Source organism: Pseudomonas sp. LBUM1655 (assembly GCF_059716085.1).
The window spans coordinates 2,014,704-2,072,146 of the sequence record NZ_CP166801.1; the positions used below are offsets into that span (position 1 = coordinate 2,014,704).

Annotated in this window: 49 protein-coding genes and 1 other RNA gene (1 of these 50 only partly in view); 24 read left to right on the plus strand and 26 right to left on the minus strand. The window is 59.4% G+C overall.

The window, feature by feature from the left end:
• Positions 1 to 185: 185 nt before the first annotated feature.
• From rraA to ACA074_RS09105, 7 genes are all read left to right on the plus strand, one after another.
• Entirely contained in the window at positions 186 to 677 is a 492-nt protein-coding gene (gene rraA / locus ACA074_RS09075) for a ribonuclease E activity regulator RraA (RefSeq protein WP_008061717.1), read from the plus strand.
• A 21-nt stretch (positions 678 to 698) separates the two neighbouring features.
• Complete coding sequence (cmaX, locus tag ACA074_RS09080; RefSeq protein ID WP_497617227.1) at positions 699 to 1,694, plus strand: divalent cation transporter CmaX; 996 nt, start codon at positions 699 to 701, stop codon at positions 1,692 to 1,694.
• 63 nt (positions 1,695 to 1,757) lie between these two features.
• On the plus strand, positions 1,758 to 2,006 hold the full coding sequence (locus ACA074_RS09085) for a hypothetical protein (RefSeq protein WP_008076827.1): 249 nt from the start codon (positions 1,758 to 1,760) through the stop codon (positions 2,004 to 2,006).
• Positions 2,007 to 2,008: 2 nt separating this feature from the next.
• Positions 2,009 to 2,833 carry a mechanosensitive ion channel family protein gene (locus tag ACA074_RS09090; RefSeq protein ID WP_007916401.1) on the plus strand — a complete coding sequence of 275 codons (825 nt, stop codon included), beginning with the start codon at positions 2,009 to 2,011 and terminating at the stop codon, positions 2,831 to 2,833.
• A gap of 90 nt (positions 2,834 to 2,923) precedes the next feature.
• Entirely contained in the window at positions 2,924 to 3,514 is a 591-nt protein-coding gene (sigX, locus tag ACA074_RS09095; protein WP_166222309.1) for an RNA polymerase sigma factor SigX, read from the plus strand.
• 107 nt (positions 3,515 to 3,621) lie between these two features.
• On the plus strand, positions 3,622 to 4,656 hold the full coding sequence (locus tag ACA074_RS09100; RefSeq protein ID WP_095120047.1) for an OmpA family protein: 1,035 nt from the start codon (positions 3,622 to 3,624) through the stop codon (positions 4,654 to 4,656).
• A 146-nt stretch (positions 4,657 to 4,802) separates the two neighbouring features.
• Positions 4,803 to 5,822, plus strand: a complete 1,020-nt coding sequence (locus ACA074_RS09105; protein ID WP_401269685.1) for a quinone-dependent dihydroorotate dehydrogenase — start codon at positions 4,803 to 4,805, stop codon at positions 5,820 to 5,822.
• Between the two features lie 146 nt (positions 5,823 to 5,968).
• Here ACA074_RS09105 and rmf read toward each other — a convergent pair whose 3' ends face one another.
• Positions 5,969 to 6,184, minus strand: a complete 216-nt coding sequence (gene rmf / locus ACA074_RS09110) for a ribosome modulation factor (protein ID WP_003223300.1) — start codon at positions 6,182 to 6,184, stop codon at positions 5,969 to 5,971.
• Between the two features lie 531 nt (positions 6,185 to 6,715).
• On the opposite strand from rmf, the gene rlmKL reads away from it, so the two are divergent.
• Entirely contained in the window at positions 6,716 to 8,986 is a 2,271-nt protein-coding gene (gene rlmKL / locus ACA074_RS09115; protein WP_187680657.1) for a bifunctional 23S rRNA (guanine(2069)-N(7))-methyltransferase RlmK/23S rRNA (guanine(2445)-N(2))-methyltransferase RlmL, read from the plus strand.
• A gap of 145 nt (positions 8,987 to 9,131) precedes the next feature.
• Positions 9,132 to 11,513, plus strand: a complete 2,382-nt coding sequence (locus ACA074_RS09120; RefSeq protein ID WP_497678814.1) for a sensor domain-containing diguanylate cyclase — start codon at positions 9,132 to 9,134, stop codon at positions 11,511 to 11,513.
• Positions 11,514 to 11,649: 136 nt separating this feature from the next.
• Here ACA074_RS09120 and dacB read toward each other — a convergent pair whose 3' ends face one another.
• The gene (gene dacB / locus ACA074_RS09125; protein ID WP_497678815.1) at positions 11,650 to 13,110 is read right to left on the minus strand and encodes a D-alanyl-D-alanine carboxypeptidase/D-alanyl-D-alanine endopeptidase; all 1,461 of its coding nucleotides are present in this window, start codon (positions 13,108 to 13,110) and stop codon (positions 11,650 to 11,652) included.
• Positions 13,111 to 13,344: 234 nt separating this feature from the next.
• On the opposite strand from dacB, the gene ACA074_RS09130 reads away from it, so the two are divergent.
• Positions 13,345 to 13,689: a YggL family protein gene (locus tag ACA074_RS09130; protein WP_187680660.1), complete on the plus strand. Its 345-nt coding sequence runs from the start codon at positions 13,345 to 13,347 to the stop codon at positions 13,687 to 13,689.
• A gap of 51 nt (positions 13,690 to 13,740) precedes the next feature.
• Here ACA074_RS09130 and ACA074_RS09135 read toward each other — a convergent pair whose 3' ends face one another.
• Entirely contained in the window at positions 13,741 to 14,931 is a 1,191-nt protein-coding gene (locus ACA074_RS09135) for a benzoate/H(+) symporter BenE family transporter (protein WP_401269678.1), read from the minus strand.
• 354 nt (positions 14,932 to 15,285) lie between these two features.
• On the opposite strand from ACA074_RS09135, the gene ACA074_RS09140 reads away from it, so the two are divergent.
• Entirely contained in the window at positions 15,286 to 16,050 is a 765-nt protein-coding gene (locus ACA074_RS09140) for a GntR family transcriptional regulator (RefSeq protein WP_007961054.1), read from the plus strand.
• Between the two features lie 110 nt (positions 16,051 to 16,160).
• Here ACA074_RS09140 and guaD read toward each other — a convergent pair whose 3' ends face one another.
• The 4 genes from guaD to xdhA form a co-directional block, all read right to left on the minus strand.
• Positions 16,161 to 17,465 carry a guanine deaminase gene (gene guaD / locus ACA074_RS09145; protein WP_497678816.1) on the minus strand — a complete coding sequence of 435 codons (1,305 nt, stop codon included), beginning with the start codon at positions 17,463 to 17,465 and terminating at the stop codon, positions 16,161 to 16,163.
• 13 nt (positions 17,466 to 17,478) lie between these two features.
• Positions 17,479 to 18,336, minus strand: coding sequence for a xanthine dehydrogenase accessory protein XdhC (gene xdhC / locus ACA074_RS09150; RefSeq protein WP_497678817.1), 858 nt, complete (start codon positions 18,334 to 18,336; stop codon positions 17,479 to 17,481).
• A 124-nt stretch (positions 18,337 to 18,460) separates the two neighbouring features.
• Entirely contained in the window at positions 18,461 to 20,857 is a 2,397-nt protein-coding gene (gene xdhB, locus ACA074_RS09155) for a xanthine dehydrogenase molybdopterin binding subunit (protein WP_187680664.1), read from the minus strand.
• Entirely contained in the window at positions 20,850 to 22,304 is a 1,455-nt protein-coding gene (gene xdhA / locus ACA074_RS09160; protein ID WP_187680665.1) for a xanthine dehydrogenase small subunit, read from the minus strand. The genes xdhB and xdhA overlap by 8 nt, the downstream gene beginning before the upstream one ends.
• A gap of 290 nt (positions 22,305 to 22,594) precedes the next feature.
• On the opposite strand from xdhA, the gene ACA074_RS09165 reads away from it, so the two are divergent.
• The 6 genes from ACA074_RS09165 to ffs all read left to right on the plus strand — a co-directional run bounded on the left by ACA074_RS09165 (position 22,595) and on the right by ffs (position 31,969).
• Entirely contained in the window at positions 22,595 to 23,254 is a 660-nt protein-coding gene (locus ACA074_RS09165) for a GntR family transcriptional regulator (protein ID WP_489878663.1), read from the plus strand.
• A gap of 2 nt (positions 23,255 to 23,256) precedes the next feature.
• Positions 23,257 to 26,745 carry a chromosome segregation protein SMC gene (gene smc, locus ACA074_RS09170; protein WP_497678818.1) on the plus strand — a complete coding sequence of 1,163 codons (3,489 nt, stop codon included), beginning with the start codon at positions 23,257 to 23,259 and terminating at the stop codon, positions 26,743 to 26,745.
• A 259-nt stretch (positions 26,746 to 27,004) separates the two neighbouring features.
• A complete protein-coding gene (gene zipA, locus ACA074_RS09175) occupies positions 27,005 to 27,868 on the plus strand; it encodes a cell division protein ZipA (RefSeq protein ID WP_489878665.1) in 864 nt (287 codons plus the stop codon).
• A gap of 86 nt (positions 27,869 to 27,954) precedes the next feature.
• Positions 27,955 to 30,312, plus strand: a complete 2,358-nt coding sequence (gene ligA, locus ACA074_RS09180) for an NAD-dependent DNA ligase LigA (protein ID WP_497678819.1) — start codon at positions 27,955 to 27,957, stop codon at positions 30,310 to 30,312.
• A 262-nt stretch (positions 30,313 to 30,574) separates the two neighbouring features.
• The gene (locus tag ACA074_RS09185) at positions 30,575 to 31,738 is read left to right on the plus strand and encodes a zinc-binding metallopeptidase family protein (protein WP_497678820.1); all 1,164 of its coding nucleotides are present in this window, start codon (positions 30,575 to 30,577) and stop codon (positions 31,736 to 31,738) included.
• Positions 31,739 to 31,872: 134 nt separating this feature from the next.
• An RNA gene (gene ffs / locus ACA074_RS09190) (signal recognition particle sRNA small type) lies at positions 31,873 to 31,969 on the plus strand.
• Positions 31,970 to 32,163: 194 nt separating this feature from the next.
• Here ffs and ACA074_RS09195 read toward each other — a convergent pair.
• Complete coding sequence (locus ACA074_RS09195) at positions 32,164 to 32,913, minus strand: substrate-binding periplasmic protein (protein WP_497678821.1); 750 nt, start codon at positions 32,911 to 32,913, stop codon at positions 32,164 to 32,166.
• Between the two features lie 145 nt (positions 32,914 to 33,058).
• Between ACA074_RS09195 and dnaX the strand changes: the two genes are divergently transcribed.
• From dnaX to ACA074_RS09220, 5 genes are all read left to right on the plus strand, one after another.
• Positions 33,059 to 35,152, plus strand: a complete 2,094-nt coding sequence (gene dnaX / locus ACA074_RS09200; RefSeq protein WP_497678822.1) for a DNA polymerase III subunit gamma/tau — start codon at positions 33,059 to 33,061, stop codon at positions 35,150 to 35,152.
• 67 nt (positions 35,153 to 35,219) lie between these two features.
• Positions 35,220 to 35,558, plus strand: a complete 339-nt coding sequence (locus tag ACA074_RS09205) for a YbaB/EbfC family nucleoid-associated protein (RefSeq protein ID WP_042558527.1) — start codon at positions 35,220 to 35,222, stop codon at positions 35,556 to 35,558.
• A gap of 170 nt (positions 35,559 to 35,728) precedes the next feature.
• Positions 35,729 to 36,763, plus strand: coding sequence for an NADPH-dependent curcumin/dihydrocurcumin reductase (curA, locus tag ACA074_RS09210; RefSeq protein ID WP_489878670.1), 1,035 nt, complete (start codon positions 35,729 to 35,731; stop codon positions 36,761 to 36,763).
• 66 nt (positions 36,764 to 36,829) lie between these two features.
• Complete coding sequence (gene recR, locus ACA074_RS09215) at positions 36,830 to 37,432, plus strand: recombination mediator RecR (RefSeq protein WP_187681064.1); 603 nt, start codon at positions 36,830 to 36,832, stop codon at positions 37,430 to 37,432.
• A 193-nt stretch (positions 37,433 to 37,625) separates the two neighbouring features.
• On the plus strand, positions 37,626 to 38,774 hold the full coding sequence (locus ACA074_RS09220) for an acyl-CoA dehydrogenase family protein (RefSeq protein ID WP_489878671.1): 1,149 nt from the start codon (positions 37,626 to 37,628) through the stop codon (positions 38,772 to 38,774).
• 120 nt (positions 38,775 to 38,894) lie between these two features.
• Here ACA074_RS09220 and ACA074_RS09225 read toward each other — a convergent pair whose 3' ends face one another.
• A complete protein-coding gene (locus tag ACA074_RS09225) occupies positions 38,895 to 39,443 on the minus strand; it encodes an adenine phosphoribosyltransferase (RefSeq protein WP_497678823.1) in 549 nt (182 codons plus the stop codon).
• 78 nt (positions 39,444 to 39,521) lie between these two features.
• Positions 39,522 to 40,256: a fumarate/nitrate reduction transcriptional regulator Fnr gene (gene fnr / locus ACA074_RS09230; protein WP_305442302.1), complete on the minus strand. Its 735-nt coding sequence runs from the start codon at positions 40,254 to 40,256 to the stop codon at positions 39,522 to 39,524.
• 155 nt (positions 40,257 to 40,411) lie between these two features.
• Here fnr and ACA074_RS09235 point away from each other — a divergent pair, with 155 nt between their 5' ends.
• Positions 40,412 to 40,894 carry a hypothetical protein gene (locus ACA074_RS09235; RefSeq protein ID WP_401269624.1) on the plus strand — a complete coding sequence of 161 codons (483 nt, stop codon included), beginning with the start codon at positions 40,412 to 40,414 and terminating at the stop codon, positions 40,892 to 40,894.
• Here ACA074_RS09235 and hemN read toward each other — a convergent pair.
• The 6 genes from hemN to ccoG form a co-directional block, all read right to left on the minus strand.
• Entirely contained in the window at positions 40,891 to 42,273 is a 1,383-nt protein-coding gene (gene hemN, locus ACA074_RS09240; RefSeq protein WP_497678824.1) for an oxygen-independent coproporphyrinogen III oxidase, read from the minus strand. The genes ACA074_RS09235 and hemN overlap by 4 nt on opposite strands.
• A gap of 256 nt (positions 42,274 to 42,529) precedes the next feature.
• Positions 42,530 to 43,213 carry a sulfite exporter TauE/SafE family protein gene (locus ACA074_RS09245; RefSeq protein ID WP_187681069.1) on the minus strand — a complete coding sequence of 228 codons (684 nt, stop codon included), beginning with the start codon at positions 43,211 to 43,213 and terminating at the stop codon, positions 42,530 to 42,532.
• The gene (ccoS, locus tag ACA074_RS09250) at positions 43,206 to 43,418 is read right to left on the minus strand and encodes a cbb3-type cytochrome oxidase assembly protein CcoS (RefSeq protein WP_497678825.1); all 213 of its coding nucleotides are present in this window, start codon (positions 43,416 to 43,418) and stop codon (positions 43,206 to 43,208) included. The genes ACA074_RS09245 and ccoS overlap by 8 nt, the downstream gene beginning before the upstream one ends.
• Before the next feature lie 22 nt (positions 43,419 to 43,440).
• Positions 43,441 to 45,891: a heavy metal translocating P-type ATPase gene (locus tag ACA074_RS09255; protein ID WP_497678826.1), complete on the minus strand. Its 2,451-nt coding sequence runs from the start codon at positions 45,889 to 45,891 to the stop codon at positions 43,441 to 43,443.
• Between the two features lie 213 nt (positions 45,892 to 46,104).
• Positions 46,105 to 46,644, minus strand: a complete 540-nt coding sequence (locus ACA074_RS09260; RefSeq protein ID WP_187681072.1) for a FixH family protein — start codon at positions 46,642 to 46,644, stop codon at positions 46,105 to 46,107.
• 11 nt (positions 46,645 to 46,655) lie between these two features.
• Entirely contained in the window at positions 46,656 to 48,071 is a 1,416-nt protein-coding gene (gene ccoG, locus ACA074_RS09265; RefSeq protein WP_497678827.1) for a cytochrome c oxidase accessory protein CcoG, read from the minus strand.
• 447 nt (positions 48,072 to 48,518) lie between these two features.
• On the opposite strand from ccoG, the gene ACA074_RS09270 reads away from it, so the two are divergent.
• Positions 48,519 to 49,523, plus strand: coding sequence for a metallophosphoesterase family protein (locus tag ACA074_RS09270; protein ID WP_489878676.1), 1,005 nt, complete (start codon positions 48,519 to 48,521; stop codon positions 49,521 to 49,523).
• A 44-nt stretch (positions 49,524 to 49,567) separates the two neighbouring features.
• Here ACA074_RS09270 and ACA074_RS09275 read toward each other — a convergent pair whose 3' ends face one another.
• From ACA074_RS09275 to ccoN (ACA074_RS09320), 10 genes are all read right to left on the minus strand, one after another.
• A complete protein-coding gene (locus tag ACA074_RS09275; RefSeq protein WP_497678828.1) occupies positions 49,568 to 49,987 on the minus strand; it encodes a type II toxin-antitoxin system VapC family toxin in 420 nt (139 codons plus the stop codon).
• Positions 49,987 to 50,241, minus strand: coding sequence for a type II toxin-antitoxin system Phd/YefM family antitoxin (locus ACA074_RS09280; RefSeq protein WP_187681087.1), 255 nt, complete (start codon positions 50,239 to 50,241; stop codon positions 49,987 to 49,989). The genes ACA074_RS09275 and ACA074_RS09280 overlap by 1 nt, the downstream gene beginning before the upstream one ends.
• A gap of 524 nt (positions 50,242 to 50,765) precedes the next feature.
• Positions 50,766 to 51,749: a cytochrome-c oxidase, cbb3-type subunit III gene (gene ccoP / locus ACA074_RS09285; protein WP_187681076.1), complete on the minus strand. Its 984-nt coding sequence runs from the start codon at positions 51,747 to 51,749 to the stop codon at positions 50,766 to 50,768.
• Positions 51,746 to 51,931 carry a CcoQ/FixQ family Cbb3-type cytochrome c oxidase assembly chaperone gene (locus ACA074_RS09290; RefSeq protein ID WP_003175465.1) on the minus strand — a complete coding sequence of 62 codons (186 nt, stop codon included), beginning with the start codon at positions 51,929 to 51,931 and terminating at the stop codon, positions 51,746 to 51,748. The genes ccoP (ACA074_RS09285) and ACA074_RS09290 overlap by 4 nt, the downstream gene beginning before the upstream one ends.
• A 5-nt stretch (positions 51,932 to 51,936) precedes the next feature.
• Positions 51,937 to 52,545 carry a cytochrome-c oxidase, cbb3-type subunit II gene (gene ccoO / locus ACA074_RS09295; RefSeq protein ID WP_095047713.1) on the minus strand — a complete coding sequence of 203 codons (609 nt, stop codon included), beginning with the start codon at positions 52,543 to 52,545 and terminating at the stop codon, positions 51,937 to 51,939.
• Positions 52,545 to 53,987, minus strand: coding sequence for a cytochrome-c oxidase, cbb3-type subunit I (ccoN, locus tag ACA074_RS09300; protein ID WP_497659067.1), 1,443 nt, complete (start codon positions 53,985 to 53,987; stop codon positions 52,545 to 52,547). The genes ccoO (ACA074_RS09295) and ccoN (ACA074_RS09300) overlap by 1 nt, the downstream gene beginning before the upstream one ends.
• Positions 53,988 to 54,469: 482 nt before the next feature.
• Complete coding sequence (gene ccoP / locus ACA074_RS09305; protein ID WP_497678829.1) at positions 54,470 to 55,423, minus strand: cytochrome-c oxidase, cbb3-type subunit III; 954 nt, start codon at positions 55,421 to 55,423, stop codon at positions 54,470 to 54,472.
• Positions 55,420 to 55,617 carry a cbb3-type cytochrome oxidase subunit 3 gene (locus tag ACA074_RS09310; RefSeq protein ID WP_187681079.1) on the minus strand — a complete coding sequence of 66 codons (198 nt, stop codon included), beginning with the start codon at positions 55,615 to 55,617 and terminating at the stop codon, positions 55,420 to 55,422. The genes ccoP (ACA074_RS09305) and ACA074_RS09310 overlap by 4 nt, the downstream gene beginning before the upstream one ends.
• Before the next feature lie 5 nt (positions 55,618 to 55,622).
• Complete coding sequence (ccoO, locus tag ACA074_RS09315; RefSeq protein ID WP_003223389.1) at positions 55,623 to 56,231, minus strand: cytochrome-c oxidase, cbb3-type subunit II; 609 nt, start codon at positions 56,229 to 56,231, stop codon at positions 55,623 to 55,625.
• Positions 56,232 to 56,241: 10 nt separating this feature from the next.
• Positions 56,242 to 57,443, minus strand: partial view of a cytochrome-c oxidase, cbb3-type subunit I gene (gene ccoN, locus ACA074_RS09320; RefSeq protein ID WP_007960356.1) — the 3' portion only. Its footprint extends 223 nt past the window's final position; the window shows 1,202 of its 1,425 coding nt (coding positions 224-1,425); the start codon falls outside the window, past its right edge; the stop codon is at positions 56,242 to 56,244.

Here is a 57,443-nt window from a genome sequence, read left to right on the forward strand (position 1 = left end):
CGGCTAAGATATGACGCATTGTGCGGTTCTGGTCATATTTGGTGGCTGTTTCGCTATTACGTTTCAGCGTTTGTTCAGGTTCGTTCAGCAACCATGGGATGAACTAAGGTAAACAGCGACCGCCGGGACTCGTCTCAAAAGAGTGCGTCATCCTTGATCGTCTTCCTTTTTACAGGAGTTTTTCGATGAACCATTACCTCACGCCTGACCTGTGCGACGCCTATCCGGAGCTGGTGCAGGTGCTGGAACCGATGTTCAGCAATTTCGGCGGCCGTGATTCGTTCGGCGGCGAAATCGTGACCATCAAATGCTTCGAAGACAACTCGCTGGTCAAGGAACAAGCCGAGCTCAAGGGTAACGGCAAGGTGCTGGTGGTCGATGGTGGTGGTTCTCTGCGCCGCGCACTGCTGGGCGACATGATCGCCGAGAAAGCCGCGAAAAATGGTTGGGAAGGGCTGGTGATCTACGGCTGCATCCGTGACGTCGACGTCATTGCCCAGACTGATCTTGGCGTTCAGGCGCTGGCCAGCCACCCGATGAAAACCGACAAGCGCGGCATTGGCGATCTCAACGTTGCAGTCACGTTTGCCGGCGTGACATTTCACCCAGGCCACTACATCTATGCGGACAACAACGGCGTGATCGTTTCGCCGAGCCCGCTGAAGATGCCTGAATAAGCTTTCGACATAGGGATGAGGATGTTCGAGGAAGAAAACGCGCAATGGGGGCTGGTGCATGCCCTGGTGCTGGATGGTAATGGCGGTGCGCGTTCGATAGCCCGAACTGAGCTCGACGATCTGCAGCTGTTGGCCCATGAAAGCCTGTGGCTGCATTGGGATCGTAGTCATCCGCAAACCCAGACCTGGCTACGCAAATCCAGCGGTCTCAATGAGTTTACCTGTGACCTGCTGCTGGAAGAGAACACCCGGCCGCGCCTGTTGCCGTTGCCCGACTCCGAGCTGCTGCTGTTCTTGCGCGGGGTCAACCTCAATCCGGGCGCCGAGCCGGAAGACATGGTCTCGGTGCGGATTTTCGCCTCCGCTCAACGCGTGATTTCTCTGCGTTTGCGCCCGCTGCGGGCCACCGATGAGTTGCTGACGATGCTGGAGGAGGGCAAGGGCCCGAAAACCTCCTCTGAATTGATGCTTTATATGGCGCAGTTGCTCACTAATAAAGTGCAGGATCTGGTCACTTGCCTCTCGGAAATCGCCGATGAGGAAGAAGAAAAGATGGATGCCGACGAACGGTATACCCCGGAGCATGGCGCCATTTTGCACATCCGTCGCAGAGCGGCCGGGCTGAAGCGTTTTCTCGCGCCGCAGCGGGATATTTTCGGACAGCTGACGCGGATAAAACTGCCTTGGTTTGTCGATGACGACGCCGATTACTGGAACGAGTTGAACAACAGTCTGACCCGCTATCTGGAAGAGCTTGAATTGACTCGAGAGCGCGTGGGGCTTGTCCTGGAGGCTGAAGACCGGCGTTTGAGCCTGCGCATGAATCGCACGATGTATCGCTTCGGGATCATCACCTGCATCTTTTTGCCGATGAGTTTTATCACCGGTCTATTGGGCATCAACGTTGGCGGAATTCCCTTCGCGAGCAGCCCTTATGGCTTCCTGATCGCCTGTCTGACGGTGCTCGCCATGGCGTTCGGACAATGGTGGTTATTCCGCCGTTTGCGCTGGGTTTGAAAATGGCGCATGTGACCCGACCAAATTTGCCCGCGTCTTTCACAGACATCACGAGAGGTGCGTATGCACGATCCGTTTGAACAGTCTTTGCGCGACATGCTCAACGCCTCGCCGTCCAGCCGCGACGACGATGCATGCCTGGGCCGCGTACTCAAAACCGCCAACCGCCAGGTCGGCGCCGGTGATCTGTTCAGTCTGCTGGGCCGCTGGCTGCCCGCGCTGATGATCGCCCTGAATAACGGATCGGCCCACGTGTCGCCGGTTTCCCGTCTTCGTAAACCTACCGCTCGCACTGCTGATAAGGCTGATTGAATATGGAACTTGATCTCTGGACTCAGAGCCTCGTCACTGCAATGACTGCGTTGTGGACCAAAGTCGCCAACTTCATTCCGAACCTGTTCGGCGCACTGGTCGTGCTGCTGTTGGGTTTCGTCGTGGCCAAGCTGCTCGATACCTTGCTGTCCAAACTGCTCGCCAAACTGGGTCTTGATCGCCTGATGGGCGGCACCGGGCTGACGAAATTGATGTCGCGGGCGGGGCTGCAAGTACCGATCTCGACTCTGATTGGCAAGATTGTTTACTGGTTCGTTCTGCTGATATTCCTGGTTTCTGCAGCAGAATCCCTTGGACTTGAGCGAGTTTCAGCTACGCTGGATATGTTGGCGCTGTATTTGCCGAAGGTTTTCGGCGCCGCGCTGGTTTTGCTGGTGGGGGTTTTGCTTGCTCAACTGGCGAACGGACTGGTGCGCGGGGCGGCAGAGGGCGTAGGCCTGGACTACGCTTCGGGGCTGGGGCGAATTGCTCAGGGGCTGGTGATCATCATCAGCATCTCGGTAGCGATCAGTCAGCTTGAGGTCAAGACCGACCTGCTGAACCATGTGATCGTCATCGTTTTGATTACCGTTGGTCTGGCGGTTGCGCTGGCCATGGGCCTGGGAAGCCGGGAAATTGCCGGTCAGATTCTTGCGGGAATCTATGTGCGTGAGTTGTATCAGGTTGGGCAACAAGTGCGTGTTGGCGAGGTCGAAGGCCAGATCGAAGAGATCGGCACGGTTAAAACCACATTGCTGACCGATGAGGGTGAGCTAGTCTCTCTTTCCAATCGGATCCTGCTGGAACAGCATGTGAGTAGCCGCTAACCCGGCAAACCCTGCTAATGTATGCCGCCGCAAAATGCCAGCTGATGCTGGTTGCGGCGGACATTGACCTGACTGTCGGCACGACTTGTTTTGAATAAAGCCCATACGCTATCCACGCGCTACGACCCCCGCGAGCTCTCTGATGAGGAGTTGGTCGCGCGCTCGCATACCGAGCTTTTTCACGTAACGCGCGCTTATGAAGAACTGATGCGGCGTTACCAGCGAACATTATTTAACGTCTGCGCGAGATATCTTGGGAACGATCGCGATGCAGACGATGTCTGTCAGGAAGTCATGTTAAAGGTGCTGTACGGCCTGAAGAACTTCGAGGGGAAATCGAAGTTCAAAACGTGGCTCTACAGCATCACGTACAACGAATGTATTACGCAGTATCGAAAGGAACGGCGAAAGCGTCGCTTGATGGACGCATTGAGTCTTGACCCCCTCGAAGAGGCGTCCGAAGAAAAGGCGCCGAAACCCGAGGAGAAGGGCGGGCTTGATCGCTGGCTGGTGTATGTGAACCCGATTGACCGCGAAATTCTGGTGCTGCGATTTGTCGCAGAGCTTGAATTTCAGGAGATCGCAGACATCATGCACATGGGTTTGAGTGCGACAAAAATGCGTTACAAACGTGCTCTAGATAAATTGCGTGAGAAATTTGCAGGCATTGCTGAAACTTAGTTCAGCGCAAATATCTCTTACGTGTAGGCAAGTTCTGATAGACTTGCCGCCGAGTTGTCCCCCGGTTTGCGGGACTGCTTCACAATCACCAGATGGGGATTTAACGGATGAAACTGAAAAACACCTTGGGCTTGGCCATTGGTTCTCTTATCGCTGCCACTTCGTTCGGCGCTCTGGCACAAGGCCAAGGCGCAGTTGAAATCGAAGGCTTCGCTAAGAAAGAACAATTCGACAGCGCTCGTAACTTCAAGAACAACGGCAACCTGTTCGGCGGCTCGATCGGTTACTTCCTGACCGACGACGTTGAACTGCGTCTGGGCTACGACGAAGTTCACAACGTACGTGCCGATGATGGCAAGAACGTTAAAGGCGCTAACACCGCTCTGGACGCTCTGTACCACTTCAACAACCCGGGCGACATGCTGCGTCCGTACGTTTCGGCCGGTTTCTCTGACCAGAGCATCGACCAGAACGGTTCGAACGGTCGTAACCGTTCCACCTTCGCCAACGTTGGCGGCGGTGCCAAGCTGTACTTCACCGAGAACTTCTACGCCCGTGCCGGCGTTGAAGCTCAGTACAACATCGACCAGGGCGACACCGAGTGGGCTCCTAGCGTCGGTATCGGTGTGAACTTCGGTGGCGGCTCCAAGCCTGCTGCTGCTCCAGTTCCAGCACCAGCTGAAGTCTGCTCCGACAGCGACAACGACGGCGTTTGCGACAACGTTGACAAGTGCCCAGACACCCCAGCCAACGTAACTGTTGATGCTGACGGCTGCCCTGCAGTTGCTGAAGTTGTTCGTGTTGAGCTGGACGTCAAGTTCGACTTCGACAAGTCTGTTGTTAAGACCAACAGCTACGGCGACATCAAGAACCTGGCTGACTTCATGAAGCAGTACCCATCCACCACCACTACTGTTGAAGGTCACACTGACTCCGTCGGTCCTGACGCTTACAACCAGAAACTGTCCGAGCGTCGTGCAAACGCCGTTAAGCAAGTTCTGACCAACCAGTACGGTGTTGAATCGTCCCGCGTTCAGTCTGTTGGCTACGGCGAATCCCGCCCAGTTGCTGACAACAAAACTGAAGCTGGCCGTGCTGTTAACCGTCGCGTAGAAGCGCAGGTTGAAGCTCAAGCTAAGTAATTAGCTGCCGCTCTGAGAAAAGCCCGGCTTAGGCCGGGCTTTTCTTTGTCTGCGATTTGAATAATGTCGGTATTCGCGCCTCGCACGGCAGGTCGATGCCCGGCTATAATCGCCGCCTCTTTTCGCCGTCCGAGTCATCGCCGCCCATGTATTCCCTGGCCCGTCAGCTGTTGTTCAAACTTTCCCCGGAAACCTCCCACGATCTGTCGCTGGATCTGATCGGCGCGGGTGGGCGTTTGGGCCTCAACGGCTTGCTGTGCAAGGCGCCGGCGAAGATGCCGGTGACAGTCATGGGCCTGGAATTCCCGAACCCGGTGGGTCTGGCGGCCGGTCTGGACAAGAACGGCGCGGCCATCGACGGCTTCGCGCAATTGGGTTTCGGTTTTGTCGAAATCGGCACCGTGACCCCGCGTCCACAGCCGGGCAACCCGAAACCACGAATCTTCCGTCTGCCGGAAGCCGAGGCGATCATCAACCGCATGGGTTTCAACAACCTCGGTGTCGATAACCTGCTGGCGCGGGTGGCAGCGGCGAAATACAAGGGCGTGCTGGGCATCAACATCGGCAAGAACTTCGACACGCCGGTCGAGCGCGCGGTGGACGACTACCTGATCTGCCTGGATAAGGTCTACGCCCACGCCAGTTACATCACGGTCAACGTCAGTTCGCCGAACACCCCGGGTTTACGCAGTCTGCAGTTCGGTGATTCGCTCAAGCAGTTGCTCGCGGATCTGGCCACGCGCCGTGCCGAACTGGCGCTGCGCCATGGCAAGCACGTGCCGCTGGCGATCAAGATCGCGCCGGACATGACCGACGAAGAAACCGCGCAGGTGGCGCAAGCGCTGATCGAAACCGGGATGGACGCGGTGATCGCGACCAACACCACCCTGAGCCGTGTTGGGGTTGAAGGCATGGAGCATGGCGACGAGGCGGGCGGTCTGTCTGGCGCGCCGGTGCGTGACAAGAGCACCCACACCGTGAAGGTGCTGGCGGCTGAGTTGGGTGGTCGTCTGCCGATTATTGCGGCGGGCGGGATTACTGAAGGCAAGCATGCGGCGCAGAAGATCACCGCGGGTGCGAGCCTGGTGCAGATTTATTCGGGCTTCATCTATAAGGGCCCGGCGCTGATTCGTGAGTCGGTAGACGCCATCGCAGCCCTGCGCTGATCATCCTCCTACAGGGCATCAAAATACCAAGGCAATAAAAAGGGCTCCTCGAAGGAGCCCCTGGGCCGAAGCCCGCCGTCCGGGAAGGACGTGCGTGGTTAGTGCGTTACAAATTCAGATTGTCGTGTCGGAATTAATGCCCTGTGTCAGCCGACGGCGTGAAGTTCGTTGAGTCTGTGGATTCCCGCAGTGCCGGTCATACCGTCCCAGTTGTCGCCGCGTCCTTCTCGCCAGCCGTTAATCCAGGCTTGACGTACCGACGGTAGAGTAAATGGGCAAAGCTCACGGGATTTGCCACCAACGCCATATTGATATCCGCGCAAAAATGCTCTTTCCAACGGATCACGCTTAAGTCTTCTCATAGGGTGTTTCCCTCACTTGTTGACTGTTTGTGTCGCGTTGACCTCAACCGAGGTCTGGCAGAAAAACTCTGCCGGGGGGCGGCTCGCTGCCGGCGTGGCGAGCCAAGGTGTTGACGCCGTTGCGACGTCAACCTGTTGTCAGTTCTAACCAATGAGTCACAGCGATGGAATGACCGTTTTGTCATAAGGACGTAACGAAATTAGTGCTTAGGCCATAAGTAACTTTGGGTTTCATGCACGTTTTTTCAGCAAACCCCGGTATGATCGGCCCCGCGCTGGATGATGGGGTTAATTCTTTAGTGAGAATGACCTACGTTTAGCGTCAGGTACTATTCGACGAAGGGTCGATTTCAGGCAATTTGTTACACCAACTTTTTTATCTGTCCTTGCATCTAAGCTCTGTTAACCCGAGCAGCGGGGATGGAACGGCACACCTTCGTGCCACGCGGGCGTTCTTTTAGAAAAGCGCCTGATTGAAAACCGGGTCGGCAATGCGTTGCCGATCCACTAGCCAAAGGCTCTGGAAATACCATGTCCGACAGTTTTGAACTCTTCCTCACTTGCCCCAAAGGCCTTGAAGGCCTGCTTATCGAGGAAGCCGTCGGGCTTGGCCTTGAAGAAGCCCGCGAGCACACCTCCGCGGTGCGTGGCATGGCGACCATGGAAACCGCCTATCGCCTGTGCCTTTGGTCGCGTCTGGCCAACCGTGTGCTGCTGGTGCTCAAGCGCTTTCCGATGAAGGACGCCGAAGACCTGTACCACGGCGTGCTCGATGTCGAGTGGCAGGATCACATGCTCAGCGATGGCACCCTGGCCGTCGAATTCAGCGGCCACGGCTCGGGCATCGACAACACTCACTTCGGCGCGCTGAAAGTCAAAGACGCCATCGTCGACAAACTGCGTACCCCGCAAGGCGACCGTCCGTCGATCGACAAGCTCAACCCGGATCTGCGCATTCACCTGCGTCTGGATCGTGGCGAAGCCATTCTTTCCCTCGACCTCTCTGGCCACAGCCTGCACCAGCGCGGCTATCGCTTGCAGCAGGGGGCGGCGCCGCTGAAGGAAAACCTCGCGGCCGCCATCCTGATCCGTTCCGGCTGGCCGCGTATTGCGGCCGAAGGCGGTGCGCTCGCTGACCCGATGTGCGGTGTCGGTACGTTCCTCGTCGAAGCCGGGATGATCGCCGCCGATATGGCGCCGAACTTGCGTCGCGAACAGTGGGGCTTTACCGCGTGGCTCGGTCACGTGCCGGCGCTGTGGAAAAAACTTCATGAAGAAGCCGCCCAGCGCGCCGCTGCCGGTTTGGCCAAGCCACCGCTGTGGATTCGCGGTTACGAAGCTGACCCACGACTGATTCAACCGGGCCGCAACAACGTTGAGCGCGCCGGCCTGAGCGAGTGGATCAAGATCTATCAAGGTGAGGTCGCGACCTTTGAGCCGCGTCCGGACCAGAACCAGAAAGGTCTGGTCATCTGCAACCCGCCGTACGGTGAGCGTCTGGGTGACGAAGCCAGCCTGCTTTATCTCTACCAGAACCTCGGCGAACGTCTGCGTCAGGCCTGCCTGAACTGGGAAGCGGCGGTGTTCACCGGTGCCCCGGATCTTGGCAAGCGCATGGGCATCCGCAGCCACAAACAGTATTCGTTCTGGAACGGCGCGCTGCCGTGCAAGCTGTTGTTGATCAAAGTGCTGCCGGATCAGTTCGTCACGGGCGAGCGTCGTACTCCGGAGCAGCGTCAGGCCGAGCGTGAGCAAGCAGCTTACGATCAAACTCCGGACGAGCCACAAGAGCGCAAGTTCAACAAGAACGGCAACCCGATCAAACCGACGCCAGCCCCGGCTCCGGTGATCGAGCAGCCGCGCTTGAGCGAAGGCGGGCAGATGTTTGCCAACCGTTTGCAGAAGAATCTCAAGGCGATGGGCAAGTGGGTCAAGCGCGAAGGCATCGATTGCTACCGCGTCTACGATGCCGACATGCCGGAATACGCGATGGCCATCGACCTGTACCACGATTGGGTGCACGTCCAGGAATACGCCGCGCCGAAGTCGATTGACCCGGAAAAAGCCTCGGCACGCATGTTCGACGCACTAGCAGCCATTCCACAGGCGCTGAACGTCGACAAGAGCCGCGTAGTGGTCAAACGCCGTGAGCGCCAGAGTGGCACCAAGCAGTACGAGCGTCAGGCTGCGCAGGGCAAGTTCAATGAAGTCAGCGAGGGCGGCGTGAAGCTGTTGGTCAACCTCACCGACTATCTCGACACGGGCCTGTTCCTCGATCACCGGCCGATGCGCCTGCGCATTCAGAAAGAGGCGGCCGGCAAGCGCTTCCTCAATCTGTATTGCTACACCGCGACCGCCAGTGTGCACGCGGCCAAGGGCGGCGCGCGCAGCACCACCAGCGTCGACCTGTCGAAAACCTACCTCGACTGGGCGCGCCGCAACTTGTCGCTGAACGGCTATTCGGACAAGAACCGTCTGGAGCAGGGCGACGTGATGGCGTGGCTGGAAAGCTGCCGTGAAGAGTACGACCTGATCTTTATCGATCCGCCGACCTTCTCCAACTCCAAGCGCATGGAAGGCATCTTCGACGTGCAGCGTGACCAGGTTCAACTGATCGACCTGGCCATGGCCCGTCTGGCGCCAGGTGGCGTGTTGTACTTCTCCAACAACTTCCGCAAGTTCCAGTTGGAAGAAAACCTCGCCGAGCGTTATGCGGTCGAGGAAATCAGCGCGCAGACCATTGATCCGGATTTTGCCCGTAATACCAAGATCCACCGCGCCTGGAAAATCACGGCTCGTTGACACTCGGAAATATTGGATCCACAGAGCCTTGATTTTTAAAGGCTCTTGGACTCTTTCCGAGCTAGCCAAATTAGTGGCTAATAGCTATAACTCAACTCACGGCCAAAGGGGTTTTCCCGGAATACTGGCGTAGTGAGTTGCCCTTATGTCGTTGCACCCCGTGCGCCCGAAGATACTGGGTTTTATCAGCGAAGAAGTTTCGGCCTGGCTGGTCGCGATGCTGGTATTGCTCGTCGGCGGGATTCTCACGGGGCTGCTCGCCTGGGGCACCCTCAATCAGTTTCAGCAACAATTGCGTCAGCGCTTTCAATTGCTGGCCAACGAACGCTACAGCCGCATCGAAGAGCGCTTTCAGGACCAGGAACAGCGTCTGGACGGCTTGCGCCGCTTCTTCGCCAACTCTGAATCGGTGTCTCGCGCCGAATTCGACGGCTACACCCAACCTCTATTGCTGCGCACCCAGGCCTATTCGTTCGCACTCAGGGTCAGCGCTGCCGAACGCGCGGCGTTCGAGCAGCGAGTGCGTGAGGAAGGGCTGAGCAACTTCACCATTCGTGAACTCAATGCGCAGGGCGAACTGCAACTGGCCGCCGACCGTGATGAATACGTGTCGGTGCTGTACAGCCAGACGCAAAGTCGTCTGGGCTCGCCGCTGGGTTATGACTTGCTGGCGCAACCGCTACGCCGCGACACTCTGCAACGCGCAGACAAGCTGGGCAGTCTGGCGGTGTCGCAACCCATGCATCTCGTCAGTATCGAAGCGTCTTACGCGCGTGGTGTGCTTCTGGTCGCGCCGGTGACGCGCGCTGGCGAAAAAAAGCCGTTCGGTTACGTGATGGCGGTGATCAGCATGCGCCAGTTGCTGGCGGATGGTTTACCGGAAGCGTTTCATGACTACCTTTCGGTGCGCATCCTCGACTTGTCGACTAATGACCAACATGAAGTGCTGTTCGAGTCGATCAATGAGCCGGCCCCCAGTGATTTGTCGGCGACGCGACTGGTGCGCATGGCCGATCACGACTATCAGGTCGATATCCTGCCGAGCGTTGCCTTTATGCAGGCTAACCACTCGTCAGTCAGCAGCGTCGTCATTCTGGGTGGTTTGCTCAGTTTGCTGCTCAGCGCGCTGCTCTATGTCCTGGTCAGCCAGCGCCAACGTGCCTTGCGTCTGGTCGAGCTACGCACACAGGAGCTGCACGAGCGCGAACAGGAACTGCGCGGCACTCACGGTCAATTACGCGGGGTGCTGAATGCCGCCACGCAAGTCGCAATCATTGCTACCGATTTGCGCGGCGTAATCAACACCTTCAATCCCGGCGCGGAACAGTTGCTCGGATACAGAAGCGTCGATGTTGTTGGTCATATGACCCTGGAAAACCTGCACTTGCCACGCGAGCTGACGGCGCGTTCTGCGGAGTTGAGCGCGCGTTACGGCAAGAGCATTCCGACCTGCCAGGCGATGCTGGTCGAGGGCGGTGAAGTCGGCGGTCATGAGGCACGCGAATGGACGCTGGTGCGCAGCGATGGCAGTCATCTGCCGGTGAACATGCTCGCCACCCCGGTCATTGACGAGCAGGGGCTGTGGGTCGGGCATCTGGCAATCTGTATCGACATCACCGAACGCAAGCGTGTGCACGAGGCGCTGGCAGCGCGGGACTTGTTGCTAAAGAAGCTCAGCGCCCACGTTCCGGGCGGCATCTATCAATGCAAAATGGAGTTCGGCGGGCGTTTCAGCGTGATTTACGCCAGCGATGGTATTCGCGACATTTACGAGTTGGCACCGGACGTACTGTTGCTCGACGCCGAGGCGATCTTTTCTCGCATCCACCCGCAGGACATTACCCGCGTGCGTACTTCGATCCGTGAATCGGCCGATAACCTCAGCCCGTGGCGCGAGGAATATCGCGTGCAGTTGCCCGAGCGCGGTCTGCGCTGGGTGCGCGGCGAGGCGACGCCGGAAGAGCTGCCCGGTGGCGGTGTGCTGTGGCACGGCTACATCTCGGACATTTCCGACTTGAAGCGGGTCGAGGAAGAGCTTCGCGCATTGTCGATAACCGACTCGCTGACCGGCATTCATAACCGTCGCTATTTCCAGGAGCGCTTGACCACCGAAATGGCCCGGGTCGAGCGCGGCGGTGGCGAACTGTCGGTGATCATGCTCGACATCGATCATTTCAAAAGGATCAACGATCATTACGGCCATGCCGTCGGCGACCGGGTGTTGCAGGCGGTGTGCGAGCGTATTGGCCATCGGCTGCGGCGCACCGATGTGTTCTGCCGATTGGGTGGCGAAGAGTTCATGGTGTTGTGCCCGGACATCGACGGCGAACATGCGCACATGCTGGCGCAGGAATTGTGGCAAGGGCTACGCAGTGCGCCGGTGGATGTGGTCGGCGTGGTCACCGCGAGTTTTGGCATCGCCAGTTGGCGACCGGGGGAAGGCGCGGATTCACTGCTGTTGCGGGCGGATTCGGGCGTGTACGCGGCGAAGCAGGGCGGGCGGGATCGGGTTGAGCAGATGGGTTAAGCCCTGCCACCAAACCAATGTGGGAGCGAGCCTGCTCGCGAAGGCGGTGTATCAGTCAGCACATTTATTGACTGACCTGACGCCTTCGCGAGCAGGCTCGCTCCCACAGGTTTTTGTGGTGTTGCTTGAACTTGGATTACAGGACCGAAGCCGTCTGCGCCGTCTTCGGCTGGCGATACAGATCCAGCAGCACCTGATCCAGCACCGACGATGCACCAAACGGTGCTTTGTCGTTGAGGATAGCCACCACCGCCCAGGTATTGCCATTGACGTCACGGCTGAAACCGGCAATCGCTCGCACGGTGTTCAGGGTGCCGGTCTTGACGTGAGCTTCACCGCGCATCGCGGTGGTCTTCAGGCGTTTGCGCATGGTGCCGTCGGTGCCGGCAATCGGCAGCGAGCTGATAAATTCGGCGGAGTACGGGCTGTGCCAAGCGGCTTGCAACATGCCGGCCATTTCGCGGGCGCTGACGCGTTCAGCGCGGGACAGGCCGGAGCCGTTCTCCATCACCAGGTGCGGCGCGGTAATGCCTTTCTTCGCCAGCCACTGACGCACTACGCGTTGCGCTGCTTTGGCGTCGTCACCGTCGGCGTCGTTGCGAAATTTCTGTCCCAGGCTCAGGAACAGCTGCTGGGCCATGGTGTTGTTACTGTATTTGTTGATGTCGCGGATGATTTCCGCCAGATCCGGCGAGTAGGCGCGGGCCAGCAGTTTGGCGTTGCTCGGGGTCGACGCCAGACGATCCTTGCCCTGAATGCTGCCACCCAGTTCTTTCCAGATCGCGCGAACGGCGCCAGCGGTGTAGGTCGCGTGGTCAAGCAGCGACAGATAAGTCTGCGAGCTGCAACCTTCGCCCAACTGGCCGGCGACGGTCACGGTCACGCTGCCATCAGCCTGTGGCACCGGGTTGTAGCGCACGCCGCCGGTGCATTGCTTGGAATTGAGGGCCTTGACGGTGTTTTCGATGCGGATACTGGCGATCGGCGGCTCCACTGAAATCAGCACGCGGCCACCGTCATTGCGCGCCACAAAGCGCAGGGCCTTGAGGTTGACCAGCAGCGAATCCGGTTTGACCAGGAACGGCTTGTTCTCGTCATTGCCGTCATCGTTGAACTCCGGCAACTGCGGCTGCACGAAGAAGTTGCGATCCAGTACCAGATCACCGGTGATCTGGGTCACGCCGTTGGCGCGCAAGTCACGCATCAGCAGCCAGAGTTTTTCCATGTTCAGTTTCGGATCGCCGCCACCCTTGAGGTAGAGGTTGCCGTTGAGGATGCCGCCGTTCAGGTCGCCGTCGGTGTAGAACTCGGTTTTCCACTGATGGTTGGGACCAAGCATTTCCAGCGCCGCGTAAGTCGTGACCAGTTTCATGGTCGAGGCCGGGTTGACCGATACATCAGCGTTGTACACGGTCGCCGTGCCCGGGCCGTCGAGCGGTACCATCACCAGCGACAGCGCAGAAGGCTGGAGCTTGCTGGCCTTGAGGGCTTTTTCGACGTTGGGGGTGAGGGCGGTGTTGAGGGTGGCAGCAGAAACAGGCAGGGCCAAAGAAAGAAGAAGGCCGGCCAGCAACAGAGGACGCAACGATTTGATCATATGAAATAAAACCCTGCAGAAGAGGGGAAAAAAGACGAGGACATGGATGAAAAAGCCCTCAGTGGTCATGAAAGTGTCGGCATTATGCCCCAAGGTGTAACCACTTGTGCCGTCGGCGGGTGGGCTAATCGGTGATTTTTTTACAGGCGGTCGGCCTCAGCGTCCACAGAGGCGGGCAATTGACGTCTTAAACTGGTAAAGTGCCGGCCGTTATTACTTAAGAGGATTGTTCCAATGGCGACTAACCGTTCCCAGCGTCTGCGCAAAAAACTGTGCGTTGATGAATTTCAAGAGCTGGGTTTCGAACTGAACCTGGACTTCAAAGAAGACTTGTCCGAAGAAGCCATTGACGCTTTCCTCGAAGCATTCATCAAAGAAGCCATGGAAGCCAACGGTCTGGGTTATGTTGGCGGCGATGACTTCGGTCTGGTTTGCCTGCAGAAGCGTGGCTCGGTCAACGAAGAGCAGCGCGCTGCTGTTGAAGCCTGGCTGAAAAACCGCACTGAGCTGACCGGTATGACCGTCAGCCCACTGCTGGACGTTTGGTATCCGGAAAAGCCGATCAACGCGGCTAAGTGATACTGAAAAAAACGGCGACCTAAGGGTCGCCGTTTTTTTATGCCTGGCGTTTTATGCTTTACGCCAGTTCAGAATCACCAGCGTCAAAACCCCCGCAACAATCCCCCAAAACGCCGAACCGATGGAAAACAGCGTCAGCCCCGACGCCGTGACCATGAAGGTAATCAGCGCCGCTTCACGCTCCTTCACCTCAGTCATGGCAATGCTCAATCCGTTGATGATCGAACCGAACAGCGCCAGTGCAGCAATCGACAGCACCAGTTCTTTCGGCAGCGCGGCAAACAGCGCCGCCAATGTGGCGCCGAACACCCCGGCAATCCCGTAGAAAATCCCGCACCACACCGCTGCGGTGTAGCGTTTGTTGCGATCTTCATGGGCGTGCGGGCCGGTGCAGATCGCCGCGCTGATGGCGGCGAGGTTGATGCCGTGGGAGCCGAACGGCGCCAGCAACAACGAGGCGATGCCTGTGGTGGTGATCAGCGGCGAGGCCGGGACGTTATAGCCGTCTGCGCGCAAGACGGCGATGCCGGGCATGTTCTGCGAAGTCATCGCCACCACGAATAGCGGGATGCCGATGCTGATGGTCGCCGCCAGCGAGAAGTGCGGCGTGGTCCATACCGGTGTCGCCACTTCCAGATGAAAACCGCTGAAATCCAGCAGGCCCATGAAGCCCGACAGCGCGGTGCCGATCAGCAGGGCGGCGAGCACGGCATAGCGCGGCGACAGACGCTTGATCAGCAGATACGTGAAGAACATCCCCAGCACCAGGCCGGTGCGGTGTTGCGCGGCGACGAAGATTTCGCTGCCGATCTTGAACAGTATCCCCGCCAGCAGCGCGGCCGCCAGTGAGGCCGGAATCTTTTTCACCAGACGTTCGAAACTGCCGGTCAGCCCGCAAATCGTCACCAACACCGCGCAGGTGATGTAGGCGCCGATGGCCTCGCCGTAACTGACGCCGCCCAGACTGGTGATCAACAACGCCGCGCCGGGGGTGGACCAAGCGATGGTGATTGGCGTGCGATAACGCAGCGACAGGCCGATCGAGCACACCGCCATGCCAATCGAGATCGCCCAGATCCACGAGGAAATCTGCCCGCTGGTCAGACCCGCCGCTTGCCCGGCCTGAAACATCAGCACCAGCGAACTGGTGTAGCCGGTCATCATCGCAATAAAACCGGCGACGATGGCCGAGGGCGAGGTGTCGGAAAAGGGACGCAGTTGGGTATGCGTGGCGTCGTTCATGACGGCGGTGTTCCTTGTTCTGATAAAGACGTCTGCCACAACATAAACCCTGTAGGAGCTGCCGAAGGCTGCGATCTCTTGATCTTGCTTCTAAAGTCAAAGTCAAAAGATCGCAGCCTTCGGCAGCTCCTACATAAGAGCAGTTGTGTTCAAAAGGCGGATTCTGCGATCAAGCCTAAACTCAATCGTAACGGATCGTTGCAATACAGCCGTGGTCACAAACAGCCATACAGTCGTGTTGCCACCATCCATTGTGTACAATCGCGCTGTTTTTTACGCGATACTTGCCAGCGACCTACTGTGCCGTATTACAGTCACGGTCTATTCGCCGCAGTTCTCCCGACTCGAGTGCCCATGAACGAACAGTTGCAACCCCTCAAGAAACAACCGCGAGCAGGCAAAGCCGGCCGCAGCGGAACCCAGGACGATATTGTCTACGCGCATATTTTCGAGGCCATCCTCGAACAGCGTCTGGCGCCCGGCACCAAGTTGAGCGAAGAAGCGTTGGGGGAAATCTTCGGGGTCAGCCGCACCATCATTCGCCGCGCGCTGTCGCGTCTGGCCCATGAAGGCGTCGTGTTGTTGCGGCCGAACCGTGGCGCTGTGGTTGCCAGCCCGAGCGTTGAAGAAGCGCGTCAGGTGTTCATGGCCCGTCGTCTGGTCGAGCGTGCGATCACCGAACTGGCTGTGCAACATGCCACCGCCGAACAGATCGCCGAACTGCGCCAGATGGTCAACGACGAGCGCGACAGCTTCTCGCGCGGTGATCGTGGTGCCGGTATTCGTTTGTCGGGTGAGTTCCACCTGAAACTCGCCGAAGCGGCGAAGAACGCCCCGCTGATCAGCTTCCAGCGCAGCCTGGTCTCGCAGACGTCGCTGATCATCGCCCAGTATGAAAGCGGCAACCGTTCGCATTGCTCCTACGACGAACACACCCAGTTGATCGACGCGATCGAAGCGCGCAACGGTGAGCTGGCGGTGGACCTGATGATGCATCACATGGATCACATCGACAGCAAGCTCAACCTCGACGAGGAAAGCGCTTCGGATGATCTGCATGCGGTGTTCTCGCATTTGTTGCAGACCAAGAAGCCGGGGCGGCCTGCTGCGAAGCTCTAAGTCAGACCGAGTTGGCCCAATCGCTGGCTTGCCAGCGATAGCAATCTGACAGGCAATAAAAATCCCCCAGGCTGTAAAGCGCTGGGGGATTTTTTATGTCTCGGGAAAACTCAGCGCTGATGCACCAGCGCACCCGCTGCATAAGTCTGCTGCACCGTGCGGTCATCCCCCAGCGTCATCAACACAAACAACGTCTCGGCTATGTTATTGGCTTGCTTCAAGCGATAACTGAGCAGCGGGGTGGCGTTGTAATCCAGCACCAGGAAGTCAGCGTCGGAACCCGGTTGCAGGTTGCCGATCTTGTCTTCCAGACGCAGCGCCCGCGCTCCACCCAGCGTCGCCAGGTACAACGACTTGAACGGACTCAAGCGCGCACCTTGCAACTGCATCACTTTGTAAGCTTCGTTCAGGGTTTGCAGCAGCGAGAAACTGGTGCCGCCGCCGACGTCAGTGCCGAGGCCGACGTTCAATTTATGCTTCTCGGCCATCGGCAGGTTGAACAAGCCGCTGCCGAGGAAGAAGTTCGACGTCGGGCAGAACGAGATTGCCGAGCCCGTTTCCGCCAGACGCGCGCATTCGTCGTCGCACAGGTGCACGCCATGGGCGAACACCGAGCGCTCGCCGAGCAGTTTGTAGTGATCGTAAACGTCGAGGTAACCCTTGCGCTCCGGGAACAGTTCCTTGACCCACTCGATTTCCTTGAGGTTCTCGCTGATGTGGGTCTGCATGTACAGATCCGGGTATTCGGTCAGCAATTGCCCGGCGAGGGTCAATTGTTCCGGGGTACTGGTCGGGGCGAAACGCGGGGTCACCGCATAGTGCAGGCGGCCCTTGCCGTGCCAGCGCTCGATCAGCGCCTTGCTCTCGACGTAGCTGGATTCGGCGGTGTCGGTCAGGTAGTCCGGGGCGTTGCGATCCATCATGACCTTGCCGGCGATCATCCGCAGGTCAAGTTTTTCGGCCGCCTCGAAGAACGAGTTCACCGACTGCGGGTGCACGCTGCCGAACACCAGCGCCGTGGTGGTGCCGTTGCGCAGCAGTTCCTTGATGAAAATATCGGCGACATCGTCAGCATGCGCCTTGTCGCCGAACTGGCTTTCGCACGGGAAGGTGTAGGTGTTCAGCCAATCGAGCAGTTGCTCGCCATACGCGCCGACCATGCCGGTTTGCGGCAGGTGGATGTGGGTGTCGATGAAGCCCGGGGTGATCAGAGCATCTTGATAGTGGTTGATCTCGATGTCCGCCGGCAGCGTCGGCAGCAGTTCGCTGGCGTGGCCGAGGGCGCTGATCTTGCCGTCATCGACCACCAGCAGGCCGTCCTCGAAATACTCGTAGGAGGCTTCGATCCCGACTTCGGCGGGATCGGCGATGCTGTGCAGGATGGCGGCGCGGTAGGCTTTGCGAGTCAGAGGCATGAGGGTTCTCTAATCAATTTGAGGCTTTGAGTTTGGTGGCTTCACTGCGGCGCGAAACAGGCAGCAGTTTGGCAATCGGTTCGGCGCTGGCGGTGTGCTGGCCGAAATTGGCGTTATAGGTGGCGATGATTTCGCCGGCGATGGAGATGGCGATTTCCACAGGCAGTTTGCCTTTGACTTCGCTGATGCCCATCGGGCAGCGCATGCGTTGCACGACGCTGGCGTCGAAACCACGGTCACGCAGACGGTGTTCGAACTTGGCGCGTTTGGTCTTCGAACCGATCAGGCCGAACCAGGTGAAGTCGTTGCGCTTGAGGATCGCGGCGGTCAGCTCCAGATCGAGCTGATGGTTGTGGGTCATGACGATGCAGTAGCTGCCGGCGGGCAGGTCATCGATTTCATCCACAGGCTCTTCGGCGACGATTTTACGCACGCCTTTGGGAATCTGTTCGGGGAATTCCTCCTCCCGCGAATCGATCCAGCGCACGCGGCAGGGCAGGCTGGCGAGCAGCGGCACCAGCGCGCGACCGACGTGGCCGGCGCCGAACACGGCAATCTGCGCCTGCACCTGGCCCATCGGTTCGAACAGCAACACGGTGGCGCCGCCACAGCATTGGCCAAGGCTGGCGCCGAGGCTGAAGCGCTCCAGATGGGTGTCTTGCTTGCCGCTGGCGAGCATGTCGCGGGCGATCTGCATGGCTTTGTATTCCAGATGCCCGCCACCGATGGTGTCGAAGATCTGTCTGGCACTGACGACCATTTTCGAGCCAGCGTTGCGTGGCGTCGAGCCGAGTTCTTCGATGATCGTCACCAGAACACAGGGTTCGCCCTGGTTCTGCAGGTCGGCGAGGGCGTCGATCCAGTTGTACATATTCACCTCCCAAGATCATTCCCACGCTCTGCGTGGGAATGCATCTCTGAACGCTCCGCGTCCGCTTTTCAGGATGCGACGCAGAGCGTCGCGGGCTGCATTCCCACGCAGAGCGTGGGAACGATCAAACCACTACTTCTGACTCGACTTCGACGGCTTTCACCGCTTTCAACTGGCGCATCTGCTCACACCCCCACAACACCCGCTCCGGCGTCGCTGGCGCGTCGATTTTCGGTTGATGTTTGTAGTCGCCGAGGCTCGCCACGGCGTCCTTGATCGCACACCACGCGGCAATCCCGAGCATGAACGGTGGCTCACCGACAGCCTTGGAATGGAACACCGTGTCTTCCGGGTTCTTGCGGTTTTCCACCAGCTTCACCCGCAAGTCCAGCGGCATGTCCGCCACGGCCGGGATCTTGTAGCTGGCCGGGCCGTTGGTCATCAGCTTGCCTTTGTTGTTCCAGACCAGCTCTTCCATGGTCAGCCAGCCCATGCCCTGGACGAACCCCCCTTCCACCTGACCGATATCGATGGACGGGTTCAGCGAGGCGCCGACGTCGTGAAGGATGTCGGTGCGCAGCATCTTGTACTCGCCGGTCAGGGTGTCGACGATCACTTCGCAGCACGCCGCGCCAAACGCGAAGTAGTAGAACGGGCGGCCACGGGCCTGGCTACGGTCGTAATAGATTTTCGGGGTCTTGTAGAACCCGGTGCTCGACAGTGAGACCTGATTGAAATACGCCTGCTGGATCAGCGCTTCGAAGGTCAGAATGTGGTCGCGAACGCGCACGTGGCCGTTGTGGAATTCAACGTCTTCTTCAGTGACTTTGAAGTGGCGTGCAGCGAATTCGACCAGACGCTTCTTGATGATTTCCGCCGCGTTCTGCGCCGCTTTACCGTTCAAGTCAGCACCGCTGGACGCCGCCGTCGGCGAGGTGTTCGGCACCTTGTCGGTGTTGGTCGCGGTGATCTGCACGCGGTCGATTTCGACCTGGAACACTTCGGCCACAACCTGCGCGACCTTGGTGTTGAGGCCCTGGCCCATCTCCGTGCCGCCGTGGTTCAGGTGGATGCTGCCGTCGGTGTAGATGTGGATCAGTGCACCGGCCTGGTTCAAGAAGCTGGCGGTGAAGGAAATGCCGAATTTCACCGGTGTCAGCGCCAGGCCTTTTTTCAGGATCGGGCTATTGGCGTTGTAGCGGCGGATCGCTTCGCGGCGCTCGGCGTACTGGCTGCTTTCTTCCAGTTCGGCGGTCATCTCTTCGAGCATGTTGTGCTCGACGGTTTGGTAATAGTGCGTGACGTTGCGCTCGGTCTTGCCGTAGTAGTTGGCCTTGCGCACGGCCAGCGGATCAAGGTTGAGATGACGGGCAATTGCGTCCATCACTTCTTCGATGGCGACCATCCCTTGCGGGCCACCGAAACCACGGTAAGCGGTGTTCGAGGCGGTGTTGGTTTTGCAGCGATGACCGTTGATGGTCGCGTCGCCGAGGTAGTACGAGTTGTCCGAGTGGAACATCGCCCGGTCAACGATCGATGCGGACAAGTCCGGCGAGCAGCCGCAGTTGCCGGCCAGGTCCATGTTGATCCCGTGCAGGCGCCCGGTGCTGTCGAAACCGACGTCGTACTCGACGTAGAACGGGTGACGCTTGCCGGTCATCAGCATGTCTTCAACGCGCGGAAGGCGCATCTTGGTCGGCTGACCGGTGAGGTGCGCGACCACTGCGCACAGGCATGCCGGGCTGGCGGCCTGAGTTTCCTTGCCACCAAAACCGCCGCCCATGCGGCGCATGTCGACAACGATCTTGTTCATCGAAACGTCGAGCACTTCGGCGACCAGTTTCTGCACTTCGGTCGGGTTCTGCGTCGAGCAGTAGACGATCATGCCGCCGTCTTCGGTCGGCATCACCGAGGAAATCTGCGTCTCCAGGTAAAAGTGTTCCTGACCGCCGATGTGCAGCGTGCCTTGAATACGGTGTTCGGCAGTGGCCAAAGCACCGGCTGAATCACCACGTTGATGGGTGTGGCTGTCGAGCACGAAGTGGCGTTTGCGCAGGGCTTCGACCACGTCCAGCACCGGCTCGAGATCTTCGTATTCGATGATCGCGGCCATCGCCGCTTTGCGTGCGGTTTCCAGATCTTTCGCCGCCACGGCCAGCACCGGTTGACCGACGAACTGCACGTCGTCGATCGCCAGCAGCGGGTCGCCGGGCATCAGCGGGCCGATGTCTTTCAGGCCCGGCACGTCCTCGTGGGTGATGGCGATGCGCACGCCTTCGAAGGCGTAGCAGGGCTTGGTGTCGATGCTGATGATTTTCGCGTGGGCGCGGTCCGACATGCGTGCGTACAGGTGCAACTGATTCGGGAATTCGAGCCGGTCATCGATGTACTGCGCTTCACCGGACACGTGCTTGGCGGCGCTGTCGTGCTTGACGCTGCGGCCGACACCGGTGGTCAGGTCCTGGGCGAACAGCTCGGCCAATTCAGCTTGGGTCTTCTCTACGGCGTGATGGTTAGACATAAGCGGTCACCCGAGTCTCGATGTGCGGTGTTTGCAGTTCGATGAAGTATTTGCGCAGCAGGTTCTGCGCGCTGAGCAGGCGATATTCCTTGCTGGCGCGGAAGTCCGAGAGCGGCGTGAAGTCTTCGGCCAGTGCGGCGCAGGCGCGTTCGACCACAGCGTTGTTGAACGGCTGGCCGAGCAGCACGGCTTCGCAATGGGCGGCGCGTTTCGGAATCGCGGCCATGCCGCCGAAGGCGACACGGGCATCGCTGATCACACCGTTTTCGATGCGCAGGTTGAACGCGGCGCAGACGGCGGAGATGTCGTCATCCAGGCGTTTCGAGACTTTATAGGCGCGGAACAGCTGCTCGGCGCTGGCACGCGGGACGATGATTTTCTCGATGAACTCGCTTTCCTGACGCGCGGTGACGCGGTAATCGATGAAGTAGTCCTCAAGGTTCAACGTGCGCCGGGTTTCACCCTTGCACAGCACGATTTGTGCGCCGAGGGCGATCAGCAGCGGTGGCGAATCACCGATCGGCGAGGCGTTGCCGATGTTGCCGCCGAGGGTGCCCTGGTTGCGGATTTGCAGAGAGGCGAAGCGGTGCAGCAGTTCGCCGAAGTCCGGGTACTCGGCGTTCAGCGCTTCGTAGCAGTCGGAGAGGGCGGTGGCGGCACCAATTTCGATACGGTCGTCGAAGCTGTCGATGCGCTTCATTTCCGCGACGTTGCCGACGTAGATCATCACCGGCAGGGTGCGGTGGAACTGCGTGACTTCCAGTGCCAGATCGGTGCCGCCGGCCAGCAGCCGGGCTTGCGGGTAAGCGTCGTAGAGGTCAGCCAGATCGGCCACGGTCAGCGGCACCAGGCAGCGTTTGTCACCGCTGTTGAGTTCGCCGATATCGGTCGGGGCAATGGCTTTGAGGCGGGCGATGGTGTCGGCTTCGCGGGCGTCGAACTGATCCGGCTGTTTGCCGCAACACGATTGTTCGGCAGCGGCCAGAATCGGCCGGTAGCCGGTGCAGCGGCAGAGGTTGCCGGCCAGCGCTTCGTGGGCTTTGGCCTGATCCGGTGCATCGCTGTTCTTTTGCAGGGCGAACAGCGACATGACGAAACCGGGGGTGCAGAACCCGCACTGCGAGCCGTGGCACTCGACCATGGCTTTCTGCACGCTGTGCAGTTCGCCTTTGTGCTTGAGATCTTCGACGCTGATCAGTTGTTTGCCGTGCAGCGACGAAACGAACGTCAGGCACGAGTTGAGGCTGCGATAGCGAATGTGTTCGCGACCATCGTCATCCGTTTGCAACTCGCCGACCACCACGGTGCAGGCGCCGCAGTCACCGCTGGCGCAACCTTCTTTGGTACCGGATTTGCCCACGTGTTCGCGCAGGTAATTGAGCACAGTCAGATTCGGGTCCAGGGCGTGCTCGCTACGGAGTTCCTGGTTAAGTAAAAACTGGATCACGGAAGGCCTCGCAGACTCATTATTGTTGTTAACCGACGTGAGCCGAATTTAGCAGCTCTGACTTTTCGGTCAATGGTTTTCTGACTTAAAGGTCAAGAAAATGCATTTCGTCGATCCACAACGTGTCTATTCAGTATTGACCCTCATTGAGTCACCTGGTTTTTTGTTTGTTTTTCTATAGAAAGTTGCGGGAATCGTGCCAAAAACCGCTGAGTGGGCACTCCGCCATGACCGTGCATTTGCGCTACACTGCGCCGCTTGTGCAGATCGATAGAGTTTGAAGGACAACCATGACGTTCAAGGCGCCGGACAGCCTCGCCGAGCAAATTGCTCACCACCTCGCCGAACGCATCATTCGTGGCGAAATGAAGCCGGGAGAGCGCATCCAGGAACAGAAGGTCACGCTGGCATTGAATGTCAGCCGCGGATCGGTCCGCGAAGCCTTGCTGATCCTCGAACGCCGCCACCTGATCGCGATCCTGCCGCGCCGTGGCGCGCACGTCACTGAGCTGACGGCGCACAAGGTGCAGAGCCTGTGCACGCTGATGAGCGAGCTGTACATCCTGCTCGGCAACGCGGTGGCCAATGGCTGGCAGACGCAGTCGGACATGGCGCCGTTCGTGCAGATCCAGCAGCGCCTCACCGCCAGCTACGAGCGTCAGGACATCCGCGCGTTTGTCGACGACAGCTTCGCCGTGATGCGCGCCGCCTATCCGTTCGCCAACAATCCGTACCTGCAAGAGACCGTCGAGAACCTGCAGCCGGCCATGAGCCGCGCGTACTTCCTCGCCCTCGAACAGCGCAAGGCCGAGATGAGCGAGTTCCTCGAACTGTTCGAACGTCTGCTGGCCGCTGTGCTTGCCCGTGATTTGCCGCAGATCCGCATCGTGTTGACGGCTTACGCCCAGCGCAGTTGCGATCTGGTGGTGTCTGCCCTGACGGTTGCCTAAGCGTGCGGCTCAAGTGCATCAAACTGGCGGGATTCAAATCCTTCGTCGACCCGACCACGGTGAACTTCCCCAGTAACATGGCGGCGGTCGTCGGGCCGAACGGTTGCGGCAAGTCGAACATCATCGACGCCGTGCGCTGGGTGATGGGCGAAAGTTCGGCGAAAAACCTGCGTGGCGAGTCGATGACCGACGTCATCTTCAACGGCTCGACCAGCCGCAAACCGGTGAGTCAGGCGAGCATCGAACTGGTATTCGACAACTCCGATGGCACGCTGCTGGGCGAATACGCGGCCTACGCGGAGATTTCCATTCGCCGCAAAGTCACCCGCGACAGCCAGACCACTTATTACCTCAACGGCACCAAATGCCGTCGTCGTGACATCACCGACATCTTCCTCGGCACCGGCCTCGGCCCGCGCAGCTACTCGATCATCGAGCAGGGGATGATCTCCAAGCTGATCGAGTCCAAGCCCGAAGATCTGCGTAACTTCATCGAAGAAGCGGCGGGCATCTCCAAGTACAAGGAACGCCGGCGCGAGACCGAAAACCGTATCCGCCGCACCCACGAAAACCTCGCCCGTCTGACCGACCTGCGCGACGAACTTGAGCGTCAACTCGAACGCTTGCACCGTCAGGCCGAGGCGGCGAAGAAGTATCAGGAATTCAAAGCCGAAGAGCGTCAGCTCAAGGCGCAATTGTCGGCGCTGCGCTGGCAGGATCTGAACGATCAGGTCGGCCAGCGCGAGTCGATCATCGGCACTCAGGAAGTCAGTTTCGAAGCGCTGGTCGCCGAGCAACGTAACGCCGATGCGGCCATCGAGCGCCTGCGCGACGGGCACCACGATCTGTCGGAGCGCTTTAATCTGGTGCAAGGGCGCTTCTATTCGGTCGGCGGCGACATCGCCCGGGTCGAGCAGAGCATCCAGCACGGCCAGCAACGCTTGCGTCAGTTGCAGGACGATCTGAAAGAAGCCGAGCGCGCGCGCCTGGAAACCGAATCGCACCTTGGTCACGACCGCACCTTGCTGCTGACCCTTGGCGAAGAGCTGGACATGCTCACCCCCGAGCAGGAAATCACCAGCGCCGCCGCCGAAGAAGCTGCCGCTGCGCTGGAAGATTCCGAATCCGTCATGCATGGCTGGCAGGAGCAGTGGGACACGTTCAACCTGACCGCCGCCGAACCGCGTCGTCAGGCCGAAGTGCAGCAGTCGCGCATCCAGCAACTGGAAACCAGCATGGAGCGCCTGGCTGATCGGCAGAAACGTCTCGGCGAAGAGCGCGCGCTGCTCTCGGCCGATCCCGAAGACGCGGCGATCATGGAGCTCAACGAGCAGCTCGCCGAGTCCGAAGCGACCCTTGAAGATTTGCAGACCAGCGAAGAAGCGCAGGTCGAAAAGCTCGAACAACTGCGTCAGGAGTTGCAGCAAGCGTTGACCGCGCAGCAACAGGCGCAGGGCGATTTGCAGCGCCTCAACGGTCGCCTCGCATCGCTTGAAGCCTTGCAGCAGGCCGCGCTCGATCCAGGCACCGGCACCGCCGAATGGCTGAAGGAACACAACCTTGCTGAACGTCCGCGTCTGGCCGAAGGCCTGAAGGTGGAAGCGGGTTGGGAGCTGGCGGTGGAAACCGTGCTCGGCGCCGATCTGCAAGCGGTGCTGGTGGATGATTTCAGCGGTTTCGATTTGTCCGGTTTCACCCAGGGCGATTTGCGCCTGCTCAGCCCCGGCAACGACGGCGTGCGAGTGGCGGGCAGTTTGCTGGACAAGGTCGAGGCGCAGATCGATCTGTCGCCATGGCTCGGTCAGGTCAAACCGGTCGACAGTCTGGAGCAGGCGCTGGCCTTGCGCGGTCAGTTGAGTGCCGGCCAGAGTCTGATCAGCCGCGATGGTTACTGGGTCGGCCGGCATTTCCTGCGCGTGCGTCGCGCCAGTGAAGCGGAGAGCGGCATGCTTGCTCGTGGCCAGGAAATCGAAGCGCTGCATCTCGAACGTGAAGAGCGTGAAGCCACGGTCGAGGCCATGGAAACCCGTTTGCAAACCCTGCGTGCGCAACAGCGTCAGCAGGAAAACGGTCGCGAACATTTGCGTCGTTTGCTGCAAGACGAAGCCCGCCAGCAAGGCGAGTTGAAAGCGCAGTTGTCCGCCGGCAAGGCCAAGGCCGAACAACTGACGCTGCGTCGTACTCGCCTCGATGAGGAGCTGGTCGAGCTCGGCGAGCAGCGCGCACTTGAGCACGAACACATCGGCGAAGCGCGCATGCAATTGCAGGAAGCCCTCGACGCCATGGCGCTGGACACCGAGCAGCGCGAGTTGCTGCTGGCCCAGCGCGATAGCCTGCGCGAGCGCCTCGATCGCGTGCGTCAGGAAGCGCGGCAGCACAAGGATCACGCGCATCAGTTGGCCGTGCGTCTCGGCTCGTTGCGCGCGCAGCACGACTCCACGCGCCAGGCGCTGGAACGTCTGGAAATGCAGTCCGAACGTCTGACTGAAAAGCGCGAACAGTTGAGTCTCAATCTGGAGGAGGGCGAGGCACCGCTGGAAGAGCTGCGCCTGAAACTCGAAGAGCTGCTCGACAAGCGCATGACCGTCGACGAAGAACTCAAGACCGCGCAGATCGCCCTGGAAGATGCCGATCGCGAACTGCGCGACGCGGAAAAACGCCGGACTCAGGCCGAGCAGCAATCGCAACTGATCCGTGGTCAGCTCGAACAGCAACGCATGGAATGGCAAGCCCTGACCGTGCGCCGCAAGGCTTTGCAGGATCAACTGCTGGAAGACGGCTACGATCTCAATGGCGTGCTCGCGACATTGACGGCGCAGGCCAGTGAACGCGAAGCCGAAGAAGAACTCGAACGGATCAATGCGCGGATTCAACGCCTGGGTGCGATCAACCTCGCGGCCATCGACGAATACACGCAACAATCCGAGCGTAAGCGTTATCTGGATGCTCAGAACGCCGATCTGGTGGAAGCACTGGAGACGCTGGAAAACGTCATCCGCAAGATCGACAAGGAAACCCGTAACCGTTTCAAAGATACCTTTGATCAGATCAATGGCGGTTTACAGGCACTTTTTCCAAAAGTTTTCGGTGGTGGACGGGCGTATTTGGAACTGACGGGCGAAGATCTACTCGATACAGGGGTAACGATCATGGCGCAGCCGCCAGGAAAGAAGAACAGCACCATCCATTTGCTCTCCGGCGGGGAAAAAGCCCTGACCGCACTGGCACTGGTTTTTGCCATCTTCAAATTGAATCCGGCGCCGTTCTGCATGCTCGATGAAGTTGACGCACCACTGGATGACGCTAACGTTGGACGCTACGCACGATTGGTTAAAGAGATGTCGCAGACCGTGCAGTTCATCTATATCACCCACAACAAGATCGCCATGGAAATGGCCGAGCAGTTGATGGGGGTAACGATGCATGAACCGGGTTGTTCGCGACTGGTAGCCGTGGATGTCGAGGAGGCGATGGCGATGGTGGACGCCTGAGTCAGCGTCGTGTCGGAAAGGTATTAGGGGTTTGTAGGACTTTTTTACTGGCTTCGACTTGCTGGCCAATCGACATATTCGCGCAAGCCAATGAGACAGACGGTGTAAAGTTGTCTTTGGTCGTGCTAGTTTAATGTCAATTTTTCGTATACGTGGGCAAAACGCCTGTCAGAACATAGAGTTGGCGCCACGTTTTAAAGCGGTTTGCACAGTGTAAACCCCTTATTTTTCAGCATTTTTTATAGAGGCACGGGATTACATGGAAATCGGTCTGCGCGAGTGGCTGATCGTCATCGGCATCATTGTGATTGCCGGTATTCTTTTCGATGGCTGGCGCCGTATGCGCGGCGGCAAGGGAAAACTGAAGTTCCGTCTTGACCGAAGTCTGTCCAACCTGCCGGACGAGGACACCAGCGCTGAGCTGTTGGGCCCGGCCCGCGTCCTGGACACACATAAAGAGCCACAACTGGACGAACACGATCTGCCGTCGGTGAGCATGCCGGCCCGCGAAGCACGCGAGCCTCGCGAATCCGGCTCCAAGCGTGGCAAGCGCGGCAGCAACGGTCCGGCCCAGGGTGACTTGAATCTGGATCTTGATCTGGACGGTGGCCCGAACTTCAGCAGCCGTGACGATGACTTCGTCGAAGACAGCAAGCCTTCGCCTGCCGTGGTCGACAAGGATCAGCCACAAGCTGAAGAAGTCTTGGTGATCAGCGTGATCTGCCGCGACGCCGCTGGCTTCAAAGGCCCGGCGCTGTTGCAGAACATTCTGGAAAGCGGTCTGCGTTTCGGCGAAATGGACATTTTCCACCGCCACGAAAGTATGGCTGGCAACGGTGAAGTGCTGTTCTCCATGGCCAATGCGGTCAAGCCGGGCATCTTTGATCTGGATGACATCGACCATTTCAGCACCCCGGCAGTGAGCTTCTTCCTCGGCCTGCCAGGCCCGCGTCATCCGAAGCAGGCCTTCGACGTGATGGTGGCCGCGGCACGTAAGCTGTCTCAGGAATTGAACGGCGAGCTCAAAGATGACCAGCGCAGCGTCCTGACCGCGCAGACCATCGAGCACTACCGTCAGCGCATCGTCGAATTCGAACGCCGCGCCCTGACCCAGAAGCGTTGATTGAAAAGATTGCCTCGCTATAAAGAGGCAATCGGCAAAATAGATTGAGCAGCCTCGGCTGCTCTTTTGCTTTATGAGAGAACACCATGACCGCCGCCAAAAATCGCATTCTAGAGCTGCGCGCTGAGCTGGATCAGCACAACTACCGTTACCATGTTCTCGATGAGCCGAGCATTCCGGATGCCGAGTACGACCGGTTGTTCCACGAGCTCAAGGCGCTGGAAGCGGCCAACCCGGAACTGATCACCAGCGACTCTCCGACTCAGCGTGTCGGCAGCGTGGCGCTGACCGCCTTCACCCAGGTGCGTCACGAAGTGCCGATGCTCAGCCTCGGCAACGCCTTCGAAGAAACCGACATGCGCGAGTTCGATCGCCGCGTGACCGAAGGTCTGGATCTGCCGGCCGGCGATCTGTTCGGTGGCGGCGCGGCGGTGGAATACAGCTGTGAGCCGAAGCTTGATGGCCTGGCGGTCAGTCTGCTGTATCAGGACGGTGTGCTGGTGCGTGGCGCTACCCGCGGCGATGGCACCACGGGTGAAGACATCAGCGTCAACGTGCGCACCGTGCGTAACATTCCGCTGAAGCTGCACGGTGAAGGCTGGCCGGCGACGCTGGAAGTGCGTGGCGAAGTGTTCATGTCCAAGGCCGGTTTCGAGCGTTTGAACGCGTCGCAACTGGAAGTCGGCGGCAAGACCTTCGCCAACCCGCGTAATGCGGCGGCGGGCAGTCTGCGTCAGCTGGATTCGAAGATTACGGCCAACCGTCCGCTGGAATTCTGCTGCTACGGCATCGGTCAGGTCTCTCACGATATTTCCGACACCCACATCGGCAACCTCAAGCAGTTGCAGAAGTGGGGCATGCCGATCAGTCACGAACTGAAACTGGCCAAAGGCATTGGCGAATGCCTGGATTACTACCGCGACATCGGCGAACGTCGCAACTCGCTGGCCTACGAAATCGACGGCGTGGTGTTCAAGGTCAACAGCATTGCCGATCAGCGTGAGCTGGGCTTCCGCGCCCGCGAGCCGCGCTGGGCCATCGCGCATAAATTCCCGGCCATGGAAGAACTCACCGAGCTGCTCGATGTGGAGTTCCAGGTCGGCCGCACTGGCGCTGTCACCCCGGTGGCGCGTCTGAAACCGGTCAAGGTGGCTGGCGTCACCGTGGCCAACGCCACGCTGCACAACATGGACGAAGTCGCACGGCTGGGCTTGATGATCGGCGACACCGTGATCATTCGCCGCGCTGGTGATGTGATCCCGCAAGTGGTGCAAGTGGTCACAGAGCGCCGCCCTGAAAATGCGCGGCCGGTAGCAATTCCTGAGAATTGCCCGGTGTGCGGCTCGCACGTCGAGCGCACGCAATTGATCAAGCGCAGCAAGGGCAAGGAAACGGTCAGCGAAGGTGCGGTGTATCGCTGCGTCGGTCGTCTGGCCTGCGGCGCGCAGTTGAAGCAGGCGATCATCCACTTCGTGTCGCGCCGTGCGATGGACATCGAAGGCCTCGGCGACAAGAGCGTCGAGCAACTGGTCGACGAGGGTCTGGTCAGTTCGCCGGCCGATCTGTACGCGCTGAAGTTCGACGACATCGTCGATCTGGAAGGCTTTGCCGAAGTCTCCAGCAACAAACTGCTGGCAGCCATTGCCGACAGCAAGAAGCCGGGCCTGGCACGTTTCATCTATGCCCTCGGTATTCCTGATGTCGGCGAAGAAACAGCCAAGGTGCTGGCGCGCTCATTGGGTTCGCTGGAGCGTGTGCAGCAAGCTCTGCCGCAAGTGCTGACCTACCTGCCGGATGTTGGCCTGGAAGTGGCGCACGAGATTCACAGCTTCTTTGAAGATGCGCACAATCAGCAGGTGATCAGCGAATTGCTCGGTCATGGTTTGCAGATTCAGGATCAGGGTGAGTTAGGCGCCGAATTCGCTGCCAGCACCACGCTGGGAGGCTTCCTCGACAAGCTGCACATTCCATCGGTCGGCCCCGGTGGCGCACAGAAACTCGCGGACAAGTTTGGCTCGCTGGAAGCGGTAATGAACGCCGACTGGCTCGACATGCGTCAGGCGTTGCCGGAGAAACAGGCGAATTCGGTGCGTGAATTCTTTGCGCTGCCGGAGCATCGTCAGCTTGCCGAGGGCGCCGAGAAACAACTGCGTGATTTCGGCATGCACTGGCAGAGCGAGAAAAAAGTTGTCGAAGGTTTGCCGCTGTCCGGCGAGACCTGGGTGCTGACCGGCAAGGTCGAGCTAATGAGCCGTGATGTCGCCAAGGAGCACCTGGAAAGCCTCGGCGCCAAGGTGGCGGGTTCGGTGTCGGCCAAGACTCATTGCGTGGTCGCCGGTCCGGGCGCCGGGTCGAAGTTGACCAAGGCCAACGAGTTGGGTGTGAAAGTGATGGATGAAGAAGCCTTTATCGCCTTCCTCAAAACCCACGGCATCTCCGTCTGAGTCATTGGGTAAACCCAAAACCTGTGGTGAGGGGATTTATCCCCGACCGGCTGCGCAGCAGTCGTAAAATCTGAGCACACGGTTTGTCTGATTCGACCGAGTTGTAAGGTTTTGGGGCTGCTTCGCAACCCGTCGGGGCGGTGCGACGTTTCGCTAAATCCCCTCGCCACAATGGTGTTATCACCCTGGAGCGCCGTTATGAGTGGGAACGATGTTGTCATGGGAATGATCTAGTCTTGGCAAGCCCCAGGGAGAGATCGCCATGTACCGCTTTTTCGAGCAGCTCAGTTCTCGCATCGTCGCACCGTTCATGGGCGAATCTTCACGCAACAGCAAAGTCTGGCCGTGCCGCTGCGGCCAGTCGCTGTTTTTTCGCAACAGCCAGTGTCTGGCCTGCAATTCTTTGCTGGGCTACCAACCCGAACAAAGTCGCCTGACCTCGTTGCAACCCGGCCCGCAGAACGGCACCTGGACGCTCGACGCCGACCCCGATGCCGGGCTGTTCCGCCGCTGCGCCAACCTCGACACACCTGCCGCCTGCAACTGGCTGCTGCCGTTCAACGGCCATGACAGCCTGTGCATCGCCTGTAGCCTCAATCGCACCATCCCCGACCTGTCCGATCCGGACAACCCTGAACGCTGGCGTAAGGTCGAGATCGCCAAGCGTCGTCTGGTCGCGCAACTGATCACCCTCGGCTTGCAGGTCATCCCGAAAACCGTGGATGAAGAAACCGGACTGGCCTTCGACTTCATCGGCGTCGACCTCGAAGGCAAAGCGCCGATGACCGGCCACGCGAACGGCCTGATCACCCTCGACATCAAAGAAGCCGACGATGCCCATCGCGAGCAGGTGAGGGCGCAGATGCACGAGCCTTATCGCACGCTGCTCGGGCATTTTCGTCATGAGGTCGGGCACTATTACTGGGATCGGCTGATTGCCAACGGCCCGTGGCTCGGATCATTCCGCAACCTGTTCGGCGATGAACGCGCCAGTTATGCCGAGTCGCTGGATCGTCACTATCAGCAGGGCGCGCCGCTGGACTGGCCACAGCTGTACGTCAGCGCTTACGCGACCATGCACCCATGGGAAGACTGGGCGGAAACCTGGGCGCATTACCTGCACATGATGGACGCGGTGGACACCGCGCTGGGCTTTGGCATGAGCGCGCGGGAGATGGACTTCGACTACCAGCCGTTCCCGACCAGTACGCTCTACGATCCGGAGCATCCCGGTGGCGAAGCCTTCCTGTCGTTCGTCAACGCGTGGATCGAACTGGCCGGGATGCTCAACGAACTGTCACGCAGCATGGGCCAGCCGGATTTCTATCCGTTCGTGCTGCCGGCAGCGGCGATTGCCAAGCTGCATTTCATTCACCTGGTGATCCAGCGCGCGGGCGGCAAGGCGGATGAGGTTCTGACCCTGTAGTAGCTGCCGCAGGTTGCGATCTTTATGTCCTTGAAGCCATTCATATTTTTTATCTACAACCAACGGTTGTAACTTCACCTCAGATAGGTACAATGGCGCGGCTCGCCGACAGGTGAGCGTCGTTATGGTGACCCCATCGGTCCCCCCGCAACGATTACCCGTGAACCTGGTCAGAGCCGGAAGGCAGCAGCCACAGCGGGAACATTGTGTGCCGGGGTGTGGCTGGTGGGGGCACCACCTTAATGAACATCAAACGCTTCAATCAGAACTGCATGGGTTTCGCCCACTGCGGTTTTTTTGTGTCTGCGATTTGTCAGATCGACACAAATTCTCTGTAGGAGTGAGCCTGCTCGCGATGGCGTCCAGTCTGCCAGAGATGAGTTGGCTGACTCACCGCATCGCGAGCAGGCTCACTCCTACAAAGGTTATGGGGTGTTTTCGGAGTTGCCGGTATAGAGCCGAATAATCTCATCAATCTCCCCCGACATTTTCATCCGCAGCAACGTGCGCAAAATCCGCTGCACCGGCACCTTCGGATCATTCCTCACATAGCAACCGACTTTCTGCTCCTGTAGCACCGCGACGTCTTGCAGTTGCTGTTCGGGTGCCAGGCGCTGGTTGAACCAGTCCAGCGTCCACTGATTGCTCACGGCGTAGCGATAACGCCCGGCCAGCAGTTTGTTCAGCACTTGTTCCTGATTGCGCGCATCTTCGCGTTGCAGGCGATTGGCGTCGAACAGGGGTTGCAGGGTGGGATAGCTGTAGCCGAGCACTGTGCCGATCGACTGGAGGGGCAGGGTGGCAGGATCGGCGCTGGCGGGTTGATCCTGGCGAGTGATCAGCAAGTCGCGCTGAAAAAACAACGGAATGCTCCAGATGTAATCCCCGGACTGATTCGGCAGCCACGACTGTGCGGCGTAGCAGCGCACATCGATCTCGCCGTGTTCCATGGCACTCTGTATGCGCGTGCGGGGCAGGACGTTGAATTGTGCCGGCACGCCGACCTGGGTCGCGAGGCTGAGCATGATGTCATAGAGAATGCCCTGGGTCGGGCGGCCGCGTTCCAGTTGCACCATCGGCATCGCCCAACTGTCGGCCACGGCGAAGCGCAACGGGGGTTCCGCTGCCGTCACGCTCAGGCTGATCCCCAGCAAAGCCCCCACGGCCCAACGCATAAACGCTCCGGTAATTCACGATCCCGAGCCGATAAAAGCCTCTGCTGATGCAGCTTAGCCAGATTAGCGAAGGACACCGGATGCAATTTTGCCCTTGCTCCGCTAGCATTAGCCGCTTCAGCTTCCTTCGTTGCGACGGTTTTCGATGAGTTATCAGGTTCTTGCACGTAAATGGCGTCCGCGCTCGTTCCGCGAAATGGTCGGCCAGACCCATGTGCTCAAGGCTCTGATCAATGCCTTGGACAGCCAGCGGCTGCACCACGCGTACCTGTTCACCGGTACGCGCGGGGTGGGTAAGACCACGATTGCGCGGATCATTGCCAAATGCCTGAACTGTGAGACAGGTATCACTTCCAGCCCTTGCGGCGAATGTTCGGTGTGCCGCGAAATCGACGAAGGCCGTTTTGTCGACCTGATCGAGATCGACGCCGCGAGCCGCACCAAGGTTGAAGACACTCGCGAGCTGCTCGACAACGTGCAGTACGCGCCGAGTCGTGGGCGCTTCAAGGTCTACCTGATCGACGAAGTGCACATGCTCTCCAGCCATTCCTTCAATGCGCTGTTGAAAACCCTCGAAGAGCCGCCGCCCTACGTCAAATTTATTCTGGCGACCACTGACCCGCAGAAACTTCCGGCAACGATTTTGTCGCGCTGCCTGCAGTTCTCACTGAAGAACATGACGCCTGAGCGTGTGGTCGAGCATTTGACCCACGTCCTCAGCGCCGAAAACGTGCCGTTCGAAGACGATGCGCTGTGGTTGCTGGGTCGCGCCGCTGACGGCTCGATGCGTGATGCCATGAGCCTGACCGATCAGGCGATTGCCTTCGGTGAAGGCAAGGTTCTGGCCACCGACGTGCGGGCGATGCTCGGCACGCTGGATCACGGTCAGGTCTATGACGTGCTGCATTCGTTGATTGAAGGCGACGCCAAGGCTTTGCTCGAAGCCGTGCGTCATCTGGCCGAGCAAGGCCCGGACTGGAATGGCGTACTCTCGGAAATTCTCAACGTGCTGCACCGCGTGGCCATCGCTCAGGCACTGCCGGAAGGTGTCGACAACGGCCATGGCGACCGCGATCGCGTGTTGGCACTGGCTCAAGCCTTGCCGGCCGAAGACGTGCAGTTCTATTACCAGATGGGCTTGATCGGTCGTCGTGACTTGCCGCTGGCGCCGGACCCGCGTGGCGGTTTCGAAATGGTGCTGTTGCGGATGCTGGCCTTCAGGCCTGCCGACACCGCGGATGCCCCGAGGCAACCGCTAAAGCCAGTGGGGATCAGCCAGGCCACAGTTGATTCCGCAAACTCCGTGGCTGCCGCGCCTAAAGCTGCGCCGGTGGTCGCTGCGGCTGTTGCGCCAGCGCCGACGCCTGCGCCAGTGGTCGAGCCTGCACCGGCTCCCGAGCCAGTGGTTGCCGCTGAACCAGAGCCGGAACCGGAACCGGAACCCGAGCCAGAGCCTGTCGCCGTCGAAGCCGTTGTCGACTTGCCATGGAACGATCCGGTAGAACCAGAGCCCGAGCCTGCGCAGCAACCCGCTGTCGAGCCGGTGCTGGAAACCGCCGCCGAGCAGCCCGAGCTGCCACCGATGCCGCTGCCGACCCCGGACAGCGTCGTGCCGGACGCACCCGAGTGGGCCGCTGCGCCGATCCCCGAGCCGTCGGTCGCTGACGTCGACGCCGCCACTCCGGGCATGGAGATGGACGACGAGCCGCCGCTGGACGAGGACTACATCGAGCCGGACATGGATTCGGCCTACAGCTACCTCGACGAACTGGCCAGTGAACACGCCTCTGAACCGGCGCCGGAACCCGAGCCGGAACCTGCCGCGGCACCCGCCACCGGTCTGGCGTTGCAATGGCTGGAGCTGTTCCCGAAACTGCCGATCTCCGGCATGACCGGCAGCATCGCCGCCAACTGCACGCTGATCGCGGTCGATGGCGACCATTGGTTGATGCACCTGGACCCGGCCCACAGCGCACTGTTCAACGCCACGCAACAGCGACGTCTCAACGATGCGTTGAACCAGTTCCACGGCCGCACACTGAGCCTGACCATCGAACTGATCAAGCCCGAGCAGGAAACCCCGGCCCAGGCCGCGTCCCGTCGCCGAGCCAACCGTCAGCGCGAAGCGGAGGAGTCGATCCACGGCGATCCGTTCATCCAGCAGATGGTCCAGCAGTTCGGCGCGGTCGTGCGACACGATACTATTGAACCTGTCGACGCCTTGGTCGCCCAAGGCTAATAACTGAAGGCGCTCGGTCTTAACCACCGGGCGCTGTTTTGATCCAAGTACTTTTGAGGTGATTACCATGATGAAAGGTGGCATGGCCGGCCTGATGAAGCAGGCACAGCAGATGCAGGAAAAAATGGCCAAGATGCAGGAAGAACTGGCCAACGCTGAAGTCACCGGTAAGGCCGGTGGCGATATGGTCACCGTGGTGATGACCGGTCGTCACGACGTGAAAAGCGTGAGCATCGACCCAAGCCTGGTCGAAGGCCTGAGTGAAGACGACAAAGAAATGCTGGAAGCCGTGGTTGCCGCCGCCGTCAACGACGCCGTGCGCAAGATCGAAGCCAACAGCCAGGAAAAAATGGGCGGCATGACCGCCGGCATGAATTTGCCAGCGGGTATGAAACTGCCATTCTGATTCGCCATCCGGCGGCAGATGAGCTACACAAAATGCCAGGCATTGCGCCTGGCATTTTTTTTGGCTGATCGTTCCCACGCGGAGCGTGGGAACGATCAAGTGGAACGCGCCACCGCCACAAAGGTCTGCTCCCTATACCCCCGAATTCATCATTCACAGGAGACGCTGACATGTCCGACCCTCTGACCCTAAACCAACGTATCGTCCTGGCATCCCGACCGGTCGGCGCGCCGACCCCGGAAAACTTCCGCCTCGAACGTGAAGCCCTGCCGGATCTCGAAGAAGGCCAGGTTCTGCTGAAAACCCTGTACCTGTCACTCGATCCCTACATGCGCGGACGCATGAGCGACGCACCGTCCTACGCCGCGCCGGTAGAAATCGGCGAGGTGATGACCGGTGGCGCTGTCAGCCGAATCGAGCGTTCGCGTCATCCAAAATTTCACGAAGGTGATCTGGTGGTCGGCGCGACCGGTTGGCAGAGCCACAGCATCAGTGACGGGCGCAATATCATTCCGATTCCGTCAGGGCTGCCGAGCCCGTCGATGGCGCTCGGCGTGCTGGGTATGCCGGGCATGACTGCGTACATGGGGCTGATGGACATCGGCCAGCCGAAAGAGGGCGAGACTCTCGTGGTGGCGGCGGCGTCGGGCGCGGTCGGCTCGGTGGTCGGCCAGGTGGCGAAGATCAAAGGGCTGCGCACGGTTGGCGTGGCCGGCGGTGCCGAGAAGTGCAAATACGTGGTCGAGGAACTGGGCTTTGACGCCTGCATCGATCACAAGGCTGCGGACTTTGCCGAGCAGTTGGCCAAGGCCTGCCCCGATGGCATCGACGTCTATTACGAGAACGTCGGTGGTCATGTGTTCGATGCGGTGGTGCCGTTGCTCAACCCCAAGGCGCGCATTCCGTTGTGCGGTCTGATCGCCGGTTACAACGCCACCGAAGCACCGAAAGGCCCGGATCGCTTGCCGATGCTGCAACGCACGCTGTTGACCAAGCGTGTGCGGATTCAGGGCTTCATCGTGTTTGATGACTACGGTGATCGTCAGCCGGAATTCATCAGCCACATGGTGCCGTGGGTGCGTGAGGGCAAGGTGAAGTTTCGCGAGGACGTGGTCGAGGGCCTGGAGCAGGCGCCTGACGCGTTTATCGGTCTGCTGGAAGGACGCAACTTCGGCAAACTGGTGGTGAAGGTCGCCCAGGACTGAGTATTTGACGCTGGCCAGAGGCGCGGGTATAAACCGCGTCTCGTTGTTTTGTCGGACTTTTTACCCATGAGCTTCAGCCCTTTGATTCGCCAACTGATCGACTCCCTGCGAATTCTGCCGGGTGTGGGTCAGAAAACTGCCCAGCGCATGGCGTTGCAGTTGCTCGAACGTGATCGCAGTGGCGGTCTGCGTCTGGCCCAGTCCTTGAGCCAGGCCATGGAAGGCGTCGGTCACTGCCGCCAGTGCCGTACGCTGACCGAAGACGATCTGTGCCCGCAATGCGCCGATACCCGTCGCGACGATACGTTGCTGTGCGTGGTGGAAGGGCCGATGGATGTTTATGCGGTCGAGCAGACCGGATTCCGTGGGCGTTACTTTGTGCTCAAGGGGCATTTGTCGCCGCTCGACGGGCTAGGGCCTGAGGCCATTGGCATTCCGCAGTTGATTGCGCGGATTGAAGAAGCCGGCACGTTTACCGAAGTGATCCTCGCCACCAACCCGACCGTGGAAGGTGAGGCGACGGCGCATTACATCGCTCAGCTCCTCAACAACAAAGGTTTGATCGCTTCGCGAATTGCTCACGGTGTACCGTTGGGTGGTGAACTGGAGCTGGTGGATGGCGGCACCTTGGCGCATTCGTTCGCCGGGCGTAAACCGATCGCCCTCTGATATTTATGGTGTCTGATTTGACGCCTTCGCGAGCAGGCTCGCTCCCACAATGAATTTGTGTCGTTTACAAATCCCCTGTGGGAGCGAGCCTGCTCGCGAATGGCATACCTCGGTTTGACTGATTCACATAATATTGTTGAAAACCAAGCAAGCGCTCGGTTAACGTCGGCGAACCCTTCCGTGGAGCTCGCCCATGCCTGCCTTTCAGGAATACTTCGACCCCAGCCACCAATTGGTCCGCGACAGCGTCAGACGTTTCGTCGAGCGTGAGATCTTGCCGGACATTGATCTGTGGGAAGAATCAGAAAGCTTCCCCCGTGAGCTGTACCTGAAGGCGGGTGCCGCAGGGATCCTCGGTATCGGCTACCCCGAAGCGCTGGGTGGCAGCCATGAAGGCGATGTGTTCGCCAAGGTGGCCGCCAGTGAAGAGTTGATGCGTTGCGGCTCGGGCGGCCTGGTGGCGGGGCTGGGGTCGCTGGATATCGGCCTGCCACCGATCGTCAAATGGGCGCGGCCCGAGGTGCGCGACCGCGTGGTCCCACAAGTGCTCAGTGGCGAGAAGATCAGTGCACTGGCCATCACCGAGCCCGGCGGCGGTTCCGACGTCGCCAACCTGCAAACCCGCGCCGTGCTTGACGGCGAGTTCTACCGGGTCAGCGGCAGCAAAACCTTTATCACCAGTGGCGTGCGCGCCGACTTTTATACCGTCGCGGTGCGCACGGGGGCGCCCGGTTTCGGCGGCATCAGTCTGCTGCTGATCGAAAAGGGTACGCCGGGTTTCACCGTTGGCCGCCAACTGAAGAAAATGGGCTGGTGGGCGTCGGACACGGCTGAATTGTTCTTCGACGATTGCCAGGTGCCTGTGGGAAATCTGATCGGTGCCGAGAATATGGGCTTCGCCTGCATCATGGGCAACTTTCAGAGCGAGCGACTGGCGTTGGCGCTGATGGCCAACATGACCTCGCAGCTTGCGCTTGAGGAGAGCCTGAAGTGGGCACGCGAGCGTGAAGCGTTCGGCAAGCCGATCGGCAAGTTTCAGGTGATCAAGCATCGTCTCGCCGAAATGGCCACGGCGCTGGAAGTGTCGCGCGAGTTCACGTATCGGCAGGCAGCCAAAATGGCCGCGGGCAAAAGTGTGATCAAGGAAATTTCCATGGCGAAGAACTTTGCCACGGACACGTCGGACCGGATCACCACCGAGGCGGTGCAGATTCTGGGCGGGATGGGATATATGCGCGAGAGTCTGGTCGAGCGGCTGTATCGGGATAACCGCATTCTTTCGATTGGCGGCGGGACGCGGGAAGTGATGAACGAGATCATCAGTAAGCAGATGGGGCTTTAAGTCATGTGGTGAGGCGACTGACGCCTTCGCGAGCAAGCTCGCTCCCACAGGGGATTTGTGAGCGGCACAGATCCAATGTGGGAGCGAGCCTGCTCGCGAAGGCTGACTTGCAGACGCTACTTACTTATCAGTCAACGCAAACTGCGTCAGGCAGAACGTAGGAATCCCCATATCCCCCAGACGCTGTGAACCACCCAGCTCCGGCAGATCAATGATCGCCGCTGCCTCGTGCACCCGCGCACCCATGCGGCGGATCAGGTTGGCCGCGGCCATCAGCGTCCCGCCGGTGGCGATCAAATCGTCAAACATCACCACCGAATCACCTTCACACAGGCTGTCAGCGTGGACTTCCAGAAACGCTTCGCCGTACTCGGTGGCGTAACCCTCGGCCAACACGTCCGCCGGCAGTTTGCCTTGCTTGCGGAACAGCACCAGCGGCTTGTTCAGTTGATAAGCCAACACCGAACCGATCAGGAAACCGCGGGCGTCCATCGCGCCGATGTGGGTGAAGTCGGCTTCCACATAGCGGTGGGCGAAGCTGTCCATCACCAGGCGCAGGGCCGTTGGCGACTGGAACAGCGGGGTGATGTCGCGAAAGATCACGCCCGGTTTTGGGAAGTCGATCACAGGGCGGATCAGGGATTTGATGTCGAAGGAGTCGAAGACCATCGTCGAGGTGTCCTGGCAGGGCTGCAAACGGCGCAGTATACCCGCGGCTGAAACGCTTCGCTCGGCCGCGGGTCGAGATCAGCCGTCGATCGAGCCACCGGCCAGGGCGCAGAGCTGGATCGGGTCGAGGATGTGGATCTCTTTGCCCTCGGCGGCAATCAGTTCGTTTTGCTGGAAACGCGTGAACACCCGCGACACGGTCTCCACCGCCAGACCGAGGTAGTTGCCGATTTCATTGCGCGACATGCTCAGGCGGAACTGGTTGGCCGAAAATCCGCGAGCGCGGAAGCGTGCCGACAGGTTGACCAGGAAGGTGGCGATACGCTCGTCGGCAGTTTTTTTCGACAGCAGCAGCATCATTTGCTGATCGTCGCGAATCTCGCGGCTCATCACGCGCATCAACTGGCGGCGCAGTTGCGGCAGTTGCAGGGCCAGTTCATCGAGGCGTTCGAAAGGAATTTCGCAGACCGACGTGGTTTCCAGTGCCTGGGCGGAAACCGGGTGTTTCTCGGTGTCCATGCCGGACAGGCCGACCAGTTCACTCGGCAGGTGGAAACCAGTGAGCTGCTCTTCGCCAGCATCACTCAGGCTGAACGTCTTCAGGGCGCCGGAGCGTACTGCATAAACGGAATCGAACGTGTCGCCCTGGCGGAACAGGAACTCACCCTTTTTCAACGGGCGGCCCCGTTTAACGATTTCGTCCAGCGCATCCATGTCTTCCAGATTCAGAGAAAGTGGCAGGCAGAGAGGGGCCAGGCTGCAATCCTTGCAATGGGCCTGGCTGTGAGCGCGCAGTTTAACTGGCTCGGACATTTCTTTAATCCTTGTGGGAAAACACACATAAGACGTAAGGGTAACCCACGGGAGGACATTCAGGCCAGTCTGTGGCGAGATTGCCATAACGGCGTAAAGCCGCAGGGCAAGTGGCCGATAAGGTGGTATCAGAACGCATGCAAGGAATCGAATCGATGACGGCCATTGGTACGCTGGGCCTTGGTAGCAGCGGTGTTGAAGCGCTGTCGGAAGCGTTTAAAAACACGGCCGACAAGCACCACGACGCTGAATCGACAACAGGGACAACCCCGACCTTGGTCGAGGGCGTCAAAGTGTCGCTGTCCGGTGCCTCGATCGAGAAGTCGGCCAGTGCCGGCGGTGACAATCGCGACATCGAAGAAAGCGGCTTGCCCGAGAATATCCAGCAATTGCTGAAGATGATCCGCAATTTGCAGCAGCAGATCGCCGAAAAGAACGCGCGCATCAAAGCCGTCATGGCCGACAAGACGCTCTCCACGGAAGTGAAGATCGCCAAACTCGCCGCCCTCAGAGGTGCCATTGCCGCGCTGAACAACGGTCTGATTACCGCCAATCTGTCCCTGTCCAAAGTCATGAACCAGTCCGACCTGACGCCGGAACAAACCATGAAAACCGCCTCGTTGCTGATGAAAAACTAAATCACCCGCGAGAAACGCTGGCGGTTCTGCTGTTCGAGGTACGCATCGAACACCATGCACACCGAACGCACCAACAGTCGTCCTGCCGGCAGTACTTCGATCCGCTGACTGTCCAGCGTAATCAGACCATCCTCTGCCATGCCTTGCAGTTGTGGCCACAGAGCACCGAAATAGCCCTGGAAGTCGATGTTGAATTGCTGCTCGATCTTGATGAATTCCAGGCTGAAGTTGCAGATCAACTGCTGAATAACCGCCCGACGCAAGCGGTCATCGGCGTTACACACCAGCCCACGGCTGGTCGCCAGTTGCGCGGAAGCGAGGGTGCTCTGGTATTCGTTGAGATCGCTGCTGTTCTGGCAGTAAAGGTCGCCTATCTGGCTGATCGCCGACACGCCCAGACCAATCAGATCGCAATGACCATGGGTGGTGTAGCCCTGGAAGTTGCGCTGCAGGGTTTCTTCTTCCTGAGCTATCGCCAGTTCATCGTCGGGCAGCGCGAAGTGATCCATGCCGATGTAGCGGTAACCGGCGGCGGTCAGTTGCTCAATGGTGCGCTGGAGCATTTCCAGTTTCTGCGCCGGGCTCGGCAGTTCGTTGGCGTTGATCCGCCGCTGCGGCATGAAGCGTTCCGGCAGGTGCGCGTAGTTGAACACCGAGAGCCGGTCCGGTTGCAGGCTGATGACTTCCTCGACGGTGCGCGCGAAGTTGTCCGGGGTCTGCTTGGGCAGGCCGTAGATCAGATCGATGTTGATCGAGCGAAATTGCAGGGTGCGCGCGGCGTCAATCACGGCGCGGGTTTCTTCCAGGCTTTGCAGGCGATTGACCGCCCGTTGCACCGCCGGATCAAGATCTTGCAGGCCGATGCTGACCCGGTTGAAACCCAGTTCGCGTAGCAGGCCCATGGTTGACCAGTCGGCTTCACGCGGATCGATTTCGATGCCGTAATCGCCGGAGTCGTCATCGAGCAGATTGAAGTGCTTGCGCAGGTGCGCCATCAATTGGCGCAGCTCATCGTGGCTGAGAAAGGTCGGAGTGCCGCCGCCGAAGTGCAGTTGTTCGACTTTCTGCGCCGGGTCGAGGTGGCAGGCGATCAGCTGGATTTCCTGTTCGAGCCGTTGCAGATAGGGCTGGGCGCGACCGCGATCCTTGGTGATGACCTTGTTGCAGGCGCAGTAGTAACAAATGTTCGCGCAGAACGGCACATGCACATAAAGCGACAACGGGCGCAGGGCCTTGCGGCTGTCGCGCAGGGCATGGAACAGGTCGAATGTGCCGACCTGACTGTTGAATTGCACGGCCGTCGGATACGAGGTGTAACGCGGCCCCGCCAGGTCGTAGCGGCGGATCAGATCAGTGTCCCAACGAATGGCGTCGAGCATGCGGGCATTCCCCGGATAGGCTGGCAGTGTGGCGAGTCTAGGGGAGGGCGTGCGGGGGCATCTTGATTTGCATCAACGGTGGTTGAAGGCTTGGCCCGGTTTTTGTGGTGAGGGGATTTATCCCCGATGGCCCGCGAAGCGGGCGTCACATTCCAACAGTCATAACGTGCCGACAGGTTTACGACTGCTTCGCAGCCGGTCGGGGATAAATCGCCTCACCACAGTAGATATCACTGGATCAAAGCTTTGCTTAAGGTCAGTGGCCCATCAACCAATGCTGATGGGGGCCGGGTAAGGTCCAGATACCGAACAGAATCACTAAAACCCCGCCGGCCATGCGCACGCTGCGTTTGCGCAGCAGCGCAGTCACCCGTTCCGCCGCCAGCCCGGTGGCGAGCAAAACCGGCCAAGTTCCCAGCCCGAACGCGAGCATCAACAACGCACTGTCCAGCGCATTGCCCTGGCTCGCCGACCACAGCAGTGTGCTGTAAACCAGCCCGCATGGCAGCCAGCCCCACAAGGCGCCGAGCAGCAAGGCGCGGGGCAGGCTCGACACTGGCAGCAGGCGGTTGGCTACCGGTTGGATGTAACGCCACAAACCGCGCCCAAGGCTTTCGATGCGGGTCAGTCCGCTCCACCAACCGGCCAGATACAAGCCCATGGCAATCAGCAACAATCCGGCTAGCACGCGCATAAACAGCGCAGCGGGGCTGTTGGCCACCGCCCAACCGGCGAGGCCGATCAGCAATCCGGCTGTCGCATAACTGAGGATTCGCCCGAGGTTATAAGCCAGCAGCAAGCGAAAGCGCCGACTGCGCTGCTCCTTGGGAATTGCCAGCGTCAGCGCGCCCATCAAACCGCCGCACATCCCCAGACAGTGGCCGCCACCCAGCAGGCCGAGGATCAGCGCCGAGACCAGCAGTGGTGCCAGTTCAAGCATGGGGTGGTGCCTTGTCGTCCGGTTTGCTGGCTTTGGCTTCGTCCACGGCGGCGGTGTGGTTCGGGTCCTGATCGTCGAACAGGATGCTGTGGGCCGGGCTGTCGAGGTCGTCGTACTGACCGCTGTCCACCGCCCAGAAGAAGATGTACACGGCGATGGCCACGATCAGCAGCGCGGCCGGAATCATCACGTAGAGAGCTGGCATCTGTACTCCAGGCCCGCGCGGCTCAGGCCGGCAGCGGGCGGGTGTCTGACGAGGGGCGGGCGACCGGCGCGCTCGGCAGGCGAGTCAGGCGCAGGGCGTTGAGCACCACGGTCAACGAACTGATCGACATGCCGACCGCCGCCCACACCGGAGTGATCCAGCCGAGGGCGGCGAACGGCAACATGAGGCCATTGTACAGCGCGGCCCACAGCAGGTTCTCGATGATTACCCGACGGGTGCGTCGCGCGAGAGTGAAGGCTTGTACCAAGGCGTCGAGACGGTTGGACAGCAGCACGGCGTCGGCGCTGGTTTTCGCCAGATCGGTGGCGGAGCCCATGGCTATGCTGATGTCGGCGGCGGCCAAAACCGGCACATCGTTGACCCCGTCGCCGAGCATCAGCACCTTGCGACCTTCCTTGTGCAACTGTTGCAGCACTTGCAGCTTGTCGTCCGGGCGCAGGCCGCCACGGGCCTCGTCGATACCCAGCTCGGCAGCGACGCTGGCGACCATCGGCGAACTGTCGCCGGACAGCAGCAAGGTACGCCAGCCGCGCGCCTTGCAAGCGGCAAGCAGGTCGGGCGCATCGTCACGTAGACGGTCGTCGAGGACGAACCAGGCCAGTGGTCCCGAGCTGTCACCGAGCAGCAGCCACTGGCCTGGCTCATCCGGCATCGTTGGCATCAAGGCGCCGCTAAGGGCGCAGACAAATTCCGCCTGGCCGATGCGCAAACGCTGTTCGCCGACCAATCCTTCGAGACCAAGCCCCGGTGTGCTCTGGACTTCTTCAGCCGCCAAAGGTGCACGGCCGAAGGCGCGGGCAATCGGATGTTCCGAACGGTTCTCCAGTGCGGCGGCAAGGCTCAGGCATTGATCGCTGTTCAGAGAGCCCAGCGGACGGATCGAACGCAGCACCAGTCGGCCTTCGGTCAGCGTCCCGGTCTTGTCGAAAATCACCGTGTCGATCTGATTCAAACCTTCCAGCACATGACCGCGGGTCAGCAGCAGACCGAGTTTGTGCAGGGTGCCAGTAGCAGCAGTAAGCGCAGTCGGCGTCGCCAGCGACAGTGCGCAAGGGCAAGTCGCAACCAGCATGGCGAGGACGATCCAGAAGGCGCGCGATGAATCCAGCTGCCACCACAACAGGCCGATGGCGGCGGCGGCGATCAGTGACAACAGCAAGAACCATTGCGCGGCGCGGTCGGCGATTTCTGCCAGTCGCGGTTTCTCGGCCTGGGCGCGATCGAGCAAACGGACGATGGCCGACAGGCGCGTGTCGTGACCCAAGGCCTGCACTTGCACGGTCAGCGCACCTTCGACGTTGAGCGTGCCGGCTGTCACGGCATCGCCCGGCATACGTGGCTGGGGCAGGTATTCACCAGTGAGCAGCGACTCATCGATGCTCGATTGGCCGTCGAGAATCTTGCCGTCCGCCGGCAGAATCGAACCCGGTTGCACCAGAATCTGATCGCCAAGGCGCAATTCGCTGAGCAGGATGCGCTCGCTCTGGCCGGCCTCGTCGAGTCGCAGGCACGAGGCGGGCAGCAGATTGACAAGCTGTGCAGTGGCTGCGGCCGTGCGTTCCCGGGCACGGCGCTCCAGATAGCGCCCGGCGAGCAGGAACAGGGCGAACATGCCCACTGCATCGAAATACAGTTCGCCGACGCCAGTGATCGACGTCCAGATCCCGGCGATGTAGGCGCTGCCAATCGCCAGCGACACCGAGACGTCCATGGTCAGGTGGCGGGTGCGCAGGTCACGCATGGCGCCTTTGAAAAACGGTGCGCAGCTGTAGAACACGATTGGCGTGGTCAGAAACAGCGCAACCCAGCGCAGAATCGTGTGCAGTTCGGGACTGAGATCGATGTTGAATTCCGGCCAGGTCGCCATGGTCGCCATCATCGCCTGGAACCACAGCAGGCCCGCGACGCCAAGCTGACGCAAGGCGAGGCGGTTTTCACTGGCCAGTTGTTCGCTGGCGCGGTCGGCCTGATACGGGTGGGCGGCGTAACCGATGTGCCGCAGTTCGGCGAGGATCTGGCTCAGCGGCAATTGCCCGTCGGCCCAACGCACATGCAAGCGATGGTTGGAAAGGTTCAAACGGGCTTCGGCGACTGCCGGCAGCGTGCGCAGGTGTTTCTCGATCAGCCAGCCGCAGGCAGCGCAACTGATGCCTTCCATCAACAGGGTGGTTTCGGCGAGATCGCCTTCATGACGCACGAAGGGTTTCTGCACATCGGCGCGGTCGTACAGCGCCAGTTCGTCGACCAGTTGCACCGGCAGCGCGTCGGGATTGGCCGAGGCTTCGCTGCGGTGCCGGTAATAGCTTTCCAGGCCTCCGGCCACGATGGCTTCGGCCACAGCCTCGCAGCCAGGGCAGCAGAACTCGCGGGACTCCCCGAGCACGACGGCGGTAAAGCGGCTGCCGGACGGGACGGGCAGGGCGCAGTGGTAGCAGGGGAGTGGGGTGGTCATGGCATCTTTGAGGGGGCAAGCCCTTGTATTTGAGTTGTCCGCTTGCCCTCACCCCAGCCCTCTCCCGGAGGGAGAGGGAGCCGATTGATGTTGGCCGCAGAAGCAGCTTCATTCGCTGACATCGTCACTGTCGTACACACAACATGCAAACGCTCGAGATCAGTCCCCTCTCCCGGGGGAGAGGGTTAGGGTGAGGGGGATTCTGAAGGTGACTTATTTTTTCAGGTCTTCGGCGCCTTGCAGCGGTTCATCACCAAGCAGGAGCTCCTTGTCATGATTGACCAGTTCTTCCTCGAACATCCGCCACACGTGATCATCCTGCGACCCCAGCAACTCGACAAACCGGCGGCCGTCGATCTTGTCGCTCAACTGGCCAATGTAACGGCCCTGTTCTGTTTCGCTGCGGGTCAGGACGATCTTGCGATCCTTCTCCGGCTGGGTCGGTGAGATCAGGTTCAGCTCCAGCGTTTTTGGCTGACTGTCGCCGCTCAAGCGCAGGTCGACTTCGCCGGTCACGTCATCCAGATGCACGGCAGCGCGCATCTTCAGCGTCTGCGCCAGCAGTTCGCGATCCAGCGAGCGGTTGATGCCTTTGCCGGCCTCGTAGTAGTTGTCGTTGACCAGATTGTCCGGGTTATTCACCGCAATGGTCACCATGGACAGGGTCAGCGTCACCGAACAGGCCAGAATCGCGATGATGATCCAGGGCCAAAGGTGCTTGTACCAAGGGCTTGCGGCGTTTGCTGCGGGCATGTTCAGTTCTCTCAACGGATTTGTGGGCCGATGAATCGGCTCTTGGCTTCAACGTGGACGCTGTCGTCATCGGCATCCTTGAGGATGAATTTCACCTCGTTGGTGCTCGATGGTAATTGTTCCGGTGCGCTCGACAACTCGACCGGCATACTGAAAATCTCCCCCGCCTGAACCTTGATCTCGCGTTTGCCTTGCAGACGCAGATCCGGCAGGCCGGCGGCTTCCAGCACGTAGGTGTGGTCGCGCTGATCCTTGTTCATGATTTTCAGGCTGTAGACGTTTTCGATCCGGCCTTCGGCGTTTTCGCGGTACAGCACGCGATCCTTGCTGACGTCGAAACCGACCAGCGAACGCATGACGAACGCAGTGACCAACAGGCTGATCATCGCCAGCAACACCACGGCATAGCCGATCAGGCGTGGCCGCAGTTTATGGGTTTTCTGGCCGGACAGGTTGTGCTCGGTGGTGTAGCTGATCAGGCCGCGAGGATAGTCCATTTTGTCCATGATGCTGTCGCAGGCGTCGATGCATGCAGCGCAGCCGATGCACTCAATCTGCAGGCCATCGCGGATGTCGATGCCGGTCGGGCAGACCTGGACGCACATGGTGCAGTCGATGCAGTCGCCCAGGCCCTGAGCCTTGTAGTCGATGCCTTTCTTGCGCGGGCCACGGCTTTCGCCACGACGCGGGTCGTAGGAAACGATCAGTGTGTCCTTGTCGAACATCACGCTCTGGAAGCGCGCGTACGGGCACATGTAAATGCACACTTGCTCACGCAACCAGCCGGCGTTGCCGTAAGTGGCGAGGGTGAAGAAACCGACCCAGAAATACGACCAGCCATCGGCTTGCCCGGTGAAGAATTCGAAGACCAGTTCGCGGATCGGCGAGAAATAGCCAACGAAGGTCATGCCGGTGACGAAGCCGATCAACAGCCACAGCGAGTGCTTGGCGAGTTTGCGCAGTAACTTGTTGCCGCTCATCGGCGCCTTGTCGAGCTTGATCCGCTGATTGCGGTCGCCTTCGGTGACCTTCTCGCACCACATGAAAATCCACGTCCACACACTTTGCGGGCAGGTATAGCCGCACCAGACGCGGCCGGCATAAACGGTGATGAAGAACAGGCCGAATGCCGCAATGATCAGCAGGCCCGAGAGCAGAATGAAATCTTGTGGCCAGAAGGTGGCGCCAAAGATGAAGAACTTGCGCTCCGGCAAGTTCCACCACACGGCTTGATGGCCGCCCCAGTTCAGCCAGACCGTACCGAAATACAGCAGAAACAGCGCGGCGCCTCCCATCATCCGCAGATTGCGGAACAGTCCGGTGAAAGCCCGGGTGTAGATTTTTTCTCGAGAGGCGTAAAGATCGACGCTGTTGTTCGCATTTTTGTTCGGTGGCGTGACGTCGTGTACCGGAATCTGGTTACTCATCATTGCATCCCACGGCAGTGGAAAAATGCCTCGGTCGGTACGTGCCGACCGCGGTCAGAAAGGGCGTTGCAGTGGCCCAATGATACGCCTGTCACCCCGACGAACGGGTGCGACCTTTGGTCGCGTTGGGGAAAATCAATTGATGGTGTAGTGATCTGGGTCAATTGACTTCTGCGCCTCAACGGTTTTGCGCATGCAGATGGGAGAGTCTAGGTGATTCATGACCTTCTTGCTGGCGCGTCGAGTTCAGCATTCGCTGTAATGGATGCTTGAAAAAGTTTCAGGTCAGTTAAATGGAAGTTGGTTGGCTGTTTGTTTGTACTGCTGAAATATATTAATTTAATTACCTCGGGTTTGGCCTTTGATGTTTTCTGTTTTTTCCAATATGTTGATTTCAGCAATATTGATTTGCTTTTAACTTTCTAACTTTATATGGAAATGAATACGATGGCTTCTCATGGAGTTCTACGATTTTTGCTCGGCATTTTTTTGTTATCTTCGGCTACTTGGGTTCAGGCGTTAGAGGGAACTCCTCGACATATGGTGTTTGCCTCTGATACCCAGTATCCCTGGACAGACAAAACGGATAGCCAGCAACCGGAGTCCGATGCGGACTTCAAAGTCCGCTCGAAATGGCTGGTTGAAACGCAACTTGCCAGTATTGCTGCTTTTCGCAACAGCCAGGGTGGGCAGGCACAGGTGCCACTCATGATCAATGGCGATATCACAGCGTTTGGTCATGGTTGGCAGCGCTCTTACATGAAGGCTGCATTGGATCAGCACTTCAAGGGCGAGTATCTGTACGGTCTGGGTAATCACGATTATGAAAACAATGTCGACGATTGTTTTAGCAATAGCTGCGCGGCGGGCAGTATCGTTGAGTTTAAAGAACATCATGAAAACAAGGTGGATAACTTTGACTTGAAGATTACCAGTGGTTTCTTGAGCAGTACTTATTCGGGCAGTCTCGCTTACTCAACGAATATAGGTGAAGTCCATCTGGTTCAACTCAATAATGAGCCGACGTATACGGCCCGAATTGCGCATGCACTAAACCCCACTACTTTCAATATCAACAGCGCCTTGGATTGGCTGGAAAAAGATCTCAGTACCGCCAAGACTCAAGGTTACGCCATCATCATCAACATGCATAAGCCGTTCGATATGCAGGGTAACGAGGCGCAACTGAGACGCTTCCGTGAAATGCTCGATAAATATCAGGTCACTGCTGTATTTGCCGGTCATTTGCATCAGGATGGCGGTAGTTCTTACTGGCTGGGCAATGTGCCGATGTACCTGAGTGGGGCAACCTCGCAACAAACCTACCTGATCACCAGTTTCACCGAGGATCGCAAGCAACTGCAGATCTATCTGGTGGAGAACAATAAATGGCAGAACCGGAAGTTGATCGATACGATCCCGGTGAAATCAATCTGGGCCAGGCGTCCATGAAAAAGGCCCCGCCAATTCTCGTTGGCGGGGGCTTTTCAGTTGTTTCAAGCGTTGGCAGCGAGCCAGGGGTTTATCAAATGAACACCGCTCATTTCAAAGTCTGCGACATTACGGGTGACGACCGTCAATCCGTGTACAAGCGCGGTGGCGGCGATCAGCGCGTCGCATTCATTGGAGCGATCAGGGACATGCAGTTGTGCGCATCGTGTGGCAACTGCGCTATCAATCGACAGGATTCTTCCCGAGAACGCAGGTTTGACGTGACGCTCCAGCCAGTTACGCAGCAGGCCACCTTGGGGAGGGTCTCGGCGCTCGATGCGCAGAATGCCGGTTTCCAGTTCGAGCACAGTCATTGCCGACAAATACAGGTTTGCCGCAGGGGTGCTGTTAGCCCAGGCCACCACTTGTTTATCGGCTTGGGGTTTTCGCAATTCGGAAATCACATTGGTATCGAGTAGAAACATCAGGACAGATCCACACTACGAGGAATAATGATGGCGCGCTCTGGTTCGAATTCGATTTCCGAAGCGCCAGGCATGACCAGCAGATCAACGATGCTGGTCTGATTGCCCGTCAGTTTTTGGTACTCCTCAATGCTTAGCAGCACATGTGCAGGCTTGCCACGATCAGTAATGATGACCGGGCCTTGGTGCGCGGCTTTTTTGGCACCACTTGTGTCTTGATTGAATTCGCGGCTGGAAATGGTCGTGATGGCCATCATGTTCGGCCTCCAGAAGTTCTGATGTAGAAACGTTACTACCATGAGGGTGTCCCTGCAATCGGAAAACTGGGTGGGGGACGATCGGCTTGTCACCGTCACTTCGACTGAGCGAAAGCACGCCCGCAAGCTGGCGGGCGTGCTGGGTGTTTCGGTTGGCGTTTGATGTACTGCACTGATCAGAGCAATCGGCCGCCTCCGAGGCCGTCCAGGCCACCGCCGTTGCCTGGACTGGCCAGGGCTCGGGGAGATGAATCTGCGGGTTTGGCGGGTTCTGGTGCAGGACGTAGAAAGTCGTCGAGATGGTGCGGTAATGGCTTGGCTGGCAGTGTGATTTTGTCATTCTTAAACATGCGACTTCATCCTTGAAGTTAACCCGATGTCGATCATCGGGATCGGCAAAACGCTACAGGGCCTCGGTATCCGGGTCTATTGGGTAAATGTCTCAAGTGATGACTATGCAATAAAAATGGCCCCGCCAATTCTCATTGGCGGGGCCATTTTTATTGCGTCAAGCGTGGGCCTTACTGCGCCTCGGCTTCCGCTGGTTTCTCACCATGGGACAGGCTGTAAACATACGCCGCCAGCAGGTGCACCTTGTCGTTGCCTTGCAGCTGCTCCTGCGCAGGCATCTGGCCCTGACGGCCGTAACGGATGGTCTGCTGCAGTTGCGCGAAGCTCGAACCGTAGATGAACGCGCCCGGGTGAGTCAGGTCAGGCGCGCCCATGGCTGGAGTGCCTTTACCCGCCGGGCCGTGGCAGGCCACGCAGTTGGCGGCGAACAGTTTGCCGCCGTTGGCTGGATCAGCCTTGGTGCCTTCCGGCAGTTTGCGGCCATCAAGGTTAGTGATCACGTAAGCGGCGACGTCGGCAACGCCTTGTTCACCAATCACTTCGGCCCAGGCCGGCATCACGGCGTGACGACCGCCCATGATGGTGGTCTTGATGGTTTCCGGCTCGCCGCCCCAGCGCCAGTCGGCGTCGGTCAGGTTAGGGAAACCATAGGCACCCTTGGCGTCGGAACCGTGGCAGACCGAGCAGTTGGAGGCGAACAGACGGCCGCCCATCTTCAGCGCTTGTGGGTCCTTGGCGACTTCCTCGATCGGCATGGCAGCGAATTTGGCGAAAATCGGACCGAACTTGGCGTCCGAACGAGCCATTTCCTTTTCCCACTCGTGAACGCCGGTCCAGCCAGTCTGGCCGTTGGCGAACGCGGTCTGCTTGTCGGTATCAAGGTAGTTGTAGCCCGGCAGCAGGCCTTTCCAGTTACCCAGGCCCGGGTACAGCACCAGATAACCCAGTGCAAACACGATGGTGCCCACGAACAGCATGAACCACCATTTCGGCAGTGGGTTGTCGTACTCCTCGATCCCGTCGAAGGAGTGGCCGACCGTCTCGTCCGTCTGTTCGCTGCGCTGGCCCTTGCGGGTCGACAGCAGCAGCCAGGTCAGGGCGAAGATCGTACCGAGACTGAGGACTGTGACGTACAGACTCCAGAATGTAGTCATTCTTTGTTACTCCTAGAAGCTTGCTCGACGTGCTTGATGGCTTCGGGATCATCCGCAAAAGGCAGCAAGGTCGCGTCTTCAAACTCCGACTTGCGCTTGGGGCTGAACACCCACAGCGCCAGACCGATGAAGGCCACCATCACAACAACGGTGCCCAGGCCACGAATCATCCCGATATCCATCTAATTCACCGTTTGCTTTTGATGATGGTGCCCAGGCCTTGCAGATAGGCCACCAGCGCGTCCATTTCGGTTTTGCCCTTCACGGCATCTTTGGCACCGGCGATGTCTTCGTCGGTGTAAGGGACGCCGAGCGTGCGCAACACTTCCATTTTCTTGGCCGTGTCTTTGCCGTCGAGCTTGTTTTCCACGAGGAACGGGTAAGCCGGCATTTTCGACTCTGGGACGACGTTGCGCGGGTTGTACAAGTGCGCACGTTGCCAGTCATCGGAGTAACGACCGCCCACACGGGCCAGGTCCGGACCGGTACGTTTGGAACCCCACAGGAATGGGTGATCCCAGACGCTTTCACCGGCGACGGAGTAGTGGCCATAGCGTTCGGTTTCAGCGCGGAACGGACGGATCATCTGCGAGTGGCAGCCGACACAGCCGTTGGCGATGTAAACGTCGCGGCCTTCCAGTTCCAGCGCCGAACGCGGCTTCATGCCTTCGACCGGCTTGTTGGTGACGTCCTGGAAAAACAGCGGAACGATTTGGGTCAGGCCGCCAACGCTGACAGCGATGACCATGAAGAAGGCCAGCAGGCCAATATTCTTCTCGACAGCTTCATGCTTCATCAGTGAGCTCCAACGACAGCGATCTGGGCAGCGGCTTCGGCTTCAGCCGGGTTCGAGGCGCGCACGGTGCGCCAGACGTTGTACGCCATCAGGAACATGCCGCTGGCGAAGAACGCACCGCCCAGTGCACGGACGATGTAGCCCGGGTGGCTGGCTTGCAGCGCTTCAACGAACGAGTAGGTGAGGGTGCCGTCGTCGTTGATTGCACGCCACATCAGGCCTTGGGTGATGCCGTTGACCCACATCGAAGCGATGTACAGCACGGTGCCGATGGTCGCGAGCCAGAAGTGCGCGTTGATCAGGCCGGTGCTGTGCATCTGCGCGCGACCGAACAGGCGCGGGATCATGTGGTAGATCGCGCCGATCGAGATCATCGCCACCCAGCCCAGAGCGCCGGCGTGTACGTGTCCGATGGTCCAGTCGGTGTAGTGCGAGAGCGAGTTGACGGTCTTGATCGCCATCATCGGACCTTCGAAGGTCGACATGCCGTAGAACGCCAGGGAAACCACGAGGAAACGCAGGATCGGGTCGGTGCGCAATTTATGCCACGCGCCCGACAGGGTCATCATGCCGTTGATCATGCCGCCCCAGCTTGGCGCCAGCAGAATGATCGACATCGCCATGCCCAGCGATTGAGCCCAATCCGGCAGCGCGGTGTAGTGCAGGTGGTGCGGGCCAGCCCAGATGTACAGGGTGATCAGTGCCCAGAAGTGCACGATCGACAGGCGATAGGAGTAGATCGGACGTTCGGCCTGTTTCGGCACGAAGTAGTACATCATCCCGAGGAAACCGGTGGTCAGGAAAAAGCCTACGGCGTTGTGGCCGTACCACCACTGGATCATCGCGTCGGTGGCGCCGGAGTAGGCGGAGTAGGACTTGAACAGGCTGACCGGCAGCGACATGTGGTTGACGATGTGCAGCATCGCGGTCACGACGATGAAGGCGCCGTAGAACCAGTTGCCGACGTAGATGTGCTTGGTGTTGCGCTTGGTGATGGTGCCGAAGAACACCAGACCGTAGGTGACCCAGACAATGGCCAGCAGAATGGCGAGCGGCCATTCCAGTTCCGCGTATTCCTTGGTGGTGGTGTAACCCAGCGGCAAGGTAATGACCGCGCCGACAATCACCGCTTGCCAGCCCCAGAAGGTGAAGGCGGCGAGGCTGTCGGAAATCAGTCGCGTCTGGCAGGTTCGCTGCACGACATAGTAGGAAGTGGCAAACAGTGCACAGCCACCGAAGGCAAAAATCACCAGGTTTGTGTGCAACGGGCGCAGGCGTCCAAAGCTCGTCCACGGCAGACCGAAGTTCAATTCCGGCCAGACCAGTTGCGAGGCGATGAAGACACCGAGCCCCATGCCAAGGATCCCCCAGACCACCGTCATGATGGCGAACTGGCGGACTACCTTATAGTTATAAGCAGTCGGACTGATTGCTGTGCTCATTCTAAGGTTCCACGGTTTGGGTGTTTTATTAGGATTAGAATCGGCCGCAAGTATGCAGAGAGCAGGGGGTCATTGCAACGCGCCATGACCTGGGTCAATGCTTTCCAGCGCTGATTCTGCGGCCTTTCCATGCGCCGCGTAAGGTCAAAATTGGCCTCGGACAAAATGTCGCAGCGGACGAAAAAAGCGAGGGGTTCAGATCGCGCGTAACGGGGTGTGTTCAAACGGCCTGTTCGGGTGACGGACGGCAAATGGCACGACAGCCGGTATCTGCCGGCCTCTGCGGCCACGTCAGTCAGCCGGTTCGAAGAACACAGCGGTTAGCGTTGACCTGGAACCGGCACGAGCCAGTCCGCATCGACCAAGCGTAGACCCGAATCCGGGGAACCGAAAGGAGAGGGTGTAAAGGGGTGCGACAATGCGTCGCAAAGGGGTGGGGATCTGCCGCACCGAGAATGGTGCGGCAGAGGTGTGTGCAATGATTACTTTTTATTGTCTTCAGTAATCATATTATTTGTATTCAATCCATGGCTAAGGCTGTACACATAAGCTGCCAGCAATTGCACTTTATCGTTGCCCAGCAGTTCGTTCTGCGCCGGCATGTGGCCTTGGCGACCATGGCGGATGGTCTGTTCAAGCTGGGTCAGGCTGGTGCCATAGATAAACCCGGCCGGGTGCGTCAGGTTCGGCGCCCCCATGGCTTCAGTGCCGTGGCCGGTTGCCCCGTGGCAGGCGACGCACGTGGTGCTGAACGCCTGCTGCCCGGCTTGCAGATCTGCCTTGCTGTCGGCTGGCAATGGCAAACCGGCCAGTTCGTGACGCACGTAAGCGGCGACGTTCTTCACCCCAGCCTCGCCGAGCACTTCGCCCCAGGCTGGCATGGCCGCCATCCGGCCACCCATGATGGTGGTCTTGATGGTGTCGGCATTACCGCCCCAGCGCCAGTCGCTGTCGGCCAGGTTAGGGAAACCGAATGCACCCTTGGCGTCCGAGCCGTGGCACACCGAACAGTTTGAGGCGAACAAGCGGCCACCCATTTTCAGCGCCTGTGGGTCCTTCGCTACTTCTTCCACTGGCATGGCGGCAAATTTGGCGAAGATTGGGCCGAATTTGGCGTCAGCCTTGTTCATCTCCTTTTCCCACTCGTGGACGCCGGTCCAGCCATCCTCGTAGCCGGGCAGGATGCCTTTCCAGTTACCCAGGCCCGGATACAGAATCAGATAGCCCACGGAAAACACCAGCGTGCCCGCGAACAGCATGAACCACCACTGCGGCAGCGGGTTGTCGTATTCCTCGATGCCGTCGAAGCTGTGGCCCATGGTCTGGTCGACGCTGCCCTTGGTTTCGCCCCGGCGGGTGCCGATCAGCAGCCACGTCAGGCCGATCAGGCTGCCGATGGTCAGTACGCAGATCCACGTACTCCAGAAGGTGGTCATGGCCGGGTACTCCTTGGTTCAGATGCTGGGGGGGTGTCGGGTTGCGGCTCGTCGGCGAACGGCAGCAGGCGCGCTTCGGCAAATTCCGGATTGCGCTTGCGGTTGAACACCCAGAGGGTCAAGCCAACGAAGGCGACAAACACCACGACCGTGCCGAGGCCGCGAATCAGGCCTGCACTCATTTCAATGACCATCGTGCTCACCTCTTGCTCTTGATCGCAGTGCCGAGCACTTGCAGGTAGGAGACGAGGGCATCCATTTCGGTCTTGCCCTTGAGGCTGGCCACCGCACCGCTGATGTCGTCGTCGGTGTACGGCACGCCGAGGGTGCGCATGGTCTTGAGCTTGGTTTCGGTATGGCTGCTGTCGACCGCTTGCGTGACCAGCCATGGATAGGCCGGCATTTTCGATTCGGGCACAACGTTGCGCGGGTTGTACAAGTGCGCACGGTGCCAGTCATCCGAGTAACGCGCGCCAACCCGGGCAAGGTCCGGACCGGTACGTTTCGAACCCCACAGGAACGGGTGATCCCACACGCTTTCACCGGCCACCGAGTAGTGCCCGTAGCGTTCGGTTTCGGCGCGGAACGGCCGGATCATCTGCGAGTGGCAACCGACGCAGCCTTCGCGGATGTAGATGTCGCGGCCTTCCAGTTGCAGCGCGGTGTAGGGCTTCATGCCTTCCACCGGTTTGTTGGTGACGTCCTGGAAGAACAGCGGGACGATCTGGGTCAGGCCGCCGATGCTCACGGCGAACACCATCAGCAACATCAGCAGGCCGACGTTCTTTTCAATCGTTTCGTGTTTCATGGCGGACTCCTCAGGCCATCTGCGCGGCGGCAACGACGTCAGCAGGCTGCGAGGCCCGCACGGTGCGCCAGGTGTTGTAAGCCATCAGGAACATGCCGCTGAGGAAGATCGCCCCACCAATCAGCCGCACGACAAAACCTGGGTGGCTGGCCACCAGGGTTTCGACGAAGGAGTAGGTCAGCGTGCCGTCCTCGTTCACCGCACGCCACATCAGGCCCTGGGCGATGCCGTTGACCCACATCGAAGCGATGTAGAGCACGGTGCCGATGGTCGCGAGCCAGAAGTGCGCGTTGATCAAACCGATGCTGTGCATCTGCTCTTTGCCGAAGATTTTCGGGATCATGTGGTACAGCGCGCCGATCGAGATCATTGCCACCCAGCCCAGAGCGCCGGCGTGTACGTGGCCGATGGTCCAGTCGGTGTAGTGGGAGAGGGCGTTGACGGTCTTGATCGCCATCATGGGGCCTTCGAAGGTCGACATGCCGTAGAACGCCAGCGACACCACGAGGAAGCGCAGGATCGGGTCGCTGCGCAACTTATGCCACGCGCCCGAGAGGGTCATCATGCCGTTGATCATGCCGCCCCAACTCGGTGCCAGCAGCACCAGCGACATCACCATGCCCAGCGACTGTGCCCAGTCCGGCAGCGCGGTGTAGTGCAAGTGGTGCGGGCCGGCCCAGATGTACAGGGTGATCAGCGCCCAGAAGTGCACGATCGACAAACGATAGGAATACACCGGACGCTCGGCCTGTTTCGGCACGAAGTAGTACATCATCCCGAGGAAACCGGCGGTGAGGAAAAAGCCTACGGCGTTGTGGCCGTACCACCATTGCACCATCGCGTCGGTCGCACCGGCATACACCGAGTAGGACTTGGTGAAACTCACCGGCAATTCCAGGTTGTTGACGATGTGCAGGATCGCCACGGTGATGATGAACGCGCCGAAGAACCAGTTGCCCACATAAATGTGCTTGGTCTTGCGCTGCATGATCGTGCCGAAGAACACGATCGCGTAGGCGACCCAGACGATGGTGATCAGGATGTCGATCGGCCATTCCAGCTCGGCGTATTCCTTGGAACTGGTGTAACCGAGCGGCAGGCTGATTGCCGCCAACAGGATTACAAGCTGCCAGCCCCAGAAGCAGAACGCGGCGATTTTCGGCGCAAACAGCTGAGTCTGGCAGGTGCGCTGCACCGAGTAGAACGAACTGG

Excerpts from the sequence above, each read along its gene's own strand:
- ccoO (WP_003223389.1), bottom strand. The coding sequence starts at position 56,231 with ATGAAACACGAAACGATTGAAAAGAACGTCGGCCTGCTGATGTTGCTG.
- ACA074_RS09185 (WP_497678820.1), top strand. The coding sequence starts at position 30,575 with ATGTACCGCTTTTTCGAGCAGCTCAGTTCTCGCATCGTCGCACCGTTC.
- recR (WP_187681064.1), top strand. The coding sequence starts at position 36,830 with ATGAGCTTCAGCCCTTTGATTCGCCAACTGATCGACTCCCTGCGAATT.
- zipA (WP_489878665.1), top strand. The coding sequence starts at position 27,005 with ATGGAAATCGGTCTGCGCGAGTGGCTGATCGTCATCGGCATCATTGTG.
- ACA074_RS09195 (WP_497678821.1), bottom strand. The coding sequence starts at position 32,913 with ATGCGTTGGGCCGTGGGGGCTTTGCTGGGGATCAGCCTGAGCGTGACG.
- ACA074_RS09290 (WP_003175465.1), bottom strand. The coding sequence starts at position 51,931 with ATGGATATCGGGATGATTCGTGGCCTGGGCACCGTTGTTGTGATGGTG.
- ACA074_RS09220 (WP_489878671.1), top strand. The coding sequence starts at position 37,626 with ATGCCTGCCTTTCAGGAATACTTCGACCCCAGCCACCAATTGGTCCGC.
- ACA074_RS09120 (WP_497678814.1), top strand. The coding sequence starts at position 9,132 with ATGTCGTTGCACCCCGTGCGCCCGAAGATACTGGGTTTTATCAGCGAA.
- fnr (WP_305442302.1), bottom strand. The coding sequence starts at position 40,256 with ATGTCCGAGCCAGTTAAACTGCGCGCTCACAGCCAGGCCCATTGCAAG.
- ccoP (WP_497678829.1), bottom strand. The coding sequence starts at position 55,423 with ATGACCACCTTCTGGAGTACGTGGATCTGCGTACTGACCATCGGCAGC.
- guaD (WP_497678816.1), bottom strand. The coding sequence starts at position 17,465 with ATGCCTCTGACTCGCAAAGCCTACCGCGCCGCCATCCTGCACAGCATC.
- dnaX (WP_497678822.1), top strand. The coding sequence starts at position 33,059 with ATGAGTTATCAGGTTCTTGCACGTAAATGGCGTCCGCGCTCGTTCCGC.
- ACA074_RS09280 (WP_187681087.1), bottom strand. The coding sequence starts at position 50,241 with ATGGCCATCACGACCATTTCCAGCCGCGAATTCAATCAAGACACAAGT.
- ligA (WP_497678819.1), top strand. The coding sequence starts at position 27,955 with ATGACCGCCGCCAAAAATCGCATTCTAGAGCTGCGCGCTGAGCTGGAT.
- ccoN (WP_497659067.1), bottom strand. The coding sequence starts at position 53,987 with ATGAGCACAGCAATCAGTCCGACTGCTTATAACTATAAGGTAGTCCGC.
- ACA074_RS09275 (WP_497678828.1), bottom strand. The coding sequence starts at position 49,987 with ATGTTTCTACTCGATACCAATGTGATTTCCGAATTGCGAAAACCCCAA.
- hemN (WP_497678824.1), bottom strand. The coding sequence starts at position 42,273 with ATGCTCGACGCCATTCGTTGGGACACTGATCTGATCCGCCGCTACGAC.
- ACA074_RS09270 (WP_489878676.1), top strand. The coding sequence starts at position 48,519 with ATGGCTTCTCATGGAGTTCTACGATTTTTGCTCGGCATTTTTTTGTTA.
- ACA074_RS09310 (WP_187681079.1), bottom strand. The coding sequence starts at position 55,617 with ATGGTCATTGAAATGAGTGCAGGCCTGATTCGCGGCCTCGGCACGGTC.
- ACA074_RS09205 (WP_042558527.1), top strand. The coding sequence starts at position 35,220 with ATGATGAAAGGTGGCATGGCCGGCCTGATGAAGCAGGCACAGCAGATG.
- ACA074_RS09140 (WP_007961054.1), top strand. The coding sequence starts at position 15,286 with ATGAACGAACAGTTGCAACCCCTCAAGAAACAACCGCGAGCAGGCAAA.
- rmf (WP_003223300.1), bottom strand. The coding sequence starts at position 6,184 with ATGAGAAGACTTAAGCGTGATCCGTTGGAAAGAGCATTTTTGCGCGGA.
- rlmKL (WP_187680657.1), top strand. The coding sequence starts at position 6,716 with ATGTCCGACAGTTTTGAACTCTTCCTCACTTGCCCCAAAGGCCTTGAA.
- xdhC (WP_497678817.1), bottom strand. The coding sequence starts at position 18,336 with ATGTACAACTGGATCGACGCCCTCGCCGACCTGCAGAACCAGGGCGAA.
- dacB (WP_497678815.1), bottom strand. The coding sequence starts at position 13,110 with ATGATCAAATCGTTGCGTCCTCTGTTGCTGGCCGGCCTTCTTCTTTCT.
- ACA074_RS09235 (WP_401269624.1), top strand. The coding sequence starts at position 40,412 with ATGACGGCCATTGGTACGCTGGGCCTTGGTAGCAGCGGTGTTGAAGCG.
- ccoP (WP_187681076.1), bottom strand. The coding sequence starts at position 51,749 with ATGACTACATTCTGGAGTCTGTACGTCACAGTCCTCAGTCTCGGTACG.
- curA (WP_489878670.1), top strand. The coding sequence starts at position 35,729 with ATGTCCGACCCTCTGACCCTAAACCAACGTATCGTCCTGGCATCCCGA.
- rraA (WP_008061717.1), top strand. The coding sequence starts at position 186 with ATGAACCATTACCTCACGCCTGACCTGTGCGACGCCTATCCGGAGCTG.
- cmaX (WP_497617227.1), top strand. The coding sequence starts at position 699 with ATGTTCGAGGAAGAAAACGCGCAATGGGGGCTGGTGCATGCCCTGGTG.
- ACA074_RS09100 (WP_095120047.1), top strand. The coding sequence starts at position 3,622 with ATGAAACTGAAAAACACCTTGGGCTTGGCCATTGGTTCTCTTATCGCT.
- ACA074_RS09085 (WP_008076827.1), top strand. The coding sequence starts at position 1,758 with ATGCACGATCCGTTTGAACAGTCTTTGCGCGACATGCTCAACGCCTCG.
- xdhB (WP_187680664.1), bottom strand. The coding sequence starts at position 20,857 with ATGTCTAACCATCACGCCGTAGAGAAGACCCAAGCTGAATTGGCCGAG.
- ACA074_RS09225 (WP_497678823.1), bottom strand. The coding sequence starts at position 39,443 with ATGGTCTTCGACTCCTTCGACATCAAATCCCTGATCCGCCCTGTGATC.
- ACA074_RS09105 (WP_401269685.1), top strand. The coding sequence starts at position 4,803 with ATGTATTCCCTGGCCCGTCAGCTGTTGTTCAAACTTTCCCCGGAAACC.
- ccoS (WP_497678825.1), bottom strand. The coding sequence starts at position 43,418 with ATGCCAGCTCTCTACGTGATGATTCCGGCCGCGCTGCTGATCGTGGCC.
- ACA074_RS09130 (WP_187680660.1), top strand. The coding sequence starts at position 13,345 with ATGGCGACTAACCGTTCCCAGCGTCTGCGCAAAAAACTGTGCGTTGAT.
- ACA074_RS09135 (WP_401269678.1), bottom strand. The coding sequence starts at position 14,931 with ATGAACGACGCCACGCATACCCAACTGCGTCCCTTTTCCGACACCTCG.
- ACA074_RS09165 (WP_489878663.1), top strand. The coding sequence starts at position 22,595 with ATGACGTTCAAGGCGCCGGACAGCCTCGCCGAGCAAATTGCTCACCAC.
- ACA074_RS09090 (WP_007916401.1), top strand. The coding sequence starts at position 2,009 with ATGGAACTTGATCTCTGGACTCAGAGCCTCGTCACTGCAATGACTGCG.
- ACA074_RS09255 (WP_497678826.1), bottom strand. The coding sequence starts at position 45,891 with ATGACCACCCCACTCCCCTGCTACCACTGCGCCCTGCCCGTCCCGTCC.
- ccoO (WP_095047713.1), bottom strand. The coding sequence starts at position 52,545 with ATGAAGCATGAAGCTGTCGAGAAGAATATTGGCCTGCTGGCCTTCTTC.
- ACA074_RS09245 (WP_187681069.1), bottom strand. The coding sequence starts at position 43,213 with ATGCTTGAACTGGCACCACTGCTGGTCTCGGCGCTGATCCTCGGCCTG.
- ccoG (WP_497678827.1), bottom strand. The coding sequence starts at position 48,071 with ATGAGTAACCAGATTCCGGTACACGACGTCACGCCACCGAACAAAAAT.
- ACA074_RS09260 (WP_187681072.1), bottom strand. The coding sequence starts at position 46,644 with ATGCCCGCAGCAAACGCCGCAAGCCCTTGGTACAAGCACCTTTGGCCC.